53 protein-coding genes and 1 tRNA gene are annotated in these 44,318 nt (G+C 67.0%); 42 read left to right on the plus strand and 12 right to left on the minus strand.

Annotated features, from left to right (window positions below; all coding sequences use genetic code 11):
* The 18 genes from DW298_RS19395 to DW298_RS14715 all read left to right on the plus strand — a co-directional run.
* The coding region (locus DW298_RS19395; RefSeq protein ID WP_205820382.1) for a hypothetical protein at positions 1–204 on the plus strand (204 nt) is incomplete at its 5' end.
* Positions 205–222: 18 nt separating this feature from the next.
* Positions 223–642: a Gp19/Gp15/Gp42 family protein gene (locus tag DW298_RS14635; protein ID WP_136043208.1), complete on the plus strand. Its 420-nt coding sequence runs from the start codon at positions 223–225 to the stop codon at positions 640–642.
* Positions 639–968: a head-tail adaptor protein gene (locus DW298_RS14640; RefSeq protein WP_136043209.1), complete on the plus strand. Its 330-nt coding sequence runs from the start codon at positions 639–641 to the stop codon at positions 966–968. Before DW298_RS14635 ends, DW298_RS14640 begins: the two co-directional genes overlap by 4 nt.
* Before the next feature lie 12 nt (positions 969–980).
* Positions 981–1,280, plus strand: coding sequence for a hypothetical protein (locus tag DW298_RS14645; RefSeq protein ID WP_136043210.1), 300 nt, complete (start codon positions 981–983; stop codon positions 1,278–1,280).
* Positions 1,281–1,289: 9 nt separating this feature from the next.
* A complete protein-coding gene (locus tag DW298_RS14650) occupies positions 1,290–1,682 on the plus strand; it encodes a hypothetical protein (protein ID WP_136043211.1) in 393 nt (130 codons plus the stop codon).
* A 63-nt stretch (positions 1,683–1,745) separates the two neighbouring features.
* Complete coding sequence (locus DW298_RS19530; protein WP_205820383.1) at positions 1,746–2,582, plus strand: IPT/TIG domain-containing protein; 837 nt, start codon at positions 1,746–1,748, stop codon at positions 2,580–2,582.
* Between the two features lie 85 nt (positions 2,583–2,667).
* Positions 2,668–3,015 carry a hypothetical protein gene (locus tag DW298_RS14660; RefSeq protein WP_136043212.1) on the plus strand — a complete coding sequence of 116 codons (348 nt, stop codon included), beginning with the start codon at positions 2,668–2,670 and terminating at the stop codon, positions 3,013–3,015.
* The gene (locus DW298_RS14665; RefSeq protein WP_136043213.1) at positions 2,990–3,607 is read left to right on the plus strand and encodes a hypothetical protein; all 618 of its coding nucleotides are present in this window, start codon (positions 2,990–2,992) and stop codon (positions 3,605–3,607) included. Before DW298_RS14660 ends, DW298_RS14665 begins: the two co-directional genes overlap by 26 nt.
* Before the next feature lie 40 nt (positions 3,608–3,647).
* Positions 3,648–5,714, plus strand: a complete 2,067-nt coding sequence (locus DW298_RS14670) for a tape measure protein (RefSeq protein WP_136043214.1) — start codon at positions 3,648–3,650, stop codon at positions 5,712–5,714.
* Positions 5,714–6,451, plus strand: a complete 738-nt coding sequence (locus DW298_RS14675) for a hypothetical protein (protein ID WP_136043215.1) — start codon at positions 5,714–5,716, stop codon at positions 6,449–6,451. Before DW298_RS14670 ends, DW298_RS14675 begins: the two co-directional genes overlap by 1 nt.
* A gap of 8 nt (positions 6,452–6,459) precedes the next feature.
* Positions 6,460–7,527, plus strand: coding sequence for a hypothetical protein (locus tag DW298_RS14680; RefSeq protein WP_136043216.1), 1,068 nt, complete (start codon positions 6,460–6,462; stop codon positions 7,525–7,527).
* A 26-nt stretch (positions 7,528–7,553) separates the two neighbouring features.
* On the plus strand, positions 7,554–8,441 hold the full coding sequence (locus DW298_RS14685; RefSeq protein WP_205820384.1) for a hypothetical protein: 888 nt from the start codon (positions 7,554–7,556) through the stop codon (positions 8,439–8,441).
* Complete coding sequence (locus DW298_RS19535; protein WP_205820385.1) at positions 8,441–9,106, plus strand: hypothetical protein; 666 nt, start codon at positions 8,441–8,443, stop codon at positions 9,104–9,106. Before DW298_RS14685 ends, DW298_RS19535 begins: the two co-directional genes overlap by 1 nt.
* A 3-nt stretch (positions 9,107–9,109) precedes the next feature.
* Complete coding sequence (locus tag DW298_RS14695) at positions 9,110–9,427, plus strand: hypothetical protein (RefSeq protein WP_136043218.1); 318 nt, start codon at positions 9,110–9,112, stop codon at positions 9,425–9,427.
* Positions 9,420–10,088 (plus strand): collagen-like protein, encoded by a 669-nt coding sequence (locus DW298_RS19540; RefSeq protein ID WP_205820386.1) that lies wholly within the window; start codon positions 9,420–9,422, stop codon positions 10,086–10,088. Before DW298_RS14695 ends, DW298_RS19540 begins: the two co-directional genes overlap by 8 nt.
* Positions 10,085–10,453, plus strand: a complete 369-nt coding sequence (locus DW298_RS14705; protein WP_136043219.1) for a hypothetical protein — start codon at positions 10,085–10,087, stop codon at positions 10,451–10,453. The genes DW298_RS19540 and DW298_RS14705 overlap by 4 nt, the downstream gene beginning before the upstream one ends.
* On the plus strand, positions 10,453–10,905 hold the full coding sequence (locus DW298_RS19400; protein ID WP_136057581.1) for a hypothetical protein: 453 nt from the start codon (positions 10,453–10,455) through the stop codon (positions 10,903–10,905). Before DW298_RS14705 ends, DW298_RS19400 begins: the two co-directional genes overlap by 1 nt.
* A gap of 92 nt (positions 10,906–10,997) precedes the next feature.
* On the plus strand, positions 10,998–12,554 hold the full coding sequence (locus tag DW298_RS14715) for a hypothetical protein (protein WP_136043221.1): 1,557 nt from the start codon (positions 10,998–11,000) through the stop codon (positions 12,552–12,554).
* Here the strand turns inward: DW298_RS14715 and DW298_RS14720 are convergent.
* The 3 genes from DW298_RS14720 to DW298_RS14730 all read right to left on the minus strand — a co-directional run bounded on the left by DW298_RS14720 (position 12,551) and on the right by DW298_RS14730 (position 14,275).
* Positions 12,551–13,681, minus strand: coding sequence for an O-antigen ligase family protein (locus DW298_RS14720; protein ID WP_136043222.1), 1,131 nt, complete (start codon positions 13,679–13,681; stop codon positions 12,551–12,553). The two genes, DW298_RS14715 and DW298_RS14720, sit on opposite strands and share 4 nt — an antisense overlap.
* A gap of 72 nt (positions 13,682–13,753) precedes the next feature.
* On the minus strand, positions 13,754–13,969 hold the full coding sequence (locus DW298_RS14725; protein ID WP_136043223.1) for a hypothetical protein: 216 nt from the start codon (positions 13,967–13,969) through the stop codon (positions 13,754–13,756).
* Positions 13,970–13,999: 30 nt separating this feature from the next.
* A complete protein-coding gene (locus tag DW298_RS14730; protein WP_136043224.1) occupies positions 14,000–14,275 on the minus strand; it encodes a hypothetical protein in 276 nt (91 codons plus the stop codon).
* Positions 14,276–14,613: 338 nt separating this feature from the next.
* Here DW298_RS14730 and DW298_RS14735 point away from each other — a divergent pair, with 338 nt between their 5' ends.
* On the plus strand, positions 14,614–15,258 hold the full coding sequence (locus DW298_RS14735) for a GntR family transcriptional regulator (RefSeq protein WP_136043225.1): 645 nt from the start codon (positions 14,614–14,616) through the stop codon (positions 15,256–15,258).
* Between the two features lie 9 nt (positions 15,259–15,267).
* Here the strand turns inward: DW298_RS14735 and DW298_RS14740 are convergent, their stop codons facing one another.
* The gene (locus DW298_RS14740; RefSeq protein WP_240745148.1) at positions 15,268–15,588 is read right to left on the minus strand and encodes a hypothetical protein; all 321 of its coding nucleotides are present in this window, start codon (positions 15,586–15,588) and stop codon (positions 15,268–15,270) included.
* A gap of 515 nt (positions 15,589–16,103) precedes the next feature.
* Between DW298_RS14740 and DW298_RS19405 the strand changes: the two genes are divergently transcribed.
* Entirely contained in the window at positions 16,104–16,274 is a 171-nt protein-coding gene (locus DW298_RS19405; protein ID WP_168429491.1) for a hypothetical protein, read from the plus strand.
* Positions 16,275–16,377: 103 nt separating this feature from the next.
* On the opposite strand, the gene DW298_RS14750 is transcribed toward DW298_RS19405, so the two are convergent.
* Both DW298_RS14750 and DW298_RS14755 read right to left on the minus strand, forming a co-directional pair.
* Positions 16,378–16,450: transfer RNA gene (locus DW298_RS14750), tRNA-Arg, on the minus strand.
* Positions 16,451–16,466: 16 nt separating this feature from the next.
* On the minus strand, positions 16,467–17,282 hold the full coding sequence (locus DW298_RS14755; RefSeq protein ID WP_240745149.1) for an SGNH/GDSL hydrolase family protein: 816 nt from the start codon (positions 17,280–17,282) through the stop codon (positions 16,467–16,469).
* 92 nt (positions 17,283–17,374) lie between these two features.
* Here DW298_RS14755 and argS point away from each other — a divergent pair, with 92 nt between their 5' ends.
* Both argS and DW298_RS14765 read left to right on the plus strand, forming a co-directional pair.
* Positions 17,375–19,039, plus strand: coding sequence for an arginine--tRNA ligase (argS, locus tag DW298_RS14760; RefSeq protein ID WP_136043227.1), 1,665 nt, complete (start codon positions 17,375–17,377; stop codon positions 19,037–19,039).
* Positions 19,040–19,079: 40 nt separating this feature from the next.
* A complete protein-coding gene (locus DW298_RS14765) occupies positions 19,080–19,928 on the plus strand; it encodes a DUF2993 domain-containing protein (protein ID WP_136043228.1) in 849 nt (282 codons plus the stop codon).
* A gap of 19 nt (positions 19,929–19,947) precedes the next feature.
* On the opposite strand, the gene DW298_RS14770 is transcribed toward DW298_RS14765, so the two are convergent.
* The 4 genes from DW298_RS14770 to DW298_RS14785 are packed head-to-tail and all read right to left on the minus strand — an operon-like array spanning position 19,948 to position 23,247.
* Positions 19,948–20,685, minus strand: a complete 738-nt coding sequence (locus DW298_RS14770) for an alpha/beta hydrolase (RefSeq protein WP_240745150.1) — start codon at positions 20,683–20,685, stop codon at positions 19,948–19,950.
* Entirely contained in the window at positions 20,682–21,266 is a 585-nt protein-coding gene (locus DW298_RS14775; protein ID WP_136043229.1) for a TetR/AcrR family transcriptional regulator, read from the minus strand. The genes DW298_RS14770 and DW298_RS14775 overlap by 4 nt, the downstream gene beginning before the upstream one ends.
* The gene (locus DW298_RS14780; protein WP_136043230.1) at positions 21,244–22,143 is read right to left on the minus strand and encodes an alpha/beta hydrolase; all 900 of its coding nucleotides are present in this window, start codon (positions 22,141–22,143) and stop codon (positions 21,244–21,246) included. Before DW298_RS14780 ends, DW298_RS14775 begins: the two co-directional genes overlap by 23 nt.
* Before the next feature lie 57 nt (positions 22,144–22,200).
* Positions 22,201–23,247 (minus strand): YihY/virulence factor BrkB family protein, encoded by a 1,047-nt coding sequence (locus DW298_RS14785; RefSeq protein WP_136043231.1) that lies wholly within the window; start codon positions 23,245–23,247, stop codon positions 22,201–22,203.
* 148 nt (positions 23,248–23,395) lie between these two features.
* Between DW298_RS14785 and lysA the strand changes: the two genes are divergently transcribed.
* The 6 genes from lysA to DW298_RS14815 all read left to right on the plus strand — a co-directional run bounded on the left by lysA (position 23,396) and on the right by DW298_RS14815 (position 30,764).
* A complete protein-coding gene (gene lysA, locus DW298_RS14790) occupies positions 23,396–24,814 on the plus strand; it encodes a diaminopimelate decarboxylase (RefSeq protein WP_136043232.1) in 1,419 nt (472 codons plus the stop codon).
* A 21-nt stretch (positions 24,815–24,835) separates the two neighbouring features.
* Positions 24,836–26,140: a homoserine dehydrogenase gene (locus DW298_RS14795; RefSeq protein ID WP_136043233.1), complete on the plus strand. Its 1,305-nt coding sequence runs from the start codon at positions 24,836–24,838 to the stop codon at positions 26,138–26,140.
* Between the two features lie 2 nt (positions 26,141–26,142).
* Positions 26,143–27,105 (plus strand): homoserine kinase, encoded by a 963-nt coding sequence (thrB, locus tag DW298_RS14800; RefSeq protein ID WP_136043234.1) that lies wholly within the window; start codon positions 26,143–26,145, stop codon positions 27,103–27,105.
* Positions 27,106–27,269: 164 nt separating this feature from the next.
* Positions 27,270–29,237, plus strand: coding sequence for a transcription termination factor Rho (rho, locus tag DW298_RS14805; protein WP_136043235.1), 1,968 nt, complete (start codon positions 27,270–27,272; stop codon positions 29,235–29,237).
* A gap of 11 nt (positions 29,238–29,248) precedes the next feature.
* Positions 29,249–30,328: a peptide chain release factor 1 gene (gene prfA, locus DW298_RS14810; protein ID WP_136043236.1), complete on the plus strand. Its 1,080-nt coding sequence runs from the start codon at positions 29,249–29,251 to the stop codon at positions 30,326–30,328.
* Between the two features lie 28 nt (positions 30,329–30,356).
* Complete coding sequence (locus DW298_RS14815; RefSeq protein ID WP_168429492.1) at positions 30,357–30,764, plus strand: phage holin family protein; 408 nt, start codon at positions 30,357–30,359, stop codon at positions 30,762–30,764.
* Positions 30,765–30,785: 21 nt separating this feature from the next.
* On the opposite strand, the gene epsC is transcribed toward DW298_RS14815, so the two are convergent.
* The gene (gene epsC, locus DW298_RS14820; protein WP_136043237.1) at positions 30,786–31,355 is read right to left on the minus strand and encodes a serine O-acetyltransferase EpsC; all 570 of its coding nucleotides are present in this window, start codon (positions 31,353–31,355) and stop codon (positions 30,786–30,788) included.
* Between the two features lie 8 nt (positions 31,356–31,363).
* The gene (gene cysK, locus DW298_RS14825) at positions 31,364–32,302 is read right to left on the minus strand and encodes a cysteine synthase A (RefSeq protein WP_136043238.1); all 939 of its coding nucleotides are present in this window, start codon (positions 32,300–32,302) and stop codon (positions 31,364–31,366) included.
* Positions 32,303–32,402: 100 nt separating this feature from the next.
* On the opposite strand from cysK, the gene prmC reads away from it, so the two are divergent.
* The 14 genes from prmC to DW298_RS14895 all read left to right on the plus strand — a co-directional run.
* A complete protein-coding gene (gene prmC / locus DW298_RS14830) occupies positions 32,403–33,263 on the plus strand; it encodes a peptide chain release factor N(5)-glutamine methyltransferase (RefSeq protein WP_136043239.1) in 861 nt (286 codons plus the stop codon).
* Positions 33,264–33,315: 52 nt separating this feature from the next.
* The gene (locus DW298_RS14835; RefSeq protein WP_136043240.1) at positions 33,316–34,047 is read left to right on the plus strand and encodes an L-threonylcarbamoyladenylate synthase; all 732 of its coding nucleotides are present in this window, start codon (positions 33,316–33,318) and stop codon (positions 34,045–34,047) included.
* A complete protein-coding gene (locus tag DW298_RS14840; RefSeq protein WP_136043241.1) occupies positions 34,044–35,213 on the plus strand; it encodes an MraY family glycosyltransferase in 1,170 nt (389 codons plus the stop codon). The genes DW298_RS14835 and DW298_RS14840 overlap by 4 nt, the downstream gene beginning before the upstream one ends.
* On the plus strand, positions 35,213–35,746 hold the full coding sequence (locus DW298_RS14845) for a hypothetical protein (protein WP_136043242.1): 534 nt from the start codon (positions 35,213–35,215) through the stop codon (positions 35,744–35,746). The genes DW298_RS14840 and DW298_RS14845 overlap by 1 nt, the downstream gene beginning before the upstream one ends.
* Before the next feature lie 209 nt (positions 35,747–35,955).
* Complete coding sequence (gene atpB / locus DW298_RS14850) at positions 35,956–36,675, plus strand: F0F1 ATP synthase subunit A (RefSeq protein ID WP_240745151.1); 720 nt, start codon at positions 35,956–35,958, stop codon at positions 36,673–36,675.
* Positions 36,676–36,718: 43 nt separating this feature from the next.
* Positions 36,719–36,955: an ATP synthase F0 subunit C gene (gene atpE / locus DW298_RS14855; protein WP_017830994.1), complete on the plus strand. Its 237-nt coding sequence runs from the start codon at positions 36,719–36,721 to the stop codon at positions 36,953–36,955.
* A gap of 27 nt (positions 36,956–36,982) precedes the next feature.
* On the plus strand, positions 36,983–37,537 hold the full coding sequence (locus DW298_RS14860) for a F0F1 ATP synthase subunit B (RefSeq protein ID WP_136043244.1): 555 nt from the start codon (positions 36,983–36,985) through the stop codon (positions 37,535–37,537).
* Positions 37,537–38,328, plus strand: coding sequence for a F0F1 ATP synthase subunit delta (locus DW298_RS14865; protein WP_136043245.1), 792 nt, complete (start codon positions 37,537–37,539; stop codon positions 38,326–38,328). Before DW298_RS14860 ends, DW298_RS14865 begins: the two co-directional genes overlap by 1 nt.
* Before the next feature lie 47 nt (positions 38,329–38,375).
* Positions 38,376–40,016, plus strand: coding sequence for a F0F1 ATP synthase subunit alpha (gene atpA, locus DW298_RS14870; protein WP_136043246.1), 1,641 nt, complete (start codon positions 38,376–38,378; stop codon positions 40,014–40,016).
* A 19-nt stretch (positions 40,017–40,035) separates the two neighbouring features.
* Positions 40,036–40,932 carry a F0F1 ATP synthase subunit gamma gene (locus tag DW298_RS14875; protein WP_136043247.1) on the plus strand — a complete coding sequence of 299 codons (897 nt, stop codon included), beginning with the start codon at positions 40,036–40,038 and terminating at the stop codon, positions 40,930–40,932.
* A gap of 21 nt (positions 40,933–40,953) precedes the next feature.
* Entirely contained in the window at positions 40,954–42,408 is a 1,455-nt protein-coding gene (gene atpD, locus DW298_RS14880) for a F0F1 ATP synthase subunit beta (protein WP_017830989.1), read from the plus strand.
* A 2-nt stretch (positions 42,409–42,410) separates the two neighbouring features.
* Positions 42,411–42,671, plus strand: coding sequence for a F0F1 ATP synthase subunit epsilon (locus tag DW298_RS14885; protein ID WP_136043248.1), 261 nt, complete (start codon positions 42,411–42,413; stop codon positions 42,669–42,671).
* A gap of 77 nt (positions 42,672–42,748) precedes the next feature.
* Complete coding sequence (gene yaaA / locus DW298_RS14890; protein WP_136043249.1) at positions 42,749–43,495, plus strand: peroxide stress protein YaaA; 747 nt, start codon at positions 42,749–42,751, stop codon at positions 43,493–43,495.
* Between the two features lie 113 nt (positions 43,496–43,608).
* The coding region (locus DW298_RS14895; protein WP_205820387.1) for a hypothetical protein at positions 43,609–44,318 on the plus strand (710 nt) is incomplete at its 3' end.

Below are 44,318 nucleotides of genomic sequence, written 5' to 3' on the forward strand. Positions count from 1 at the left end.
GAAGACGAGTCCGAAGACGAGTCCGAAGACGAGTCCGAAGACGAGTCCGAAGACGAGTCGGGCGTCCCTCCCGTGAAGGGCCCGGGATCGTCCGCCAAGGCGTGGGCCGCGTACGCGCTCACGAAGGGTTTCGAGGTCGAGACGGACGCGAAGGCATCCGAGATCCGCGACGCGCTGGCTGAGGCCGGCATCCCCGTCGAGTAAGCAGAGAGGACCCTCCACATGGCGCTCACACCATTTGCCACCGCTGATGATGTCATCGCCGTGTGGGGGGAACTCTCCACCGCGGAGGAGGAACGAGTCGAAGCCTGGCTCGTCATCGCTTCCAATAACCTCCGACTGATCGGACGCAAACGCGGCATCGACGTCGACCAGTACATCGCTGGCGATGAGCTGCTGACCGAGGCCGCGAAGAACGCGGTCGTCGCGTCGATCCGTCGAGTACTGCTGAACCCGAAGGGACTGAGGCAGCGCTCCATCACCACCACCGACGGCCCGTTCTCCGACACCGGGTCTGAGACGGTCGACTCGTCGTTGTCGTCGAGCGAGTTCTACTTCTCCGACAACGACCTCTCCTGGCTCCCCGGCGCACCCAAGAACAAGCTCCGCTCGTTCTCCATACGATCAGGGTTCCGGCAATGACCCCTCGGTACGAACCCGTCATCATCCGTCGCGCGGTCGACGTCCTCAACCCCGACGGTGACCCCGTAGGCGCGGACTGGGCCGATCACATCACCCTGTCCGCGAAGTTCGCACCCTCGAACCCGTCCGAAGCACTCGAGGTCGGGAAAAACACCGTCATCACCGGCGGGACCGTCTACGCGCGAGACCTCCCCGTTCGCCCGGACATCACCTCGAGCGATCGGGCAAGCGTCCGCGGCGTCGAGTACGAGATCGACGGCGAGATCGGCATGTGGCTCCGCCAAGACACCTGGGCGATCCAATTCGCCATCCGCACCGCCAAGTGACGGGAGTTCGCCATGAAGGTGAACGTGAAGTTCCCGATGCTCCGCAACCCCGAAGGTCACCCCACCGAAGCCCGCCAGAACCACAAGGCAATCCGAGAAAGCCTCCTGCTCGACACGAGCGGGAGCGGCGTCGAGAAGGCACTCGTTGACGCCGCACAGCGTGCCGCTGGCCCTGGCCAGGAGGTGTTCGTATCGCGTGGGTACGGTGCCGCGGGGCGCTTGTCTGTCTGGATCGTGGATCAGTCGACAGACGGGCGACGGCGCGACAAGCAACAGGAACTCAGGGCGGCTCTCGCCCGCGTGCAGATCTAGGGGTGAGGCATGGCAGAGTTCGCTTCCAAATGGCCTCACGTTCGGCGCTGGGTCATCAACACCGTCCGGGCATCCGTCACTGCAGATCGGGTGTCCGCGGAGCGAGACGAAAAGCTCGCACGCCAGGTTGTTGTCAGCGTCGCACCATCGCGTCTTGAGACACCCGTCTCGAGGCAGTATCTCGTCACCGTCGACTGCTGGGCGTACACGAACAGCGTGACCGCGAAGGACGACGCGTTCGAGCTCTGCACAGACACCGCGTACGCAATCGACTCTGCCGTCCGCAACGGAGACCCCGTTGTTCGAACTGAGCTCAACGCTGGCCCCACGGAGAACCGTGATGAGGCCGGCCACTACTACTACACGGCCACCGTCCTGGTGGTCGCCCACCGACTCCCGTAACCACGGGGGAATGCCACCAGTTGCCGGGTGGGTCACTCACTGACACAGGAAGGTAGCTGGCACATGACCGCTGCACTCATCGAAAACGGCCGGACCATCAACCCGACCGACGTGCGCCTGGTGCAGGATGGTCGAATCCTGCTCGGCGCCTACGGAATCTCCGCACCTACCGGCCCCGACTGGGACCCCACCTCCGACCTCGCCGCGAAGATCCGTGCCGACCTCGGCTACTACGGCGAAGATGGGTTCTCCCTGACCGCCGAGCCCGGTGACAACAAGCGCTTCGTGGCACACAACGAGGACGTCGTCATCGACCAGGACGGCCCCGGAACCTGGGCTGTCGCGTTCTCCGGCATCCAGCGATCCCGCACCCTCACCGAGGCGTACTTCGACACGGTGGTGGACCCGGCGACAGGGTCGTTCACGCTCACGAAGGCATCGGTGAACACGTTCCGTGACCTCGTGACGGTCGGCATCTCCGGCAACGACGTCATCATCACCCACTACCCGCGGGTGAAGGTCGCTGACCGTGAGGCAGTCCAGTTCGGTGCCACGGCGATCAACGCCCTCGGGATGACGCTCCGCGCGTTCCGGGACCCGATCCTCGGCTACCAGGTCCGCCAGTGGGACACCACGCTGATCGAGACGCCGCCTGCCGTGCCCACGATCACCACGACCGTACCTGCGACCGAGCAGGCAGCGGCAGGCAACGTCATCATCACCGGTACCGGGTTCACCGGCGCCACGTCGGTCAAGTTCGGAACCGCAGAGGCATCGTTCCAGATCCTCTCCGACACGTCCATCGTCGCTGTCATGCCCGGCGGTGCAGCCGGCGCAGCGAACATCACCGTCACGACTTCGGGTGGGACCTCCACCGTGAAGACCTTCGCCCGGTCGTGAACAAGCCCCGGGGGTGGTGGAGCGGCAACCCCGCCACCCCCGGACACATCCTCAGGTTGCCGAATCACTGAAAGGTTGCCGAACCATGGCTGAAGAGCTTGACCCCAACGAAGTCCAGATCACTCCATCCACTGCAGCGAAGGTCGAGCTGATCACGTTCAACATCGTCGGGATCGGGAAGTTCGATCTTCCCGTCCTCGGCACGCCAGGCGTGCCCTTCGGTATCACCTCCGCGTTCGGACAGTTCGAGTCCTCTCGGCGGACGGGCACCTCGCAGCAGAAGCTGACCGCATGGACCCGACTCATCGACACTCTCGCGGACACCTACCCCGACGCTGTGCGTGTGATCGCGCGTCTCGGTGGCGACGACATCGCAGAGATCTTCAAGCAGTGGGGCAAGAAGTCTCGTGAGCACACTGCCCCTTCTCGGTGAGCGCGACTGCCCTATAGGCGTCTCTCACGCGGTCGCCCTGCTCGAGGGCGACTACGAGTGGTCCGAGGAACGTGACGAACGCTGGCTCCACCTGTGGGATGTTCTCGCGGCACACCCCGCGCTCCATGAACACGTACATGCGCTTGACACTGACGCCTTCACAGCGTTTGTGCGACTGTGGGCGGCGAAATCCGTGATCTTCGACCACCGCTCAGCGATCATCGTGCCGATCATGCGGCACCACCCGGGGGAGCTACGGCACGATCTCGCGAAGATCGGAATCGAGTACTCGAAGCTCGAAGACGGCACGCTCACCTGGAACGAGATCTGGGCATACGTGGGCGGAGTCATACGTGACCGATCATCGACCACGGTCGCCGCGATCCAGGGTCACAAGTACGTGCCATCACCCGCAGAAATCGCCGCCTGGGACATCCACGAACGCGAGATGAACGCGCAACGCGGGAAGAACGCGCAGTACAAGCGATTCCCCCGTCCGTGGGCAGGGAAACCACCCACGTACTCCACAACGTCTCCCGACGCGTCGCCTGAGCGTGATGCGCGTCGCGCGAGGCTCGCAGCCATGTTCTAGACCCTGTTGCCGCGGGGACATTCCGTAAGGAGGAGTCCCCGTGGCAGAAGCGGCACTGTTCGTCGAGATCGTACCCACGACCTCCGGGGTCAAGCGCGCGATCGAGAAGGATCTCAACGGCGCGTTCCAGGAGACCGAGAAAAAGGGCTCCGGGGTACTCAACAAGCTCGGGGGACTCGCCAAGGGCGTCGGTTTCGCGGCCGCGGGAGCCGTAGCCGCCTTCACCGGAATCTCCGTCGCCGGCGGATTCTCTCGCGCGATGAAGATCGACGAGGCCCAGGCAAAGCTACGCGGTCTGGGCAACGATACGAAGGCCGTCGAAACGATCATGGGCAACGCCCTCGCGGCCGTCCAGGGAACGTCCTTCGGTCTCGACGCTGCCGCAACCACTGCAGCTGGTGCCGTCGCCGCGGGGATCGCGCCAGGTGCAGAACTCGAGAGGGTCCTGACCTCCGTCGCCAACGCTGCTGCAGCCGCTGGGGTGGACCTCTCCGACATGGGGTCGATCTATAACAAGGTCGCGTCGCTGGGCAAAGCCCAGAACGACGTACTGCAGCAGGTCGCAGACCGCGGAATCCCGATCTACCAGGCGCTCGCGGATCAGATGGGCGTCACCGCCGACGAGGTCTTCAAACTGGCTTCGGCGGGCGAGATCGGGTTCGCGCAGTTCGAGTCGGCGATGAGCTCCGCATCCGGAACCGTCGCTGCCGAAATGGGAACCACCCTCCCGGGCCTGATCGACAACATGATGGCCTCGGTCAGCCGCATCGGCGAGGGACTGATCACGGGAATCTTCCCCCAACTCAAAGACGGCGTCGCCGGCGTCACCTCAGTCTTCAAAGAATGGGAGATCGGCGCGAAGGACATCGGCGCAGCCATCGGCACGTTCGTCGCCGACTACGGGCCGATGCTGGTTGACACGCTCGTGGGAATCTTCAACGCTGGCTCCGCGGTCGTCGGATGGGTCCAGGACAACGTCACCTGGCTCGGGCCACTTGCCGCAGCCGTCGTGGGCGCTGCACTCGCCTTCGGGGCGTGGCAGGCCGCGATCGGCTTGTGGAGCGCAGCGACGAAGGCGGCTGTAGCGATCCAGGCGGCCTTCAACGTGGTCATGAACGCGAACCCGATCATGCTGATCGTGACCGCCATTGGCGCGCTTGTCGCGGGCCTCGTGTGGTTCTTCACGCAGACCGAACTCGGCCAGGAGATCTGGGCGAACTTCACCCAGTTCCTCGGCGAGGCATGGGCGAACATCTCTGGGTTCTTCACGGCTGCGTGGGAGAACGTGATCCAGCCGATCTTCCAAGCGATTGGTGAGGTCTTCACCTGGGTGTACGAGAACATCATCATGCCGGTCGTCACCGGGATCATGATGTACATCGGCCTGTGGGCTGCTCTCATCACATGGCTGTGGGAGACGGTGCTGTCGCCGGTCTTCGCCGCTATCGGTGAGGTCTTCACGTGGATCTACGAGAACGTGATCGTGCCGATCATCGACGGCATCATCCTGTACTTCCAGGCGTGGGGAGCGATCTTCACATGGTTGTGGGAGACGATCATTCAGCCCGTGTTCGCGGCGCTGGGCGAAGCTTTCACCTGGATCTACGAGAACATCATTGCCCCAGTCGGCGCCGCGATCGGTGCCGCCATCCAGTTCATCGGCGACACCATCCACAACGTGTTCACCGGGATCGCCGACTTCATCGGAGCCGCTTTCCAGGCTGTACTCGACGTCGTGCGCGGTCCCATCAACGGACTCATCGGCCTGATCAACTCCGTGATCGACGGACTGAACTCGATCAGCATCGACATCCCCGACTGGGTGCCGATGGTCGGCGGGCAGACGTTCGGGCTCAGCATCCCCCACATCCCTCAACTCGAGGATGGTGCGCTGGTCAAGGCTCGCACGGGCGGGATCATCGCAAACATCGGCGAAGGCCGGTACGACGAGATGGTTGTGCCGTTGTCTCCGCAGGTTCTCGGCCAGCTCAACGGCGGCGGGAAGGGGGGGGGCACGGTGAACGTGTACCCACAGCCCGGCATGTCTGAAGAGACGATCGGTCGAATCGCAGGCGATCGCCTTGACTACTTGATGAGGAGGGCGTGATGTTTCGTAGCGCCCGAATCGAAGGTGTCGAGCTCGAAGCGGTGCCGCGGGACTTCGACCGGTTCTTGATGATCAACCCCGGTGGGTACAAGCGATCCTCGGCCGTGCGTCGAGAGGACATTTCTCGTCCGTTGGCGCACGGTTCCTTCGGGACTCAGGGGTACCGCGAAGGACAGGTCTTCACATTCGAAGGGGTCGCCAAGCGCGCCCATTCCTTCGAGATGGAAGCTCTCGAGAACCATGTGCGCGGGATCTGCGCAGATGGCGGGTGGAGCAAGCTCACGATTGACGGGGGAACTGGATCGCAGTGGGCGAACGTGGGCCTTTCGTCGATCGACTTCGATGTGCTCGGCGTTGATCCGAGGCTTGCGGAGTTCCAGATTCAGTTCTGGGCACCCGACCCCCGGCTTTACGGGGAGCAACGTGATTTCGCGGGCGGCCAGCCCGCATTGAATCACGGCAGCTTCCCCGCAACTCCTCGACTGCTTGTTGGCGCCGGCAGCGGTCCGTACACGGTGACGGGAGCGAACGGTCGCATCGTCACGGTCTCAGCGGCGCCGAACGCTGCGCATGAGATCGACTTCGCTACCGGGGGGCTGTTCTTGAACGGCATCCGCCAGATCAACGCGATCGCGGTGTATCAGCCGTGGGATGTTCCTCCGGGTCTTCCTGGGGTGACGGCGACAATCAGCGGTTCCCGCACGCTGGTGCAGCGGGTCACGGACACGTTCATTTAGGAGGCGCTGTGGCGATGCTCCTGGTTCACGTTTGCAATGCGATCACGGGTGCGCCGATTGATCGGATCCCCGTGTCGGCGTACTCGTACTCGCGGTTGCTGTCTGCGGGCGACTCGGGCGGCTCGGTGACGATCCCGCTTGACGGGACGATCTCGAAAGCGCAGGTTCGGTCGTTGGCTTCTCCGTGGTCACGGCTCATGTTGATTGAGCGTGATGGTGCGGTGGAGTACATCGGGTACTCGCAGGGATCGACGTACACCCGTGGTTCGCAGACGCTGACGGTGAAGCTCGCAGACATTTGGGCGTTGTTCAACCGTCGCGGGGCCTGGGATCACACGGCTGGGAACGTTGAGCTGTGGAAGGAGACTGTAGTCGGTAACCGCGCGTACCAGGCGGCTTCAGCCATCGAACGCGGGCGAAATGGGCCAGCATTGCCCGCGATGGGTCTCCCGCTCACGCTCCCCGGCGGGTATGCCGGCCCTTCTGTGACCCGCACGTACTACGGGTACAACGTCGAGACGGTCGGCGATGTTCTCGCTGACCTTCTCGCTGAGGGGCTGGATATCTACTTCCGCCCCCGGTGGTCTGGCGGTCAGGCTGACTGGTTGTTCCAGGCGGCGTCCGATTGGTCGTCTGGCGCTGTTCGCGAGTTCGTTGTGTCTGCGAAGAACTCACCCGTAACGGGGTTCAGTGAGACGTCCGATGCGGCCCGGGTGACGAACAATGCCCGGTATATCGGTGAGGGGTCCGAAGTTGACATGCTCGTGCGCTCGGAGCGCAATGTGGCGTCGCCCTATCCGCTTCTGGACCGGGTGACGAACACGAAGCACATCTCGAACGTGGCTCAGCTCTCGTCCTTGTCGGCGCAGGATCTTGTGTCGTATGGGTCGCCGACTGTGCAGTGGGATTTCAGCGTCTCGGCAGACACCCCGGTCGACGTGGGCGACACGGCTCGTCTCCATTTCGATGGCGACCCCTGGGTCATTGATGGCTGGTACAACCGGCGCGTCGTAAAGGTCAGTGGCGATCAGTCCGACCAGAAGAAGATCAGCGTTCAGCCGACGGGGGGTGCGTGATGGGCGTCGATCACCCGGGTGAAGGGATGAGCGTTCAGGCGCTCATGCGCGAGGTCAAGCGCGTTGCGAAGGCTACGTTGCAGAACGCGTCGATCGGTCGAGCCGGCATCCGCGTCTACGATGGCGGCTGGATTCGGATCGAAGGCGGCGGTCTCGCCGTCACCGGCACCCAGACCGTCAGCGGCCGCCTTGAAGGCTCCGGCGTTCTCGACTGGACAGGGAACGTGTACTTTCGCGGGCCGACAGGTGTCCAGGGGAACTTCGCGACGTCGGGCAACGCAACCATCGGCGGCGCGACAACGATTTCGGGCAGCCTGAACGTGACCGGCGCTACCACGCTGAACAACACGGTAACGATGAACGATGATCTCGCCCTGGGAAGCGGTCGAATCGTCGTCGGAAACATGATCATCCGGAAGACGGGCGCTGCGTCAGGGCAGATCATTTCCTCGGGGATCGTGTACATCGAAGGTGCGGGCATCCGTTTCACCGGGTCGGTGTACGCGGAGAACCATCTCGACGTCGTCGGAGATCTCAACGTTCAGGGGTCGAAGAACTTCAAGATGCCGCACCCGACCAAGGCGGGCGTGTGGCTGCGACACGGGTCGACGGAGTCGCCCGTTTCGGGGACCGAGTACACCGGCCGAGCTCGGTTCGGCGATGACGGGGCGGCGACCATCGAGCTCCCGGACTACTTCGAGGGACTGAACAAGCCCGAAGGACGCACGGTCCAGCTGACACCCGTTGGCCGCCCATTCCTGGTCGGCGCGGACGACGTCACGGACGGGCGATTCACGGTGTACGGCGAGCCCGGTCGCGAAGTGTTCTGGCTGGTCAAGGCCGAGCGTTTCGGCGGCGACTTCTTGCTTGAGGAAGAAATCCCAGCCGACGAGTTCATGGAAGAGGAGTCGTGATGACGAAGATCAACGGGGCAGCTGCGGCGGCTTGGCTGGGCGCCCAGGGAGCGCTCGCGCACCATGGCGCCTGCCTTCACTACGTCTGGCAGGCGTACAAGGCGCAGGGCGCATCGACCGGCCGCCACGCAGGAACTGCGCTCGAAGCATGGAACAAGACCGAGCGCCGACACCCCGGCGACCGGAACCCGCCTGCCGGCGTCCCCGTGTGGTTCGGCGCGAAGGCCGGATCCGCCGCGGGCGACGTCGTCATCAGTCTCGGCGGCGGCAAGGTCGTCGCGACCGACTACCCGCGATACGGCGTCGTCGGCGTCTGCACGATCGCTCAGCGCCAGGCGCAGATCGGTCGACCCTACCTCGGCTGGTCGGAAGCGATCTTCGACCAGCAGATCGCCATCCCCGCGCCTGCATCCGGTGGCGGATCGTCCGTCGCACCGGCACCCCAGAAGAAGGAAGAAGAGGAAGAAGACATGATCATCATCATCCAGCGTGCGAACCCGCAGCTCGCCAAGGGGCGGCTTCTTCCGTCGGGGCGAACCCGCGAGATCACTCCCGCCGAGAACGCCGTCTACCGGTCGCTCGAGGGCAGGGGAGCGGCCGAGTTCGTGACTGTCTCGGACAAGGTCTACGAGAACCTTCTTTCGGGTTCCAAGGCAACCGTCTGAGCCGTGGAGCTTCTCAACGGACCGTCGGGGGCAGCGATCCTCGGCGTCGTTGGGATTGCGATCGGCGCGCTCCTCTCCGGGCTGCTGAGACTCATCCCCGCGAAGGGCTCACTCGAGCACCAGATGATCGACCAGCAGCAGGAACGCATCGAGTCTCTCGAGGGCCGTGTCGATCGGCTCGAGCCTCTACTCGTCTGGCATCAGCGGCGCGACGTCGCATGGGAGCGGCGCGAGTCGCAACTCATGAGCGGCGTCGAACGAGGCGAGTACCCGCCGTGGCCCGTCCGAACCGGAATCCTCGCGGAGGAGAAGCATGACTGACACCGAAGCTCTGCTGAAAGCGTCTGTGCGTGAGCGCCGACGCCTGACGGCTCTATTCACGATCCTGCTGATCGTCGTCGCTGGCACCCTCGGCACGGCATGGCTGCTCGAGCGGTCGCGCGGCGACTCATGGCGCGACCAGGCCCTGCACTGGCAGGACGAATACGTGAGTCTCTATGACGAGTTCACCGCTTCGACGGGCGAGGAGCCTGAAGCTCCGGAGCCGGCCGACGTCGCCCAGGGCGCACCAGAAGCCGTGCCAGGCGAACCCGGCCCGGCCGGTGTCGCAGGAGTTCCCGGGCCTGTCGGCGCGCGTGGTCCCGGCCCGTCTGGACAGCAGATCCTCGACGGGATCACCCGCTGCTTCGCGGCGGGCACCTGCACGGCCCCGGCAGGCGAGGCAGGCCCGGCAGGGACGCCTGGTGCCGACTCGTCGGTTCCTGGTCCCGCCGGCCCCTCCGGTCCGGCCGGTGCCGCAGGGCCGGCGGGACCAGCGGGAGTCACCGGTCCTCAAGGGCCGGCTGGACCTGCCGGGCCCACCTGCCCGGACGGCTTCACCGCGACCGTCGCGTGGATCTCGGTGTCCCAGTCCGAGAGCGAGGTCGCTCAGCAACAGCAGGCGATCGTCTGCGTGCTCACAACGACAGGAGTAACCCCATGAACAAGATCTGGTTCCCGCTCCAGCGGGCAATCCGCACGGCCGTCCAGGTCGTCGTGGCCGCCGCCGCCGTCCTTGCGGCGACAGTGGTCGTCGCACCGCAGATCCTCACCGCCATCCAGGATGTTCTCCCTGGACCCGTCGTCGCGTGGGTCACGGGCGCGATCGCAGTTCTCGCGGGCCTCAGCGCCGCAGTCGCCCGTGTGATGGCGATCCCCGCTGTTGACGAGTGGTTGCGTAGGTTCGGCGCGGGCTCCGCTCCGTCTGGCGCGGTCGCATACACGAGCGTCGACGGTGAACGGATCGGCATGACGCGTCGGCAGTGGCGGGCGCACCTGACGAGCTCTGAAGACTCCAAGGGGGAGTGATGGCCAGGACGTACGCGTACACCTGGTCTCTCACCGATATCGGCCTCGGTGTGCTTACGTCGTGGATGCCCGAGGTCACGGTGCGCCCTGCAGTCTCAGCTTTCGGCCCAGACGGGCTCGTATCCGACGTTCGGGTGCAGGTCTCTGCAACAGGGGGCGTCTACTCCGCGACGTTGATCCCTTCTGGCGACCTTACCCCCGCCTCGGGCGGCGCGACGGGCGTGGACTACATCATCGAAGTCGGCCGATTCGAGCTCGCCGACGACCTCACCAAGATCTGGCACGGCACTGAGGCGTGGAAGTTCACCGCCGTCGCCGGCGGCGGCAACGTCGGCGGCATGAACGGCGGCTCCCTGCTCGCCGTCTGGATCGGGCCGCCGTGGCCCGCTGGCTCACCCGCTGGCCTTTACATCGACACGACGCCACCGAATGCGTGGGGGATCAAGGAGTAGACATGGCGCTTCCAGCAGGAGTCACACAGCTCGGAACGTTCAAGGGCGCGAAGGGCGACAAGGGCCTCACCGGCACCCTCGCGTACGCGACCGTGGAGACGGTTCCGGCGGACCAGCCAGCCAGCGTCGAGATGATCGGGCCCGAGAACAATCGTGGCGCGCACTTCCGGGTCTCGCGCGGTCTTCCGGGACCGGGCGCAATCGAGAACGACGAAGCTATCGCAACGTATATCGGTGCCGACGATTCGGAGACGGCCACAGCACTGATGAGGCGTTACGTCTCAAGCGTGACCATGGCCGGACCGGGCATCGACCCGACCGGCGTGACGGATTCAACCGTGGCGATGCAGGCGATCATTGACGCGAACCCGAACGGGCAGATCTATGTCCCTGCCGGCGTCTACAAGTTCACGACTCTGCGCCTGGACGCTGGACAGCTGCTGTTCGGGGTCGGGCGTTCGACCTACCGGGACCGATACTCCGTCTTCGGTACGCCGGGATGGTTGGACGACGCGAACTTCGGAGGCGCTGTTCTCCGATCGACCGCCGCGACGGGAACAGCGATCACGATCGTCGACCCGACAGAGGTAACCGAGGGTGGCCTGCTCGACCTGACGCTGATCGGGCCCGGCTCCGGCGCCGCAGTCGGTGTTCAGATCGGTGGCATCAGCCCGATCAAGTCGACCGTGAATCCGAAGATCCGCAACGTCGCCATCGGTAACTTCGCGACCGGGGCGCAGCTGGCCTATGTCAACGAGGGCGTGTTCGACGGGTGGACTTTCCGAGGCTGTCAGCTCGCGATCGAGTTCGTCGCGGCCGTGAACCACAATGTGTTCACTGGCCTCGACATCCAGTGGTGCGGCGACGGGGTCCGCATCGCCATTGGCTGCTACGCCAACACGTTCCTGTCGCCCATCTTTCAGTCTGACTCGGGCGTCGCAGTGCGCTCGGCGGGCACCAAGACAGCGTTCTACAACCCGTACTTCGAGAACATCGGCCAACAGGCAATGATCATCTCCGGCATGGGGAACAAGGTCGACTCGCCGTTCATCAACGACGTCGGGGACATCATCCAGATCGACGCTGGCGCGTCGGAGAACGAGATTGAGAACTTCGGGTGGCAGGGTGCGGCCGGCGCGATCGTCGACAACGGATCTCGTACGCGCATCAGCGGCCGCACAAACAACGTCTCGGGTACGGGCACGGGCCGGGTCGTCATCGACCCGGGGGAGCCGGGCACACCGTTCGGCCTCTGGAAGGGGTTCAACCCCACGCTCGGCGGCACAGGTTGGGCCATCGGAAACGGAACGATCGTCGCGTCCTACACGCGCATCGGTCGCACCATTCACGAACGCGTGCTCATCACCTTTGGATCTACCAGCACCTTCGGCAGTGCCTCGCCGACAGTGTCCCTGCCAACGGACGCAGTGCCGCAATCGCGCGGCATGTTCGAGGCCGTGGGCGTCCGCAACGGCGTCGGTTCATTTCGGCTCTTCCCGCGGATCTCCGCCATCGGCGGCAGCGCCGTGCTCATCAATGCGATGGGCGCCAATGGCCAAGGCGTCGCGATGACCGCAACCACGCCTGCGGCATGGGCCTCGGGTGACACCCTCGAGGTGTACGGAACGTACGAGGCGACGCTTCTCTAGCTGGCAATGCCGCTCATTGACCCCCGCTTTCCTGGAATCACTTCCGGGAAAGCGGGGGTCGTTAGTGCGTTGAGGCGGGCGAAGATCGCAAGAACGATCCATGCGGCGGGAGCGAGCTCCCAGACACCCGTGAGGTATGCGGGGGCGCTGGCGGCGAGGAACGACCCGATGAGTAGCGCGCGCTGGCGAGGCTCGACATCTCTGGAGCCGGAACGCAGCGACGACCAGTAGATACCGAGCAGGAGTAGCACTCCGATGCCGCCGAGATTGACCCCGGTTTCCAGCAGGAAGTTGTGAGCGGAGATTTCGTAGCCGCCGAGGACGCGGAATGATCCTGCGCCATATCCAACAACTGGATTGTCGGCCCACAGCTCGCGTGCGATGGGCCACAGCTTCAGGCGGCCTGACCAGTCGCCGGTTGCGCGATCACCGGACTCGAATGCCAGCGACGCCTGATCGGCAATCCCTGTGACGATGAGCGCGGCGACGGTCACGAAGACGATGACCACGAGGCGGACGCTCCGAAGCCGGAACATCTTCCATGCGAGGAGCCAAAGGAGCACGCATGCCAGACCGAGGTACGCGCCTCTGGTGCCGGTGAGCTCGACGCCGATGAGGATAGCTACCGTGGTCGTGCCGAGCGCCACGTATGTGCGGATCGTTCGCTTCGGGGCCGTGGCCAGGAGGAGCACGATCAACGCGAAGCCGGCGGCGAAGGCGTAGCCGAGGTAGTTCTCGTTCAGGTCGCCGAGGCTGGAGCGCTCGACGGTCTCGCTGAAGATGGCGTCCGGATTCTCGAACATGATCCGAACGACCGCGGTGAAGGCACCTGCGAGGTATCCGATAGCTACGGCTCGCAACTGCCGCCTGGTCTGGATGAAGTCCAGCATGAAGACGAACATGATGAGCAGGGATGCCCATGTGAGGGTGCTCAGCGTGGACAGCGGATTGACGGTCCACATGTTGGAGGCGATGACCCAACAGGCCAGGGCGAAAGAGAGCAGCACGGTCGCCGTCACCTTGAGTGAAAGAGGTCGACCAAACAGGTAGACGAGGAGCGCGACGAACGGGCCCGCCGCCATCACCAGAGTGGGGTCGAACGTGGACAGCCCGGCGAGCCCGGCCATGAGCCATGTTCGCGGCCCAAGGCCGCGGAGCCCGGCGTCGGGCACCGCTTGTTTCTGTCGCACTCGGCGATCCTAGCGCGGGTCGCGGTCGGGCTTCGCCCCGCGGAACACGATGACGGCGTAGGTGGTAGCGCCGATAACTCCCGCGGCGATTCCCACGATCTCGTAGAGGCCCCAGGCCCGCTGCTCGGGGGCGATCAGGAACTGGGCTGCCATCCCGAGGAACATCGCCCCGAACAGAATGCCGAACGCGTTGATGAACGTCCGCGCCGGCATCTCGTTGGTCATGGTGTCATGCTAGCCCGGTCCGCGTTCCTGCTACACCGTTCGCACGGAGAGCATCTGCCAGCCCTCGGGGACCTGGGCCTCGAGCGCTGCCATGTCGTCAGCCTCGATCTCACGTTCACCGTCGCGGCGCTCGAACTTGCCCTCGACCGATCGCACCGGGGTTCCGTTCGTCATGGTCGGGATCGCGGAGACGAGCTCCCAGCCTTCGGGCGCCTGCGCGACGAGCTGCGCGCGAACCTCTGCGAGCTCTTCACCCTTGAGGGTGATCGTGTGCGTCTCGATGGGGCGGATGAGTCCGATGAGCATCAGACCAGCCTAGGCCGCCGACGCACGCGAGAACCCCGGCACGTCAGGGGGAGGTCCGGGGTTCTCGGCACGGCCAACGTACACCTCGTGGCGACGAGTGTGAAGGCGTCTCGTGAGCGCTCGACGGTCCACGGCTATAGACAGCCAGACGGCGCTGTCGTATCGTGCGAGGTCAGCGCGGTTACGCGGTAGCGCGGTTCGGGGGAGGTCCCGTTCACCGAGCTGAGGCCTTCCGCCGAGTACATGCGAAAGCTGTGCGGAGCGGAAGGCCAACTCGTTCTCCGTCTGGTCGTCGAGCGCCACGGCGCTGACGCATTCGTGGAACGGAGAAGGAAGATATGGCGCTGTCGGGTGGCCCGGTGGATCGGACTCGTCTCGGGGAGAGCGCGTATGCGCGGCTCCGGGCGGCAATCATCGGCGGTGAGTTGGAGCCAGGGTCGGTGCTCGGCGTCTACGAGACTGCCAAGGCTTTCGGCACCTCAAGGGCACCCGTCCAGGTCGCGTTGGATCTGCTCGCCCGCGAAGGGCTCGTAGAGGTGTATCGCAACTCGTATTCGCGAGTGGCTTCGGTGGACGGAGAGAGCACGCGCAAGGCGGTCGACGTCCTCACGGATGTGTGGACGGGCGCCGTTCGCCGGTTCCTACCGAGAGCAGGCGAGGAGGAGGTTGCAGCCCTGAGCGACCTCGCAGCCCAGATGGCGGCGACGATAGCCAGCCGGGACGTGGCATCTTTCGGGGACGCTCTGGAAGAGCTAGCGGTGAGCTGCTCGAAAGGTGACGCAAGCCCGGAACGCACCAGCATCGTCAGTCAGACCTGCGCCCACGTTCATCGCTACTGGCTGCTCTCGGATCGGGCGTTCGATTGGGATGCCGCCGCGACGCTGACCGCAGTCATCGGCGCTTCCATCCGATCGCGGGACGCCGCGGGAGCGTGCGACGCCATCACAGGATTCCTTGACGACGTCGCTGCCGACGCCCTCTGATCCGAGCGCTCAAGGCTCTTCGTCGCTCAGCTGCACGGCGTTGCCCCACACCCAGCAGCGGAAGGTCTGGTCCTCGGCGCGAAACTCGATGCCGGCGGCGAGTGGCGTGGAGCGGACGAGCTTCGCGTCGACACGCACCGACTCCGGCCCGAACCGGACCCACGCGCGGACGCGTCTCGGTCGCGGGTAGATCGTCATCGGCTGCTCACGCATATCCATCTCGCGCGCGGTGAGCGACTGCAGCGGGCCGTGCTTCGCGGCCTCGAGGATCGATCGCGCCTGAGACTGCATGTCACGATACGCGGAGAGCGTCGCCCCAGGGTTCCCCATAGCCGGTCGTTCCTTCCTCCGGCCGAGAGGTTCGATTCTATGTCGCGACGTCTGACATCGCTGTCGGTGGTCAGTGGCAGGCTCTCCACCTATGACGACAGAAACACCTATCCAGCGCGCTGCGAGCCTGGGGATGGACCATGCCGAGGACGAACACCAGGGGGCGAAGGGCGTGCGCCTCTATTCCGGGAGACAGGTAGCTGATGCCCTCGGTATCGAAGAGCAGTTGACGGGGAACGAGTACGTCGCGCTCCGTGAGGCGTACGCCAGCGGGTGGAGTTCGTTTTGGTGACCCCGGTCGACCTCCTCGCCTTCGAGTCCTGTTGGCCGCGCCACACACCGGACAAGGTCGCGGAGATACGCCATCGACTCTCGATCTCCGAAGTCAGGTACTACCAGCTGCTGGATCGTGCAGCGGCGTCAGATGAGGGGATCAGGGCGCACCCGATGACGGCACGGGCCGTCAGGGATCGTGCAGCGAATCGGGCGCAGCAGCGGACGCGGAGGACTGCAGCATGAACGAAGAGGTTCGGGTGCGCAAGGACGGACGTCAGCTCGTCACGGCGCACCCCGTACGCCCCGAAGAGTTCATCGAGATCTACGACGGACCGATCCCGGAAGGCGCCATCGTCTGCGGGTATCGCAGCAGCGAGCCGCCCCAGGAAGCATGGATGGACGAAGTCTGAGACGACACGCCGAGACAAACGTAGCCACCTCACAAAAGTGAGGTGGCTACAGTTTTGGCTATTGGGAAGTCCGGAAAATCCCAGACTCGCCAGTGTTTTCTAGTGCCCCCGACAGGAGTCGAACCTGCGACCTACGGTACCGGAAACCGGCGCTCTATCCACTGAGCTACGGAGGCGTACCGATCGACAATATCACTCGTCGGGGGTCGTCTCCGACTCACCGGCTTCGGTGACCGGTGCGGCGCGCAGCTCTTCGAGCGCGGAGGCGAGCTTCTCGGCCAGATACCGGTGCCCGTCGGTGGACGGATGCTTGCGCCCGACCTCGACGTCGATCACGTCGAGGTAGTTCTGCTCGGTGATCCAGTTCTGAGCGATGGGGGAGATGTACCACCAGCCGCGGGCTCCGGCGAGCTCCCCGAGGTCAGCGTCGATCCGCGCGGTCGCGGCGCCGACCGGCAGTTCGTGCGGCGCCGGTCCCAGCACGACGATGACGGCATCCGGGTAGGTCGCGGACAGGGCGTCCCAGGCGGCGGTCACGGCCTCGCGGTAGCCCTCGACGCCCTGAGCCCGGTCGTTGATCGAGCCCTGGATGATCACGAGGTCAGGTGCGAGTGTGGGGTCGAGTGCTGCGATGCGCTCCCCGAAGGCCGGGCCGTCGAGTCCGGGCTTCAGGTACCCGCTCCCGCGGACGCCGTCGACGATGGTCTCGCCGCCGATCAGGTCGGCCAGGACGTACGCATAGCCGAGCGTCGGATCGGTCGCGGCCGAGCCGTAGGTCCACGAATCTCCGAACACGAGCACGGTGGGGTGATCGGGCAGGGCGAGCGGCGCGGGTGCGACCGCCTCGGAGGCCGCACCGGCCGCCGCGACCGGGGCTCCGACGGGCGCTGCGGAGGGTGCTGCTGTCCACGGCCGCCACATGCCCAAGACGCCTGCCGCGGCGGCGAGGACGAGGGCGATGGCGACCCCTGCGGTGCGCAGTCGACGACGGGTGGCGGGGGCCTTCATGGGATGAGAGTAGATCACTGCGCGCCGATTGCGAATTCCGCGCGCCCCGCGCCGTCGGATGGCCCGTCCCCGACCCGTAAACTGGGGAGGCTATGAACCCCGAAACCCTCGCTGCCGCTGTCCTCGCCGTCCTCGCTCCGATCGCCGAGGAACGACGCCCCGGTGAGCCTCTCGGGGTCTCCGCGGCCGACATCGTGCTGGAGCGTCCGCGCAACCGCGATCACGGCGACTGGGCATCGAACATCGCCATGCGGCTCGCGAAGCCCTTCGGCACGAACCCGCGTGAGCTCGCGCAGCAGATCGCCGACGGCCTCGCCGCCGTCGACGGCATCGCGAGCACCGAGGTCGCCGGTCCCGGGTTCATCAACATCCGTCTGGACGCCGCCGCCGCGGGTGCGCTGGCGAAGGTCATCGTCGATGCCGGCACCGCCTACGGAACCAACGCGTCGCAGGCCGGCGTCAGCGTGAACGTCGAGTTCGTCTCGGCCAACCCGACCGGGCCGCTGCACATCGCGCACACCCGCTGGGCGGCGCTCGGCGACTCGATCGTGCGTCTGCTCCTCGCCAGCGGGGCGCATGCGGTGCGTGAGTACTACATCAACGACGCCGGAGCGCAGATGGACCGCTTCGCCGTCTCCGTGCTCGCGGCTGCCAAGGGCGAGCCGACTCCCGAGGGCGGCTACCCCGGTGCGTACATCGCGACGCTCGCCGGTCGGGTACTCGAGTCGCGTCCCGACCTGCTGCAGCTTCCCGACGCCGAGCAGCTGAGCGTCGCGATGGAGCTCGCGTATGAGTTCCAACTCGCCGAGATTAAGAGTTCGCTCGAGCGGTTCAACGTGCCGTTCGACGTCTGGTTCTCCGAGCGCACGCTGCACGCGAAGGACGCATCGGGCATGAGCCTGATCGACCAGGCCGTCGACCGTCTGCGCGAGCAGGGACACGTCTTCGACGAGGAGGGCGCCGTCTGGGTGCGCACGACCGACTTCGGCGACGACAAGGATCGTGTGATCCGTCGATCGAACGGCGAGTACACGTACTTCGCCGCCGATGCCGCGTACTACCTGAACAAGGGCGATCGTGGCTTCCAGAACAAGATCTACCTCCTCGGGGCCGACCACCACGGCTACGTGCACCGCCTGAAGGCGGTCGCCGGTGCCGCGGGTGAAGACCCGGAGAAGAACGTCCAGGTGCTGATCGGGCAGATGGTGTCGATCAACGGCGCACGCCTCAGCAAGCGGGCGGGCAACATCATCGAGATGGACGACCTGCTCGACTGGCTGGGCACCGACGCGCTGCGGTACTCGCTGGAGCGGTCGCCCGCCGACTCGCCGCTCGACCTGGATCCGGAGCTGCTGCAGAAGCGCACGAACGACAACCCCGTCTTCTACGTGCAGTACGCCCACGCCCGCACGCACAACGTCGGGCGGAACGCGGCCGATTCGGGCGTCGACCGCTCGGAGTTCGCCCCGGAGACGCTCACGCATGAGTCCGAGGCCGCTCTGTTGGGAGCGCTGCAGGAGTTCCCCCGCATCGTCGCGTTCGCCGCCGAGGTCCGCGAGCCGCACCGCGTCGCCCGCTACCTCGAGGAGCTCGCAGGGCTCTACCACCGCTGGTACGACAACTGCCGTGTGATCCCCCAGGGTGACGACCCGATCGAGAGTGTGCACCGCACGCGTCTGTGGCTGAACGACGCCGCCGGTCAGGTGTTCCGCAACGGCCTCGATCTGCTCGGAGTGAGTGCGCCCGAGCGCATGTGATGAGCGCTGCCATCCGGTCGGGTACGGCAGGATGGCAGGCATGAGCGACGACAACCACACCCTGCCGTATCCGGACGCCTCGGCCGAGCATCCGACGCTCGTGATCCCGGGGAACGCCGCCGGTCAGCAGGCCGCTCCCGCGCCGCGGAAGCGCCGCCGCTGGCCGTGGGTGCTGCTGATCGTGGTGGTCGTTCTGGCGCTGCTGGTGGTCGCCGCCGAGTTCATCGCCCGCGCGGTCCTCCCCGGGACCGTGCGGTCGATCGTCATCGAGCAGCTGGATCTCCCTGCGGACCAGCAGCTCGAGGTGGAGACGGAGGGACTGCTGCTCCCGCAGCTCATCAGCGGGTCCCTGGACACGCTGCACCTGTCGACGGACTCGGTGACGCTGGAGGGGATCACGGGCGCGGCCGACGTCACTGCGACCGCCGTCCCGCTGCGCGGCGGCGATCTGGGGGGAGCTGCGGGAACCATCCGCATCGATCAGGAGGAATTCACCTCGCTGCTCACCGGCACCGAGCTTCCCGTCGAGTCGGTCGAGTTCGCTGCCCCCAATGCGACGGTGAGCGGCTCGATCACCGTGTTCGGGGCAGCCGTGCCGCTCTCCCTGACGCTCACGCCTGGCGCCGTGGAAGGGGACCTGGAGCTCACGCCGGTCGCCGCGAGCATCGGCGGACTCGACATCGACCTCGACCAGGTCGGCTCGACGCTGGGGTCACTCGGCGAGGGGCTGACGAGGCCGCAGCGGGTGTGCATCGCCGATCAGCTGCCGGCCGGGCTCACCCTCACCGGACTGGAGATCGTCGACGGCGCAGCCGTGATCGACATCGACGTGGACGGGGCGATCGTCACCGACACATCGCTGCAGGACAAGGGCGTCTGCCCGCGCTGATCGGTTCGGATGGGCACTGTCATCCGCGACGCGCTTCCTCGATGCGCTGCGCGAGCCACTCCGGGCGCTGCAGCGGGATGCCGTGTCCGCATCCGTCGACGACCTCGAGCGTGCTGTGGGGGAGTGCGGCGTGCAGCGCTGCGGCCGAGCGCCTCATGAGCTTCTTCTCCGCTGCCCCGACCAGGATCAGTGCCGCTCCGGGGAACGTCGACCATCCGGCGGGTGGCGCGAACCGCAGATTCTCCTCGACCGAGGTGAGCAGCGTCTCGCGGGAGAGGGACGACGACGTCTGGAGGTAGTCGGCCAGATGAGGCTCCGGCACGAAGAGCTCCCGCGCCTGCAGCCGTGCGAACCTCTCGTTCCTCGCGAGCCCGGCGGTCGCGCCGAGCAGAGCCAGTGTCGGTCCGGTCATGCGCAGGCGCAGCGCCTGGGCGCTGATCACCACGGTCCTTTCGACGAGCTCGGGTCGCACAGCGGCGAGCAGCACGGCGAGTTGTGCTCCGAGGGAGAACCCGACGACGGTGGCCGGGCGTCCCTCCTTCTCGAGGATGCGCGCGAGCAGGTCGACCGTCGCGCGATGCGAGGCGTACGACTGCGCCGCGCTGCGGCCGTGACCGGGGAGGTCCGGCACCAGCACCCTCGCGTGAGGAGGCAGGTGCGCGCGCATCGGCTCCCACATCCACCCGGCCACGCCACCGCCGTGCAGGAGCAGCAGCGGGGGTTCGCCCGTGCGCCCGAAGGTTTCCAGGTGCATCATCTCTCCGTCTCGAAGGCCGCGGACATCCGCCCGATGGTGTCGATCGTGCCCTCCAGCAGTGCCGGGTCGAGCGGTCCGAGCAGCCGCGCCGCCGAGAGCAGCCCGATCGTCGTGCTCGACAGCGCCAGAGCGAGCGTGCGCGGATCGACATCCATGACGATCAGGCCGCGCTCCTGCAGCTCGCGGATCCACTCGACGACCCGCTGATGGCGCTCGCGGTAGCGCCCGTCGGTCTCCTCCATCACGTGGGAGCCGAGGATGCCCTGATCGTCGAGGAAGGCAGCGGTCATCAGGGGGTCGTCGAGCAGCGCGCGTGCCGTCGCGCGACAGGCATCGCTGAGACGAGGATGCTCACCGAGTTCGCCTCGGACCCGATCGGCCATGCGCAGGTTGCCCTGCAGCAGCAGCGCGTCGAGGATGTCGCGCTTGCCGGCGAACTCCAGGTACACGGCGCCCTTCGCGATGCCGGCGCCCTCGGCGATCGCGGCGACGCTCATGGCATCGAACCCGTGCGCGAGCACGAGCGCTCGGGCCGCATCGAGGATGCGCTCCCGTCGGTCAGGTATCCGTGGTCGGGGCACCGGCACTCCTCAACTGTTCGAGCATCGCGGGGATGACGAGGTCGGGTCGGTCGCGCTGCACCCAGTGGCCGGCTCCGGGGACGAGCCGGAGCGATCCGGAAGGCAGAAGTGCGGCCGCCGTCTCGATGCGAGCGACGGGAACTCCGGTGTCGCGATCGCCGTGCACCAGCAGCGTGGGAGTGCGTATGCCCGCGAGCTGATCCGTGTAGACCGTTCGCAGCCGATTCCAGAGCACCTGATCGCGCTGCCATTGTCCGAACGACTCGAGACTCGTTCCTCCGGCGGCTTCGGCGAGGACCGCATCGACGAGCTCGGGGGTGCGTGCCTGCGGGTTGCGCACCAGGTCGCGGAGACCGCGCTCCATCGCGGGGCGGTTCCGTGCGTAGGAGCGGGTCATCGCGGCCAGCAGCCCGGAGCGCAGCAGGAGGAATGAGGTCAGTTGAGTGATCCGTCCGCGGAACCCGTCGGCGAGACGGGGCATCAGGCCGTAACAGCCCAGCAGGATGGCGGTCCGAGCCCGGCCGGGTTGATCGAGCAAGTGCCCGACGCTCATCCCGCCGCCGAGGGAGAGTCCCGCGATCGCGTACTCGCCCAGACCGAGCGCGTCGACCAGCTCGCCGACGTGCCGCACGAGTCTCTCCTGGGTGAGGGGCCAGTCGGCCCGGGGGCTGTGCCCGAATCCGGGATGATCCGGCGCGATGACTCGGTGCCCCGCGTCCGCGAGTGCGGGCCCGACCTCGCCCCACGAGAGCTCGGCGCTGTCGGCACCGCCGCCGTGCAGGAGCAGGACGGGAAGCCCGGTCTCCGCAGCCGGCCGCCACTCCAGGGCGGAGACCGCGGCATGCGGAAGATCGATGACCGTGCGTCGGGCGTCCATGGCGTCCTCTCGTTGTGACCAACATAGCCGGTTCGGTCACAACGAGGCGCGATGCGGCTACGCGGACTTCTCGGCGGACGCCGCCTCCTGTGCGGCGCGCAGCTCCGCGGTGGCGACCTTGACGTCGACCTCGGCGCGCTGCAGACGCCGCTGGACGAAGGTCGTCGCCGCGAAGCGGGCGTGCACCCGATCGGACTTCTCCTCCTCGGCTGTCACGATGTAGGCGCACGCGAACAGCATCACCTGCGCCGAGAAGTTCAACCAGATCAGCAGCGCGAGCAACGAAGCGAAGGATGCGAGAAGCGGGTTGCTGGTCGCTCCGCCCACGAAGAGTCCGGACAGCTCCTGCAGGACCAGCAGGCCCAGTGCGCCCAGCAGCGCTCCCGGCCAGAGCGAGCGTGCCGACGGGCGCACCCCGGAGAGCAGGAGGAAGACCCCGATGATGATCGCCGTGTCGAGGGCGAAGACGACGACGAGGGAGAGCAGGCGCACGGTCCAGGCCACGACCGGTGCGTCGGCGGGCAGGCCCAGCAGATCCGCGATCCACGAGACGCCCAGCTGCCCGGCGAAGGTGACGGCGGCGGAGAGCACGAACGCCAGGCCGATGCCGATGGCCAGCGCGAGGTTGCGGAGGATCACCCAGATCCAGAGGATGTCGGCCTGCACCGTGCCCGCGAGCACCCGCACGGCCGTGCGGAGCGATCCGATGGCGCCGAGTGCGGCGCCGACGAGGGCGATGAGCGAGATGATCCCGGCGAGCGACAGGGACGCCGGCGCCTGGAGGTCCTTCGTCTTGATCACGCCGTCCTCGCCGATGAGCCCGGGCACGGCCGACTGCACGGCGTCGATGATCGCCTGCCACGCCACCGGGTTCCCGGCGAGCCACAGAGCCGCGATCGAGAAGCCCAGCAGCACCCCCGCGAACACGCTGAAGAGGGCGCGGTAGGTGACGCTGTCGGCGAGCATCGGCCCGCGGCGCTCGGTGTACAGCAGCGCGGCGCGCACCGGCCGGCGCGCGAGTGCCCACGCGATGATCGGTCCGGTGATGCGCGGGATCAGTCCCGGACGCGCGGGGGAGTCCTTCGTCGTTTCAGTGTTCGCCACGCCCCCACCCTAGGAGGCTGAGACAGGCTGTTGCAGGGGCTTGACGCGGCGCGTCACCATGATCAGGGACACGCGGTCGGTGCCCTAGAATCGGGTCAACCTCGATGTGCGCGACCCCGCCCGAGATCCTTCCCACGATTGGTGATCAGTGCTTCTCCCTGCCGATTCGCTCGCTCCGGAATGGCTCGCTGTGCCCGATGACGCCAACGACCTCGCCGACGGCGTCTGGCCGGCGTCCGCGACCCGTGATGGCGACGGTGTGCTCGACATCGCCGGTGTCAGCGCCACCGCCCTCGCCCGCACCTACGGCACGCCGCTGCTCGTGCTCGATGAAGAAGAGGTACGCGGGCGAGCCCGGCGGTTCCGGCTCGCGTTCGATCGCGCCGCCGCCGACAACGGCACCACGGCTCAGGTGTACTACGCGGGCAAGGCGTTCCTGTGCACGACGGTCGCGCGCTGGGTGGTCGACGAAGGTCTGCGCGTCGACGTCTGCACGGGGGGAGAGCTGGCCGTCGCCCTCGCGGCCGGTGTGGCACCCGGGTCGCTGGGCTTCCACGGCAACAACAAGTCCGTCGCCGAGCTCGAGCGTGCCGTGGAGGTGGGCGTCGGGACGATCATCGTCGACAGTGCCATCGAGATCGAACGGCTCGCGGCGATCACCGCTCGCACCGGCGCGACGCAGCGGGTGCTGGTCCGCGTCATCAGCGGCGTGCACGCCGAGACCCACGACTTCCTCGCCACGGCTCATGAGGACCAGAAGTTCGGGTTCCCGCTCCCGGAGGCCGAGACCGCCGTCGCCCGCATCCGCGAGATCCCGGGTCTGGTCTTCGCCGGACTGCACTGCCACATCGGTTCGCAGATCTTCGGCGTCGCCGGCTTCCGCGAGTCCGCATCCCGCGTGCTCGACCTGCACGCCACCCTGCTCGAAGGCGGTCCGGTGCCGCAGCTCAACCTCGGCGGTGGCTTCGGTATCGCCTACACGCGCGTGGACGACCCGACTCCGATCGAAGGACTCGCCGACGCGATCGTCACCTCGGTCGCGGAGGGCTGCGCTGCACGCGGCATCCCCGTTCCCGCCCTGTCGTTCGAGCCGGGTCGTGCCATCGTCGGCACCGCGGGCGTCACCATCTACGAGGTCGGCACCACCAAGGACGTGACCGTGGCGACGGGCGCCGTGCGCCGATACGTGAGCGTCGACGGCGGCATGAGCGACAACGCGCGCCCCGCGCTGTACGGCGCCCAGTACTCGGCGCGCCTCGCCTCGCGCATCGGGTCCGGTGAGCCTCGACTCAGCCGGGTCGTCGGCAAGCACTGCGAATCCGGCGACATCGTGGTCGACCACGAATACCTGCCCGAAGATCTGGTGCCCGGCGACCTGCTCGCCGTGCCGACCACCGGTGCCTACTGCGTGCCGTTGGCGAGCAACTACAACCATGTACCGCGTCCGCCCGTGGTCGCCGTGCGCGATGGACGATCGACGGTCATCGTCCGAGGCGAGACCGTCGACGACGTGCTGGCCCGTGACGCGGGCATCGACGGGGCGAACGCCCCCGAGGGAGAACAATGACCCACCTCCGAAGGAGCAACCATGACTGAATACCGACGACTTCGTGTGGCACTGCTGGGTGCCGGAGCGGTCGGGTCGCAGGTCGCGGCGCTCCTGCTGCGCCACGGCGACGAACTGGCCGACCGTGCCGGTGCGGAACTGGAGCTCGCCGGCATCGCGGTGCGCGACGTGGATGCGCCGCGTGACGTCGATCTCCCCAAGGAGCTCTTCACCACCGACGCGGAGTCGCTGATCCTGGGCGCCGACATCGTGATCGAGCTGATCGGCGGCATCGAGCCCGCCCGCACCAGCATCCTGCAGGCGATCGGCTCAGGTGCCGACGTCGTCACGGCCAACAAGGCGCTGCTCGCCACGCACGGCCCTGAGCTGTTCGAGGCCGCCGATCGCGTGGGCGCATCCGTCTACTACGAAGCCGCGGCCGCCGGTGCGATCCCGATCATCCGGCCACTGCGCGACTCGCTCGCCGGCGACCGGGTCGTGCGCATCATGGGCATCGTGAACGGCACGACGAACTACATCCTGGACCGGATGGACTCCGAGGGCGCCGACTTCGCCGACGTGCTCGCCGATGCGCAGCGTCTGGGATACGCCGAGGCCGACCCGACCGCCGACGTGGAGGGCTACGACGCCGCGCAGAAGGCCGCCATCCTCGCGAGCCTCGCATTCCACACGGCCGTGCCGCTCGAAGCCGTCTACCGCGAGGGCATCACCTCGATCACGCCGTCCATGATCGAGGAGGCTCGCGCTGCGGGTTTCGTCATCAAGCTGCTCGCGGTGTGCGAGCGCATCGAGGCCAACGGCGCCGAGTCGATCTCGGTGCGCGTCTACCCGGCACTCGTGCCGAACTCGCACCCCCTCGCATCCGTGCACGGCGCCAACAACGCCGTCTTCGTCGAGGCGGAGGCCGCCGGATCCCTGATGTTCTACGGCGCGGGAGCAGGTGGCGTCCAGACCGCCTCGGCCGTGCTGGGTGACGTCGTCTCCGCCGCTCGCCGTCACATCGCCGGGGGCGTCGGAGTGGGAGAGTCGACCAGGGCCAACCTTCCGGTCGTCCCGATCGGACACGTCACCACCCGCTACCAGATCACGCTCGAGGTCGCGGATGCGCCGGGCGTGCTCGCCACGGTCGCCGGAATCCTCAGCGACGGCGGAGTCTCCGTCGCGACGGTCGTGCAGACCGTCGAGGGCGAAGACGAGCCGACCGCCCGTCTGATCATCGGCACGCACCGCGCGACCGAGCAGGCGCTCAGTGCCACCGTCGACGCTCTCGCCGACAGCACGGTCGTCGCCCGGGTCGTCTCGGTGCTCCGGGTGGAAGGCGAGTGACGATGGCGTCAGCCCTCGCCCCCGTCGAGGGCAATCCGGTGGAAGACCGCACCGTCGAGGTTCGGGTGCCGGCCACGAGCGCGAACCTCGGCCCCGGCTTCGACACGCTCGGCCTGGCGCTCAGCATCTACGACACCCTGCAGGTCACGGCGCTGCCGGCCGGTCAGCTCGAGATCGAGGTGACCGGCTCGGGTGCGGCCGAGATTCCGCGCGATGAGTCGAACCTCATCGTCCGCACGATCGCGTACGTCTTCGCCGATGCGGGTCGCCCCGCCCCGGGTCTGCGCATCATCGCGGAGAACGGCGTCCCGCATGGCCGCGGACTGGGCTCATCGGGTGCCGCCGTCGCCGCCGGAGTTCTCGCCGCGAAGGGACTGCTCGCCGGCGACGTCGAGATCGGCGACGCCGACCTCCTTCGTCTCGCCACCGAGCTGGAGGGCCACCCCGACAACGTGGCTCCGGCGCTTTTCGGCGGGCTGACGATCGCCTGGATGGGGGAGCGCGGGCCCCAGCATAAGAAGCTGCTCGTGCACCGCGGCGTCTCGCCCCTCGTGCTCGTCCCCGCCTACACGATGTCGACCTCGCAGGCGCGTTCGCTGCAGCCTCCGCACGTCTCGACTGCGGATGCGGTGTTCAACGTCTCGCGCTCCGCGCTGCTGATCGCGGCCCTGATGCAGAGTCCGGAACTGCTCCTCGACGCGACCGCCGACCGCCTCCATCAGGACTATCGCGCCGAGGCGATGCCCGAGACGCAGCGGCTCGTGCAGGCGCTGCGCAAGGCGGGCTTCGCAGCCGTCGTCTCCGGTGCCGGTCCCAGTGTGCTCGTGCTGGCCGACGGGCCGGGCAGCCGCCAGGACGCGGTGGAGCTGGCTGATCGAGTCACCGACACCCCGTGGGAGGCGCTCCTGCTCGCAGTCGACGTGCGTGGTGGTACAGTGGGGACTCGAGCGGAGGGCTCCACGTAACTACGTGAATCTGGCCCCATTGCAACTCTTGCAAGACCCGCACGCAAATCCCTGTGGCACAAGTGCCGAGGCTGGCTGGCGCCGAGCGTCAGCCCGTGCGATCGCGCGCAGCACCCGTTGTGTGCGTTCAACGCTCATTCCCCATGACATATAAGGGAGTACTCGTGGAGAACCTCTCCGAGACCCAGAACGACCAGTCCGCTTCGGTGTCCGAAGCCCCCGCGACCGAGGCTGCACCGGCGCGCAAGCGCGCACCGCGTCGTGCCAGCACCGCCACGGCGGCGGCGAAGGCCGAGAAGGCCGAGGCGGCGAAGGCCGAGAAGGCGGAAGCCGCGCCGAAGGCAGAGTCCGAGCCGAAGACCGCATCGGCGCCCGCTGAGGCATCGGCGGAGCCCGCGGAGGCCGCGCCCAAGGCGAAGGCACCGCGTCGCAGCCGTGCGAAGAAGGCGGATGCCGAGGCGCCGACCGCGGAAGCCGCTCCGGCAGAGGCACCCGCCGCAGATGCCGCTCCGGCAGAAGCTCCGGCGGAGTCGGCGCCCAAGTCGACCGGCCGCGGACGCCGTGGCGCCCAGAAGACGGCAGCCCCCGAGGCCGAAGCCGCAGATGCGGCCCCCGCGGCGGATGCCGCTTCTGAGACAGCTCCCGCCGAGCCGGCCCAGAACGGCAACGCTCGGGGCCGCAACGCGCAGAACAACAACGCGCAGAACAACAACGCGCAGAACAATAACGCGCAGAACAACGACAACGACGACGACTCCGAGGGCGGCGAGGAGCAGGGCGGCCGTGGTCGCAACCGCAACCGCAGCCGCAACCGTGGCCGTGGCCAGAACGGTGCCGCGCAGGAGCAGCAGGCTCAGCCCGCCGACGATGACCAGTCCGGTGGCAACAACCGCAACCGTCAGCGCAACAAGCGTCGCAGCGGTGTCCCGACCGACGAGTTCGACACCGAGATCGGCGAGGACGACGTCCTCATCCCGATCGCCGGCATCCTCGACGTCCTCGACAACTACGCCTTCGTGCGTACCACCGGCTACCTCGCCGGTCCCAGCGACGTGTACGTCTCGCTCGGCCAGGTGAAGAAGTACAACCTCCGCAAGGGTGACGCCGTCGTCGGCTCGATCAAGCAGCCTCGCGAGGGCGAGCAGCAGGGCCGCCAGAAGTACAACGCGCTGGTCAAGGTCGACTCGATCAACGGCCTGTCGGTGGACGACGCGGCAACCCGCGTGGAGTTCGGCAAGCTCACCCCGCTGTACCCGCAGGAGCGTCTGCGCCTGGAGACGGCCCCCGAGAAGCTGACCCAGCGCATCATCGACCTGGTCGCCCCGGTCGGCAAGGGCCAGCGCGGCCTCATCGTCGCACCGCCCAAGGCCGGCAAGACGATCGTCCTGCAGCAGATCGCGAACGCGATCGCGCAGAACAACCCCGAGGTCCACCTCATGGTCGTGCTCGTCGACGAGCGCCCCGAAGAGGTCACCGACATGGAGCGCTCGGTCAAGGGCGAGGTCATCGCCTCGACGTTCGACCGTCCCGCCGAAGACCACACCACGGTCGCCGAGCTCGCCATCGAGCGTGCGAAGCGCCTGGTCGAGCTCGGTCGCGACGTCGTCGTGCTGCTCGACTCGATCACCCGCCTCGGCCGCGCGTACAACCTGGCTGCCCCGGCGTCCGGTCGCGTGCTCACCGGTGGCGTCGACGCGTCGGCGCTGTACCCGCCCAAGCGGTTCTTCGGTGCGGCGCGCAACATCGAGAACGGCGGATCCCTCACGATCCTCGCCACGGCGCTGGTGGAGACCGGCTCCAAGATGGACGAGGTCATCTTCGAGGAGTTCAAGGGCACCGGCAACAGCGAGCTGCGCCTGTCCCGCGCCCTCGCCGACAAGCGCATCTTCCCGGCGGTCGACGTGAACGCGTCGAGCACCCGTCGCGAAGAGATGCTGCTCTCGGCCGACGAGGTCAAGATCACGTGGAAGCTGCGTCGCGCTCTCGCGGGCCTGGACCAGCAGCAGGCTCTCGAGGTCGTCCTCGGCAAGCTCAAGGAGACCAACTCGAACGTCGAGTTCCTCGTGCAGATGCAGAAGTCGATCCCGACGCTTCCCTCGGGTGCGCACGGGCACGACAACAACATCCGCTGAGCGGCTGAGCCGTGTTCGAGTCCGTCCAGACTCTGATCGACGAGCATCGCCGGGTGCAGGAGGAGCTCTCCGACCCGGCGGTGCACGCCGACGCCGCCCGCGCGAAGCGCGTCAACCGCCGCTACGCCGAGCTGTCCCGCATCGTCGCCGCGTACGAGGCTTGGATCGCCGCGACCGATGATCTGGAGACCGCGCGCGAGTTCGCGCGGGAGGACGAGTCGATCGCGGCCGAGATCCCGGCGATGGAAGAGGAGCTGCAGACCGCACAGGAACGGCTGCGGCGTCTGCTCATCCCGCGCGATCCGGACGATGCTCGCGACGTGATCATGGAGATCAAGGCGGGGGAGGGCGGTGCGGAATCCGCGCTGTTCGCCGCCGACCTGCTGCGCATGTACATCCAGTACGCGGCGTCCAAGGGCTGGAAGACCGAGCTGCTCGAGCGGAACGAGTCCGACCTCGGCGGCTACAAGGATGTTCAGGTCGCCATCAAGGGATCGTCCTCCGACCCCGCCCAGGGCGTGTGGGCGCATCTGAAGTACGAGGGCGGCGTGCACCGCGTGCAGCGCGTTCCGGCGACCGAGTCGCAGGGGCGCATCCACACGTCGACCACCGGCGTGCTGGTCTTCCCCGAGGTCGACGAGCCCGAAGAGATCCACATCGACCAGAACGACCTCAAGATCGACGTGTTCCGCTCCTCCGGTCCCGGCGGTCAGTCCGTGAACACGACCGACTCCGCGGTGCGCATCACCCACGTGCCGACCGGCATCGTCGTGTCGATGCAGAACGAGAAGTCCCAGCTGCAGAACCGTGAGGCCGGCATGCGCGTGCTGCGCGCCCGTCTGCTCGCGCGCCAGCAGGAGGAGCTGGATGCCGCGGCTTCCGATGCCCGTCGGTCGCAGATCCGCGGCATGGACCGTTCGGAGCGCATCCGCACCTACAACTTCCCCGAGAACCGCATCGCGGATCACCGCACCGGCTTCAAGGCGTACAACCTCGATCAGGTCATGGACGGAGCGCTCGACCCGTTGATCGAGAGCGCGATCACGGCGGACGAGGAAGCGCGGCTCGCCGCGGTCGGCTCCGACTCCTGACGCGCCACGCGAACGCTATGATCGGGCCGTGATCACACTTCTGTTCCGCGGTCTGATGTATGTCGTGTCGGCCGGTCTCGGCCTGATCGCCGCCGACCTCGCCCTCGACGGTTTCCAGATCGAGTGGGACAAGTGGTGGGGCTTCGTCGTCTGCATCCTGATCTTCGCGATCCTGCAGAGCGTGCTCGCGCCGTGGGTGGGCAAGATGGCCACGCGATATGCCCCCGTGCTCATGGGCGGCATCGGCATCTTCTCGACGCTGATCTCGCTCATCATCGTGGTGCTGCTGCCCATCGGCGGACTGCGCATCACCGACCTCACCGGCTGGCTTCTCGGCTCGGTGATCGTCTGGCTCATCACCGCGCTCGGCAGCGTGCTGCTTCCTCTGATCTTCCTGCGCAAGAAGGTCGAGGCGGTCAAGACCAAGCGGCGCTGAGCCCCTCGGTCTCGCCGACGCTCAGATCGCGTAGTCCGGCGCGGTGAGCAGCGCTCTGGTGTCCTCGCCGGTGTGGCGCTGACGCGGCTTCGCGGGAACCCCGACGAGGATGCTGTCGGCCGGTGCATCGCGGGTGACGACGGCATTCGCTCCGACGACGGAGTGAGCGCCGATGGTCACGGGGCCCAGGATCTTCGCGCCGGCACCGACCGCGACCCCGTCGCCGAGTGTCGGGTGGCGTTTGCCGGAGGTGCGCGTCCGTCCGCCCAGAGTCACACCGTGGTAGAGCATCACATCGTCGCCGATCACGCTGGTCTCGCCGATCACCACTCCCATCCCGTGATCGATGAAGAACCGGCGACCGATCCGCGCGCCGGGATGGATCTCGATCCCGGTCAGCCAGCGCGACAACTGCGAGCCCGCGCGCGCGAGCAACCGCAGCCGGCGTCGCCAGAGCGCGTGCGACACGCGGTGCGCCCAGATGGCGTGGAGCCCCGGATACAGCAGAGCGACCTCGGCACTGCTGCGCGCGGCGGGGTCACGAAGGCGAGCCGCCGCGACGTCCTCGCGCATCCGCCCGATCATGCCCATCGAAACCCTCAGTCTTCGCGCAGGTCCTCGAACAGCGCGGTGGAGAGGTAGCGCTCACCGGTGTCCGGGATCACGACGACGATCGTCTTTCCGTCGTTCTCCGGGCGAGCGGCCACCTTGAGCGCCGCCGCGACAGCCGCGCCGGAGGACATGCCGACGAGCAGACCCTCCTTGGCGGCGAGGTCGCGGGCGACCCGCAGCGACTCGTCGAACTCGGCGGTCATGATCTCGTCGAGCACATCGCGGTCGAGCACGTCGGGGACGAAGTTCGGGCCGATGCCCTGGATCTTGTGCGGGCCGGGGTGGCCCTCGGTGAGCACGGGCGAGTCCTTGGGCTCGACGGCGATGACCTGCACCCCGGGCTTCGCGGCCTTGAGGGCCTGTCCGGTTCCGGTCACCGTTCCGCCGGTGCCGACACCCGCGATGAAGATGTCGACCGCGCCATCGGTGTCGCGGAGGATCTCCTGCGCCGTGGTCTCGCGGTGGATCTGGGGGTTGGCCGCGTTCTCGAACTGGCGGATCCAGATCGCGCCGGGCGTCTCCGAGACGATGCGCTTGGTCTCCTCGATAGCGCCGCTCATGCCCTTGGTGGGATCGGTGAGCACGATCTCCGCGCCGAACGCCTTGAGCAGCACTCGACGCTCCTTCGACATGGAGGCCGGCATCGTCAGGATGACCCGGTAGCCGCGGGCGGCGCCGACCATGGCGAGAGCGATGCCGGTGTTGCCGCTCGTCGACTCCACGATCGTGCCGCCGGGCTTCAGCTCGCCCGACGACTCCGCGGCGTTGATCATGGCGATGCCGATGCGGTCCTTCACGCTCGATGCCGGGTTGTAGTACTCGAGCTTGGCGAGCACAGTGGCCCCGAGGCCCTCGGTCACGCGGTTCAGACGCACGAGCGGCGTGTTGCCGAACGCGGTCGTGATGTCGGAGTGGATGCCGGGCATGAGGAGCCTTCCTGTGCGGGGGTCGCTGCCGGTCCAGCCTAGGGGAGGGGCCTTGTCGCAGCGGCATTGTGACAGCTCAGCGCGCTCTACGCTGGAAGCCATGTCCGACACCTCTCTTGCGGCGCTCGTCCGTGCCGCCGCTCAGCGCCTGGCCGACGTCGGCGTCCCGGATCCTCTGGTCGACGCGGAGCTGCTCGCCGGGCATGTGCTGGGTCGGCGACGCGGCGAGGTGCAGGCCGCGATCATCCGCGGAGACGATATCGACGACGAGTCGGCGGGTGCCCTGGAAGCCCTGGTGACGCGCCGTGCCGCGCGCGAACCCTTGCAGCACATCACCGGCACGGCCCCGTTCCGTCATCTCGAGCTGGCTGTCGGACCCGGTGTCTTCGTGCCGCGGCCGGAGACCGAGACGGTGGTGCAGTACGCGATCGATGCACTGCTCAACTCCGCGGACCCCGCACCGATCGGCGTCGACCTCGGCACCGGCAGCGGTGCGATCGCCCTCGCGATGGCGACGGAGGTTCCGCACGCCCGCGTCTTCGCCGCCGAGCTCTCCGAGGATGCGCACGCATGGGCGAGCCGGAACGTCGCCGGCGTCGACAATCTGACGCTCGTGCTGTCCGACCTGGGGGAGGCCTTCCCCGAGCTCGACGGCACGGCATCGGTCGTCATCTCGAATCCGCCGTACGTGCCGGACGCCGCGATTCCGCGCGATCCGGAGGTGCGGCTCTTCGACCCGGCGATGGCGCTGTATGGCGGAGAGGACGGCCTCGACATCGTGCGCGTGCTCAGCTCCCGGGCGCTCGCGCTCCTGCATCCCGGAGGCCTGCTCGTGATCGAGCACGGCGAACTGCAGGGCGAATCGATCAGGGACATCCTCGCCGCGGACGGGTGGCGCGCGCCGGCGACGCATCGCGATCTCACCCTGCGGGATCGCACCACCACCGCACTCCGGCCCTGATCAGCCGGCTCGGAGCATCTGCAGCACTCGCGCAACGTAGAATCGAACCGTCATGTCAACCATCTTCGACTGCCGCGATGACTCGCAGCTGCTCGCCGGCATGCGCCATGCGCGCCAGGCGATCGGCCGTGGCGAACTCATCGTGATGCCCACAGACACCGTGTACGGCGTCGCCGCCGACGCCTTCTCCCCGGCCGCCGTCCAGCGGTTGCTCGACGCGAAAGGGCGGGGTCGCGATCAGCCGCCGCCCGTCCTGATCGGGACGAAGGAGACGCTCGCGGCTCTCGCCGAATCGGTCCCGGAGCCGGTCGAACGCCTCGTCGACGCGTTCTGGCCCGGCGGTCTCACGATCGTGCTCCCCGCCCAGCCCTCGCTGGTGTGGGACCTCGGTGAGACACTCGGCACCGTCGCGGTGCGGATGCCGGAGGGACGTGTGGCCCTCGAGCTGCTGGCCGAGACCGGTCCGCTCGCCGTTTCCAGCGCCAATCTCACGGGCCAGCCCGCGGCGATCTCGGCGTCGGACGCGGAGGAGATGCTGGGCGACAGCGTCGCCGTGTACCTCGCCGACGGTCTGAGCAAGGACGGCATCGCCTCCACCATCGTCGACGCGACGTCTCTGGTCCGTCGTGGAACGGATGCCGAACCCGGCACCGTCCGCATCCTCCGAGACGGAGCGGTCACGCGGGAGCAGCTGCAGGAGGTGCTCGGCGATCTGCTCGAACCCGAGGAGCCGCAGGACGCGGAGCACGTGCATGCGGAGGAGCCGCAGGACGCGGATTCGTGAAGCAGTATCTCGCCACGGTCCTCCTCACGGCAGCGATCACCTTCGCGCTGACCTGGGCGGTCTGGCGACTCAGCCTCCGATTCAAGCTTTACCCCGGCATCCGAGAGCGCGACGTGCATACGACGCCGACGCCGCGCCTCGGCGGAGTCGCGATCTTCCTCGGCATCGCCGCCGCCTTCGGATTCTCGGCCGTCAACCCCTTCTTCCAGAGCATCTGGATCCCTCCGCAGACGATGTGGTCGATCCTGGGCGCCTCGCTCCTGATCGCGATCATCGGCGTGGTCGACGATCTCTGGGACATCGACTGGATGATCAAGCTCGGCGCGCAGTTCCTGGCCGCGGGACTCATCACCGTCGGAGGCGGACTGCAGATCCTCTCGCTGCCGTTCGGCGACCTCATCGTGGTCTCCAGCTGGCTGAGCATCACGATCACGATGTTCGCGATCGTGATCGTGATGAACGCGGTGAACTTCATCGACGGACTCGACGGACTCGTCGCCGGGGTGTGCCTCATCTCTAACGGCATATTCTTCGCGTACTCCTACATCTTCACGCGTGACTCCGGCGCCTCGAGCTACTTCAACCTCTCCACGTTCCTCGCCGCAGTCCTGATCGGCGCCTGCCTCGGCTTCCTGCCGCTGAACTGGAGCCCGGCGAAGCTGTTCATGGGGGATTCGGGCGCTCTGGTGATCGGTCTGCTGATGGCGACATCGGCGATCGCGATCACCGGGCAGATGGATCCGTCCGCTCTCGATCCCGAGCGCCTCGGTCGCTCGCAGCTGATCGGTGCCTTCCTGCCGATCCTCCTGCCGCTGCTGGTCGTGCTGCTGCCGCTGCTCGACTTCGGTCTGGCTGTGCTGCGACGCATGAGCGCCGGTCGCTCGCCGTTCTCGCCCGATCGCAAGCACCTCCATCACCGGATGCTGGACCTCGGCCACCGCGACCGCGACGCGGTCCTCATCTTCTATGCATGGACGGCCGTCATCTCACTCGCCGTCCTGCTGATGTACGTCGGTGCGCGGGAGGACTGGCCCGGCCAGTACCTTCCCGGCGTCGGCTTCGGCGTCGTGGGCATCGCCGCGTGCCTCGTCGTCACCCTGAGCCCCACCCGCCGCAGGAAGAGCGCAGCGGCCGCCGAAACCGACCCGACACCCGTGGAGTCCTGATGAGCCCGAGCCCCGTTTCCAGCACGCCGATCCTGCGTCGCACCCTCATCTGGTCGGCTGTCGCGACCGCCGTGCTGGCCGTCGTCGCCGGCGGTGTCGGCTACGCCGTCGCCGGGGGAGAGGGGCTCATCAGCGGGCTGTTGGGCGTGCTGCTCGCAGCCGTGTTCCTGGCGATCACCGGCATCAGCATCCTCATCGCGAACCGCTGGTACGGGGACCCGATCTACGTGCAGCTGTTCTTCGCGATCGTCCTCGGGGGCTGGCTGCTCAAGCTCGGACTGTTCGTCGTCGCGATGATCCTGCTCGCCGGCCAGCCCTGGCTGGAGCCGATGGTGTTCTTCCTCTCGATCGTGGCCGGCGTCCTGATGTCGCTCGCCATCGATGTGATCGTGCTCACCCGTATGCGGCTGCCCAACGTGAGCGACACCACGCTGCCGACAGAGGTGCCCGAAGATCGTGCGCCCGGAAACGCGAATCGCGTCGACGAGGGACCGGTCGACGAGGGACCGGTCGACGGGGGCCTGCGGTCTTAGGGGACCCTCAGATTCTGATACTGTTGAACCGTGCCCGCCGCTCGCCCGCGAGCGCTTGCGCTGATTGCACACCGACCATCGTCGCCCCGGTTTAGACCGGTGCCCCGAAGCTGGAGCCCGCGCTGTTTAATCTTGCTGCGACCCTGACCCCCCGACTTGCCTCCGACGGCGAGTTCCACGGCCCTTCGATCGACGATTTCTTCCCGGAGATCCTCTTCTACGTAGGCCCGATCCCCGTCAACCGGATCCACCTGGTCCAGTTGCTCGCGGTGATCGCCGTGGTGCTGATCCTCTGGCTCGGCACCCGACGCATGAAGGTCGTACCCGGACGCTTCCAGAGCCTGGTGGAGATGGGGCTCGGCTTCGTCCGCACCAACGTCGCCCACGACATGCTCGGGCGCAAGGACGGCGATCGCTTCCTGCCGATCCTCACCACGATCTTCTTCATGGTGCTGTTCATGAACATCACGGGAATCATCCCGTTCCTGAACATGCCGGGAACCGCGATCGTCGCGGTGCCGCTGACGCTCGCCGTGGTCAGCTACGTGACCTTCATCTACGCGGGTATCAAGCGCCACGGACTCAAGTTCTTCAAGAACTCCCTGTTCCCTCAGGGCGTGCCGGTCGCCGCGATGCCGATCGTCGCGATCATCGAGCTCATCTCGACGTTCATCCTGCGCCCCGTCACGCTGACGCTGCGTCTTCTCATGAACCTCGTCGTGGGGCACATGATCCTGGTGCTCGCGTTCTCCGCGACCCAGTTCTTCTTCTTCACCGCAGGCGGCGGCTGGGCCGCGCTCGGTGTCGGAACCCTCGCCTTCGGCGGCGCCTTCACGATCTTCGAGATCCTGGTCGCCGTCCTCCAGGCATACGTCTTCACCGTCCTCACCGCGGTCTACATCCAGCTCGCGGTCGCAGAAGAGCACTGAGCGGGCAGGCATCAGCCTTCCCACCCAACGAAAGGAAAAACCCGTGGACGCTACTACGGTTCTCGCTGAAATCAACGGTCACCTCGGAGCGGTCGGCTACGGCCTCGCTGCCATCGGCCCGGCCATCGGCGTCGGCATCGTCGTCGGCAAGACCATCGAGGGTGTCGCCCGTCAGCCCGAGCTGGCCGGCCGTCTCCAGGTCCTCATGTGGATCGGTATCGCCTTCACCGAGGCGCTTGCGTTCGTCGGCATCGCCGTCGCATTCATCCCCTTCCCGTAATCCTCACCGACTTCTGAAGGAGACAGGATGCTGAACGCTCTTGTCACGAACCTCGCAGCAGAGGGTGAGCCGAACAACCCGCTCATCCCTGCGTGGTACGACATCATCTGGTCGGGCCTCTGGTTCATCGTCATCCTCGTCGTGGTCTGGAAGGTCGCCCTTCCTCGACTGACGAAGATGCTCGACGAGCGGTCCGCCGCCATCGAGGGCAACATCGCCAAGGCTGACGAGGCGCAGAAGCAGGCGGAGGCGGCACTCGAGGAGTACACGCGTCAGCTCGCTGAGGCGCGTACCGAGGCCGGCGAGATCCGTGAGGCCGCCCGCGAGGACGGCAAGAAGATCGTCGCCGAGGCGAAGGACGCCGCGACCACTGAGGCCGCACGCATCACCGCCACCGCGCACACGCAGATCGAGGCCGAGCGTCAGACCGCTCTCGTCTCGCTGCGCAGCGAGGTCGGAACGCTCGCGATCGACCTCGCCGGCGGCGTCGTCGGCGAGACGCTCTCCGACGATGCACGTGCGACGGCTGTCGTCGACCGCTTCCTCGCCGACCTCGAGGCATCCGAGAAGGCGGCTCAGTAATGGGCAGCGCGACCACTCAGGCACTCGCGGCATCCATCCAGACGCTTGCCGCAGCGAAGGGCGTCACTCTCGACACCGCACGGGAGCTTCTCGCTGCCGCACGTGCCGTGAGCGAATCGTCTCAGCTGAGCGGCGCGCTTGCTGACCCCTCTGCTCCCGCCGCGGCACGACAGAACGTCGTCGCCGCGGTGTTCGGCGGGTTCTCCGCAGACGCTCAGAGCGTTCTGAAGACGGTCGTGGCGGAGCGCTGGTCCAACGCGGGTGAGCTCGTCGACGGTGTCGAGGAGCTCGCGATCCGCGCTGCAGCGATCGCCGAGCCGGATGCGGACATCGAGGGGGAGCTGTTCAGCTTCTCCCGCGTGGTCGCCGCCAACCCGGAGCTCGAACTCGCCCTGGGCGGACGTCTCGGCGGAGAAGACGCCAAGGGAGTGCTCGTCGAGCGCCTCCTGGCCGACGGCTCGACGAGCGCTGCTTCGACGCTGATCATCACGTCGCTCGTGCGTCAGCCGCGCGAACGACGCGTTCGTCGCCTGCTCAACCGCGCGATGAGCATCGTCTCGAGCCAGCGCGGTCGTGTGGTCGCCACGGTGCACACCGCCGCCCCGCTGACCGACGCGCAGCGCGCCCGCCTCAGCGACTCGCTGTCGCGACGCTACGACGGTCAGGTGTCCCTCAACGTCGTCATCGACCCTGCCGTGGTCGGAGGTCTGCGCGTGCAGATCGCCGACGACGTCATCGACGGCAGCATCTCCGCACGACTCGCAGACCTTCGCCAGAAGCTCGCGGGCTAACACGACTTCGCGCGGGGAACCGCGCACCCAGATACAAAGGGAAGACAATGGCAGAACTATCGATCAGCCCCGACGTCATCCGTGACGCGCTGAAGGACTTCGCCGCAGCATACGAGCCCTCCGGGGCCGGGGCGACCGAGGTCGGCACCGTCATCGACGCCGCAGACGGCATCGCGCACGTCGAGGGACTTCCCGGCGTCATGGCGAACGAGCTCGTCATCTTCGCCGACGGCACCAAGGGCCTCGCACAGAGCCTGAACGAGCACGAGATCGGTGTCGTCGTCCTCGGCGAGTTCACCGGCGTCGAGGCCGGTCAGGAAGTCACCCGCACGGGTGAGGTCCTCTCCGTCCCGGTCGGCGACGGCTACCTCGGCCGCGTGGTCGACCCGCTCGGCAACCCGATCGACGGCCTCGGTGCCATCGAGACCGAGAGCGTCCGCGCCCTCGAGCTGCAGGCGCCGGGCGTCATGCAGCGCAAGTCGGTGCACGAGCCGATGCAGACCGGCATCAAGGCCATCGACGCGATGATCCCCGTCGGCCGCGGCCAGCGTCAGCTGATCATCGGTGACCGCCAGACCGGTAAGACGGCCATCGCGATCGACACGATCATCAACCAGAAGGCCAACTGGGAGTCGGGCGACGTCAACAAGCAGGTCCGCTGCATCTACGTCGCCATCGGCCAGAAGGGCTCGACCATCGCTTCGGTGAAGGGCGCGCTCGAAGAGGCCGGCGCTCTGGAGTACACCACGATCGTGGCTGCTCCCGCCTCCGACCCCGCCGGTTTCAAGTACCTGGCTCCCTACACCGGCTCCGCCATCGGGCAGCACTGGATGTACGGCGGCAAGCACGTCCTCATCATCTTCGATGACCTGTCCAAGCAGGCCGAAGCCTACCGTGCCGTGTCCCTCCTCCTCCGCCGCCCGCCGGGCCGCGAGGCTTACCCGGGTGACGTCTTCTACCTGCACTCTCGTCTGCTCGAGCGTTGCGCGAAGCTGTCCGACGAGCTCGGCGCCGGTTCCATGACGGGTCTCCCGATCATCGAGACCAAGGCGAACGACGTCTCGGCGTACATCCCGACCAACGTGATCTCGATCACCGACGGCCAGATCTTCCTCCAGTCCGACCTCTTCAACGCCAACCAGCGTCCGGCGGTCGACGTGGGTATCTCGGTCTCGCGAGTCGGTGGCGACGCGCAGGTCAAGTCGATCAAGAAGGTCTCCGGAACGTTGAAGCTGGAGCTCGCGCAGTACCGCTCCCTCGAGGCGTTCGCCATGTTCGCGTCCGACCTCGATGCGGCTTCGCGTCGTCAGCTCTCCCGCGGTGCGCGTCTGACCGAGCTGCTCAAGCAGCCGCAGTACTCGCCGTACCCCGTCGAGGAGCAGGTCGTCTCGATCTGGGCCGGTACCAACGGCAAGCTCGACACGATCGAGGTCGAGGATGTCCTGCGCTTCGAGCGCGAGCTCCTGGACTACCTGCGTCGCAACACCAAGGTTCTCGAGACGCTCCGCGACACCAACGTCCTCGATGACGCCACGGTCGAAGAGCTCGGGAAGCAGACGGATGCCTTCATCCTGGAGTTCCAGGGCGGCAAGGGTCACGCCATCGGCGCCCCGGGCCACGAGGAGCACGCTGCAGCCGAGGCGGAGGACGTCAACCAGGAGAAGATCGTCAAGGGTCGTCGCGCGTAACCGCGTGAGGTACTGACATATGGGCGCTCAACTCAGGGTCTACAAGCAGAAGATCTCCTCTGCTCAGACGACCAAGAAGATCACGAAGGCGATGGAACTCATCGCGGCTTCGCGCATCCAGAAGGCGATGGCACGCGTCAAGGCGTCCACCCCCTTCGCGCGTGCCGTGACGAGGGCCGTGGCGGCCGTCGCGACGCACTCGAACGTGGATCACCCGCTGACCCGCGAGTCCGAGAACATCACCCGCTCCGCGGTCGTGATCTTCTCCTCGGACCGCGGTCTCGCCGGAGCCTTCAACTCGCAGATCCTCCGTGAGGGTCTCGAGGTGGCCGAGCTCCTGCGCGAACAGGGCAAGGAGCCGGTCTTCTACCTCATCGGTCGCAAGGCTGTCGGATACTTCCAGTTCCGACGTCTTCCGGCCGCTGCGGAGTGGACCGGAGACACCGACACCCCGTCGTTCCACACCGCTGAGGAGATCTCCGCGACTCTGCTCGAAGCGTTCTCCCGTGGGGGAGAGGGCGGCGGCGTCGATGAGATCCACCTCGTGTACAACCGTTTCGTCAGCATGATGACGCAGTCGCCGGAGAACGTGCGGCTGCTTCCGCTGGAGATCACGGAAGCCGATGAGTCGGAAGCCGGTAGCACCGTCTACCCGCTGTACGAGTTCGAGCCGGACGCCGAGACCGTTCTCGATGCGATCCTGCCGGTGTACATCCAGAGCCGTGTCTTCAACGCACTCCTGCAGTCCTCTGCCGCGAAGCAGGCGGCGACGCAGAAGGCGATGAAGTCGGCCAGCGACAACGCCGACAAGCTCATCACCGACTACACCCGTCTGCGCAACAACGCGCGCCAGGCGGAGATCACGCAGCAGATCGCGGAGATCGTCGGCGGCGCCGACGCACTCTCGAACAAATAGACCATCAGGAAAGAGACGAAAATGACCCTCACCGCTCCGGCTGACCAGCCGGCGACCGCGGTCGTCGGGCGCGTCGCACGCGTCAACGGTCCGGTTGTCGACATCGAGTTCCCGCACGACTCGATCCCCGACATCTACAACGCGCTGAAGACCACGATCGCGATGGGCGAAGAGTCCACCGAGATCACGCTCGAGGTCGCACAGCACCTCGGCGACGACCTCGTCCGCGCCATCGCTCTGAACCCGACCGACGGCATCGTCCGTGGCCAGGAAGTCCGCGACACCGGTGAGGCCATCTCGGTCCCCGTCGGCGACGTGACCAAGGGCAAGGTGTTCAACGTCATCGGCGAGGTGCTCAACCTCGAGCCCGGCGAGACCATCGAGGTCACCGAGCGCTGGCCGATCCACCGCAAGGCGCCGAACTTCGACCAGCTCGAGTCCAAGACTCAGATGTTCGAGACCGGCATCAAGTCGATCGACCTCCTCACCCCGTACGTGCTGGGTGGAAAGATCGGTCTGTTCGGTGGCGCCGGTGTCGGCAAGACCGTCCTCATCCAGGAGATGATCCAGCGCGTCGCGCAGGACCACGGTGGTGTGTCGGTGTTCGCCGGTGTCGGTGAGCGCACCCGTGAGGGTAACGACCTCATCCACGAGATGGAAGAGGCGGGCGTCTTCGACAAGACCGCCCTCGTGTTCGGTCAGATGGACGAGCCGCCGGGAACGCGTCTGCGCGTCGCCCTGTCGGCTCTGACGATGGCGGAGTACTTCCGTGACGTGCAGAAGCAGGACGTGCTGCTCTTCATCGACAACATCTTCCGCTTCACGCAGGCCGGTTCCGAGGTCTCCACGCTGCTGGGCCGCATGCCCTCCGCCGTGGGTTACCAGCCGAACCTCGCCGACGAGATGGGTGTGCTCCAGGAGCGCATCACCTCGACGCGTGGACACTCGATCACCTCGCTGCAGGCGATCTACGTGCCGGCCGATGACTACACCGACCCGGCTCCGGCGACCACGTTCGCCCACCTCGACGCGACGACCGAGCTCTCTCGTGAGATCGCCTCGAAGGGTCTGTACCCGGCCATCGACCCGCTGACCTCGACGTCGCGCATCATGGACCCCCGCTACTTGGGCGAGGACCACTACCGCGTCGCCACGACGGTCAAGCAGATCCTCCAGAAGAACAAGGAGCTGCAGGAGATCATCGCCATCCTCGGTGTCGACGAGCTCTCCGAGGAAGACAAGATCGTCGTGTCGCGTGCACGTCGCATCCAGCAGTTCCTCTCGCAGAACACCTATATGGCGAAGAAGTTCACCGGTGTCGAGGGTTCGACCGTCCCGCTCAAGGAGACCATCGAGTCGTTCGACGCGATCACCCGCGGTGACTTCGACCACGTGGCCGAGCAGGCCTTCTTCAACGTCGGTGGCATCTCCGACGTCGAAGAGCAGTGGGCGAAGATCCAGAAGGAGAACGGCTGACCATGGCTTTGAATGTCAGCCTCGTCTCCGCGGATGCGGAGGTCTGGACGGGAGAGGCGAGCCTCGTGGTCGCCAAGACCGTCGAGGGTGAGATCGGCTTCATGACCGGCCACGAGCCGGTGCTGGCGATCCTCGCTGAGGGCCAGGTCCGCATCACGCAGTCGGATGGCACCAAAGTGCTGGCCAATGCCCAGGACGGGTTCCTCTCCATGGAGGGGAACACCCTGACGATCGTTGCCGGCAACGCGGCTCTCATCGCCTAGCAGTACTCGTTTCGACACGTCCGCCTCGGTACCCGTTCGGGTCCCGGGGCGGACGCGTCTGCTTCCACCGAGGTTCCATGAAGATCCTGCTTCCGCCGTCGGAGACGAAACGTGAGGGCGGCCACGACGCCCCGCTCGACGTCACCTCTCTCGCGTTGCCATCGCTGAGCGCGCATCGATCCGCGGTGCTGGACGCTCTCGTCGATCTTGCGGCCGACGAGGAGGCGTCGCGCCGCGTGCTCAAGCTCAGCGAACGCCAGAAGGGCGAGATCGCGCACAACCGCGATCTGCGGACGGCGCCCACGATGCCGGCGGTCGATCGCTACACGGGCGTGCTCTTCGATGCCCTGGATGCGGCCAGCCTCTCCGCGGCATCGCGCCGGTGGTTGGGGGAGCACGTCTGGATCCACAGCGCGCCTCTCGGGCCCATCGGTGCTCTGGACGCGGTGCCGACCTATCGGCTTGCCGCGGGGACCTCCCTCCCGGGTGTCCCGGCGTTGCGCAAGCACTGGGCGCACCCCACTTCAGCGGCGATCGCGGAGGCGTCACCCTCGTTCGTGCTTGATCTGCGCAGCGAGGCGTACGTGGCGCTGGGTCCTGTTCCGGACACGGTGCCCTCCGCGTATGTGAGGGTTGTGACCGAGCATGGGCGGGCGCTGAACCACTTCAACAAGAAGTCCAAAGGGCTGCTCGTGCGTGCTCTCGCGGAGGAACGGCCGCGCGTCGGATCGCTCCGTTCCCTTCGCCGCTGGGCGGACGGCCACGGCATCGTGCTGCGTGACGCCCAGCAAGCGGGAGTCCTGGAACTGGTCGTCCACGAGTGACGGCACAAGTCCGCGCATGAACGGACGCGCGTAGGTCTTTGCTCGCCTGTGGTGTCCCCGCTATGGTTGTCACGCGGCGCGACCTGCGCCGAATATTGGATCCGGAGGGGACCATGTACGACTATTACGACACAGGCTCGTTGGCCGTTTTCGGCATCCTGATCGTCTTCGGCTTCATCTTCGCGATCGCGGGATACGTTCTCTCGTCGCTGTTCCTGATGAAGATCTTCGAGAAGGCCGGGGTCGAAGGCAAGTGGCGGGCGTGGGTTCCCGTGTACAACGCCATGATCCTTGCGAAGCTCGGCGACGTGTCGCCGTGGGTGATGCTCGGCGCCATCGTGATCAACGTCATCCCGATCCTCAACTACATCTCCTGGATCGCCTACGTCGCTGTCATCGTGATCGTCGCGTGGCGTGTGGGTCTCAAGCTGCAGAAGGATGCCGTTTGGATCCTCCTCGGGCTGATCCCCGGCATCGGTGCGCTGATCTGGCTCGGCATCAACGCTTTCGACAAGTCGCGCTGGAACCCGAACATCGTCCCCGCACCGTGGGCGAACAACGGATTCCTCGGCGACAACACGGTCTGGCAGGGCATCCCGGTCCAGCCCCGGCCTGCCGCCGCCGCTCCCGGTTACGGCGCGCCGCAGGGCTATGCGCCTCCGGCGACGCAGGGCTACGCACCGCCCACCCAGCCCGGCTACGCGCCGCCCGCACAGCCCGGTTACGCACCGCCGGCGGGTCCCGCTGCTCCGGCCACGGGCGCTCCGGTTCCGCCGGTTCCGCCGACCACTCCGCCGGCACCGCCGGCAGCTCCGCCTGCACC

It is taken from the genome of Microbacterium sp. A20, from assembly GCF_004794515.1.
Classification (GTDB): domain Bacteria; phylum Actinomycetota; class Actinomycetes; order Actinomycetales; family Microbacteriaceae; genus Microbacterium.

Bases quoted from the DNA above. Each gene is read 5' to 3' on its own strand.
- DW298_RS14635 (WP_136043208.1), top strand. From the start codon at position 223: ATGGCGCTCACACCATTTGCCACCGCTGATGATGTCATCGCCGTGTGG.
- DW298_RS14640 (WP_136043209.1), top strand. From the start codon at position 639: ATGACCCCTCGGTACGAACCCGTCATCATCCGTCGCGCGGTCGACGTC.
- DW298_RS14645 (WP_136043210.1), top strand. From the start codon at position 981: ATGAAGGTGAACGTGAAGTTCCCGATGCTCCGCAACCCCGAAGGTCAC.
- DW298_RS14650 (WP_136043211.1), top strand. From the start codon at position 1,290: ATGGCAGAGTTCGCTTCCAAATGGCCTCACGTTCGGCGCTGGGTCATC.
- DW298_RS19530 (WP_205820383.1), top strand. From the start codon at position 1,746: ATGACCGCTGCACTCATCGAAAACGGCCGGACCATCAACCCGACCGAC.
- DW298_RS14660 (WP_136043212.1), top strand. From the start codon at position 2,668: ATGGCTGAAGAGCTTGACCCCAACGAAGTCCAGATCACTCCATCCACT.
- DW298_RS14675 (WP_136043215.1), top strand. From the start codon at position 5,714: ATGTTTCGTAGCGCCCGAATCGAAGGTGTCGAGCTCGAAGCGGTGCCG.
- DW298_RS14685 (WP_205820384.1), top strand. From the start codon at position 7,554: ATGAGCGTTCAGGCGCTCATGCGCGAGGTCAAGCGCGTTGCGAAGGCT.
- DW298_RS19535 (WP_205820385.1), top strand. From the start codon at position 8,441: ATGACGAAGATCAACGGGGCAGCTGCGGCGGCTTGGCTGGGCGCCCAG.
- DW298_RS19540 (WP_205820386.1), top strand. From the start codon at position 9,420: ATGACTGACACCGAAGCTCTGCTGAAAGCGTCTGTGCGTGAGCGCCGA.
- DW298_RS14705 (WP_136043219.1), top strand. From the start codon at position 10,085: ATGAACAAGATCTGGTTCCCGCTCCAGCGGGCAATCCGCACGGCCGTC.
- DW298_RS19400 (WP_136057581.1), top strand. From the start codon at position 10,453: ATGGCCAGGACGTACGCGTACACCTGGTCTCTCACCGATATCGGCCTC.
- DW298_RS14720 (WP_136043222.1), bottom strand. From the start codon at position 13,681: ATGGCCGGGCTCGCCGGGCTGTCCACGTTCGACCCCACTCTGGTGATG.
- DW298_RS14725 (WP_136043223.1), bottom strand. From the start codon at position 13,969: ATGACCAACGAGATGCCGGCGCGGACGTTCATCAACGCGTTCGGCATT.
- DW298_RS14730 (WP_136043224.1), bottom strand. From the start codon at position 14,275: ATGCTCATCGGACTCATCCGCCCCATCGAGACGCACACGATCACCCTC.
- DW298_RS14735 (WP_136043225.1), top strand. From the start codon at position 14,614: ATGGCGCTGTCGGGTGGCCCGGTGGATCGGACTCGTCTCGGGGAGAGC.
- DW298_RS14740 (WP_240745148.1), bottom strand. From the start codon at position 15,588: ATGGGGAACCCTGGGGCGACGCTCTCCGCGTATCGTGACATGCAGTCT.
- DW298_RS19405 (WP_168429491.1), top strand. From the start codon at position 16,104: ATGAACGAAGAGGTTCGGGTGCGCAAGGACGGACGTCAGCTCGTCACG.
- DW298_RS14755 (WP_240745149.1), bottom strand. From the start codon at position 17,282: ATGAAGGCCCCCGCCACCCGTCGTCGACTGCGCACCGCAGGGGTCGCC.
- argS (WP_136043227.1), top strand. From the start codon at position 17,375: ATGAACCCCGAAACCCTCGCTGCCGCTGTCCTCGCCGTCCTCGCTCCG.
- DW298_RS14765 (WP_136043228.1), top strand. From the start codon at position 19,080: ATGAGCGACGACAACCACACCCTGCCGTATCCGGACGCCTCGGCCGAG.
- DW298_RS14770 (WP_240745150.1), bottom strand. From the start codon at position 20,685: ATGATGCACCTGGAAACCTTCGGGCGCACGGGCGAACCCCCGCTGCTG.
- DW298_RS14780 (WP_136043230.1), bottom strand. From the start codon at position 22,143: ATGGACGCCCGACGCACGGTCATCGATCTTCCGCATGCCGCGGTCTCC.
- DW298_RS14795 (WP_136043233.1), top strand. From the start codon at position 24,836: ATGACTGAATACCGACGACTTCGTGTGGCACTGCTGGGTGCCGGAGCG.
- thrB (WP_136043234.1), top strand. From the start codon at position 26,143: ATGGCGTCAGCCCTCGCCCCCGTCGAGGGCAATCCGGTGGAAGACCGC.
- epsC (WP_136043237.1), bottom strand. From the start codon at position 31,355: ATGGGCATGATCGGGCGGATGCGCGAGGACGTCGCGGCGGCTCGCCTT.
- cysK (WP_136043238.1), bottom strand. From the start codon at position 32,302: ATGCCCGGCATCCACTCCGACATCACGACCGCGTTCGGCAACACGCCG.
- prmC (WP_136043239.1), top strand. From the start codon at position 32,403: ATGTCCGACACCTCTCTTGCGGCGCTCGTCCGTGCCGCCGCTCAGCGC.
- DW298_RS14835 (WP_136043240.1), top strand. From the start codon at position 33,316: ATGTCAACCATCTTCGACTGCCGCGATGACTCGCAGCTGCTCGCCGGC.
- DW298_RS14845 (WP_136043242.1), top strand. From the start codon at position 35,213: ATGAGCCCGAGCCCCGTTTCCAGCACGCCGATCCTGCGTCGCACCCTC.
- DW298_RS14860 (WP_136043244.1), top strand. From the start codon at position 36,983: ATGCTGAACGCTCTTGTCACGAACCTCGCAGCAGAGGGTGAGCCGAAC.
- DW298_RS14865 (WP_136043245.1), top strand. From the start codon at position 37,537: ATGGGCAGCGCGACCACTCAGGCACTCGCGGCATCCATCCAGACGCTT.
- atpA (WP_136043246.1), top strand. From the start codon at position 38,376: ATGGCAGAACTATCGATCAGCCCCGACGTCATCCGTGACGCGCTGAAG.
- DW298_RS14875 (WP_136043247.1), top strand. From the start codon at position 40,036: ATGGGCGCTCAACTCAGGGTCTACAAGCAGAAGATCTCCTCTGCTCAG.
- atpD (WP_017830989.1), top strand. From the start codon at position 40,954: ATGACCCTCACCGCTCCGGCTGACCAGCCGGCGACCGCGGTCGTCGGG.
- DW298_RS14885 (WP_136043248.1), top strand. From the start codon at position 42,411: ATGGCTTTGAATGTCAGCCTCGTCTCCGCGGATGCGGAGGTCTGGACG.
- yaaA (WP_136043249.1), top strand. From the start codon at position 42,749: ATGAAGATCCTGCTTCCGCCGTCGGAGACGAAACGTGAGGGCGGCCAC.